Raw genomic sequence first — 56,724 nt, forward strand, 5'->3', positions numbered from 1 at the left:
GGGGCTATCCTGACACCAGGGGCATCCGGCTGACGCGGAGCGTCGAGGGATGCATTCCCACGCAGAGCGTGGGAACGAGCAAAGCAACTGACCCACGGCCTTGCCGGCAATGGCGATTTCGAAGGCGCCGCTGCCGACAAGCAACAACGCTACGCCTGGCCGGATACACCCGCGACCCTGGCGCGGGCGGTGTGCAGTTTTTTGTAGCTGTCGATCAGGCGCAGGTGCCGGTCGAGGCCTTCGAGGTTCACGCTCGTGGGCGTCAGGCCGAAGAAGCGTACGTTACCGTCCACCGAGCCAATCGCGGCGTCCATCCGCTCATTGCCGAACATCCGGCGGAAATTGACTTCGTAATCGGCCAGCTCCAGGTCTTCATCCAGCTGCATTTCCAGCACCGCGTTCACCGCCTGGTAAAACAGGCCGCGCTCCACCGTGTTGTCGTTGTACTGCAGGAACATCTCCACGAGTTCCTTGGCTTCTTCGAAGTTCTGCAGCGCCAGATGGATCAGCAGCTTCAACTCCAGAATGGTCAACTGCCCCCAGGCGGTGTTGTCGTCAAACTCGATGCCGATCAAGGTGTTGATGTCGGTGTAGTCGTCAAGCTCGCTTTCTTCCAGACGCTTGACCAAGGCTTTGAGGCCGGCCTTGTCCAGGCTGTGCAGGTTGAGGATGTCTTCACGGAAAAACAGCGCTTTGTTGGTGTTGTCCCAGATCAGATCGTCCAGCGGATAGATTTCCGAATAGTCCGGCACCAGAATCCGGCAAGCGGGTGCGCCCAGGTGTTCGTACACGGCCATGTAGGCTTGCTTGCCCATGTCCTGCAGGATGCCGAACAGGGTTGCGGCTTCCTCGGCATTGGAGTCTTCGCCCTGGCCTGAGAAATCCCACTCGACGAACGGGTAATCGGACCTGGCACTGAAGAAACGCCACGACACCACGCCGCTGGAGTCGATGAAGTGTTCGACGAAGTTGTTCGGCTCAGTCACCGCGTGGCCTTCGAAGGTCGGCTGCGGCAGGTCGTTCAGGCCCTCGAAACTGCGGCCCTGAAGCAATTCGGTCAGGCTGCGCTCCAGCGCCACTTCCAGGCTGGGGTGGGCGCCGAACGAAGCGAACACGCCGCCGGTGCGCGGATTCATCAGGGTGACGCACATGACCGGGAATTCCCCGCCCAGCGACGCATCCTTGACCAGCACCGGGAAGCCCTGCTCTTCCAGAGCCTGGATGCCCGCCACGATTGCCGGGTATTTTGCCAGCACCTGCGGCGGCACATCGGGCAGCGCCATTTCGCCTTCGATGATTTCGCGCTTGACCGCGCGCTCGAAGATTTCCGACAGGCACTGCACCTGGGCTTCGGCCAGGGTGTTGCCGGCGCTCATGCCGTTGCTCAGAAACAGGTTCTCGATCAGGTTGGAGGGGAAGTACACCACCTCGCCGTCCGACTGACGCACATAGGGCAGCGAGCAGATGCCGCGCTCGATGTTGCCGGAGTTGGTGTCATACAGATGCGAGCCACGCAGTTCGCCATCGCGGTTGTAGATCTTCAGGCAATAGGCGTCGAGGATTTCTGCCGGCAGTTCGTCCTTGCGGCCGGGCTGGAACCAGCGCTCGTTCGGATAGTGGACAAAGGCGGCGTTGGCGATCTCCTGACCCCAGAACTGGTCGTTGTAGAAGAAGTTGCAGTTGAGCCGCTCGATGAACTCGCCCAGCGCCGACGCCAGTGCACCTTCCTTGGTCGCGCCCTTGCCATTGGTGAAGCACATCGGTGAGTGAGCGTCGCGGATATGCAGCGACCAGACATTGGGCACGATGTTGCGCCACGAGGCGATCTCGATCTTCATGCCCAGGCCGGCCATGATCGCCGACATGTTGGCGATGGTCTGCTCCAGCGGCAAGTCCTTGCCCGCGATGTAGGTGCCGGCGCCGGAACCTGCGGCTGGCATCAACAACGCCTGGGCGTCGGCATCCAGGTTCTCGACTTCCTCGATGACGAACTCAGGCCCGGTCTGCACCACCTTCTTGACCGTGCAGCGGTCGATCGAGCGCAGGATGCCCTGGCGGTCCTTGGCAGAGATGTCCGCTGGCAACTCGACCTGGATCTTGAAGATCTGGTTGTAGCGGTTTTCCGGGTCAACGATGTTGTTCTGCGACAGGCGAATGTTGTCGGTGGGGATGCTGCGCGTATCGCAGTACAACTTCACGAAGTAGGCCGCGCACAACGCTGAGGAAGCAAGGAAGTAATCGAACGGCCCTGGCGCCGAGCCGTCACCCTTGTAGCGGATCGGCTGATCGGCCACCACCGTGAAGTCGTCGAACTTGGCCTCAAGGCGAAGATTGTCGAGAAAGTTGACCTTGATTTCCATGCGGGAACACCAGAATAACGAGCAAAAAATTGGCTGCCATTATCAAGTTTTCCCGGCAAAAGTCTTGTGCTTTTCAGCCACCGCCGCCGACCGGTGCCACCTTCGGTGGGTGTTGCGTCACGCCGCGCTGATCGAGCAGCCCTTACCGTAGCCGCCCGCCGCACCAGCCGTTTTATTCAGGATGTGAAAAAAATGTCAAAAAGTTGTTACCATCTGTGTATGTTTCTCATTAGCAATACGAGTAGCATTCAAACTTTGGCCTCTCACTGTCCCAGGAAATCTCCCCTTGAACCGTCGCCTCCCTGCCAGCCTGTTGCTTGCCGGCGCTTGCAGCACTTTGCCTTGCGCCTACGCAGCTGACGAAGTCACCTTGCCTTCCACTCAAATTCAAAGCAGCAGCACCGCACAGGCCGATGAGCCGAGCCAGGGCTATCAGGGCAAGACCGCCACCAGCACGACGCGCCTGGGGCTGTCGGACAAGGAAACGCCACAAGCGGTCACCACCGTGACCCGCGCCCAGATCGACGACTTCAAGCTCAACAGCGTCAGGGAGGCCCTGCGTGCGGCACCTTCGGTAACCGTGGAGCAGATCGAGACCGACCGTACCCAATTCACCTCGCGCGGCTTCACCATCAATACCTTCGAATATGACGGCATGGGCATGCCCTTCGCCGGCGACCTGCTGGTCGGCGACCAGGACCTGGCCGAGTACGAGCAGATCGACATTCTGCATGGCGCCAACGGCCTGATGAGCGGCACCGGCAACCCCTCGGCGACGGTCAATTTCGTGCGCAAGCGCCCCACCGCCACCCCACAGGCAAAGATCGGCATCAGTGCCGGTTCCTGGGACAGTCGTCGGGTCGATGTCGATGTTTCCGGCCCGCTGACCGACAGCGGCAACGTGCGCGGGCGTTTCATCTATGCCCACGACAAGGGCAATTCCTACCTGGACCGCTACAGCCACGAAGTCAACGTGGCCGCCGGCTTGTTGGACTTCGACCTGACCGACGCCGACACCCTGACCGTGGGCATCTCCCAGCACAACAGCGATTCCAATGGCAGTACCTGGGGCAACCTGCCGCTGCAGGACGACGACGGCAACCCGATCCACTACAGCAGCCGCAGCTCCAATGTCGGCCAGCCGTGGACCTACTGGAACATGCACACCCAGCGTGCCTTCGCCGAGCTCAAGCACGACTTCGGCAACGGCTGGAACAGCAAGCTGTCGCTGACCGGCATCACCCAGTACCAGGACACGGACATGTTCTACATCGCCGGCGTCTCCGGCGATGACGCTTCGGCTTATGCGACCCATATCACCAGTCGCGACCACCAGATGATCGGTGAGGCGCAAGTCTCCGGGCCGTTCAGCCTGTTCGGCCGCGACCACGAGCTGACCCTGGGTGCCAACTACGGCCGCGCTCATCACAAGGCCAACGAACACGACATCGACGCCGACGGCTACTACAACACCAGCTTCTCCGGCGCCCTGGCCGGCAATACGCTGCGCCCGCCGCTGGACTACACCTTCGACACCAACAACCAGAACTTCAGCGACACGCAGAAAAGCCTCTACGCCGGTACGCGTTTCAGTCTGCTGGACGATCTGCACTGGGTGGTCGGCGCGCGCATGCTCAGCGCCGATGGCAAGGGCGAAGACTACGGCGTGGATCACCACACCCGCGAACACGGCAAGGTCACCCCTTACTCCGGCCTGGTCTACGACCTCAACGATCAGTGGAGCGTTTATGGCAGCTGGACCCAGATCTTCACCCCGCAATACAAGGTCGGTACCAACGGCCGGATGCTCGATCCGGTAGAAGGCACCAGCAGCGAAGTCGGTATCAAGGGCAGCCTGGACAGCGGCCTGAACCTGACCGCCGCAGTGTTCAAGACCAAGCAGCAGAACGTTGCCGAGTACGTCGGCCTGGACGGTGGCCAGAGCCTCTACAACGGTCTGGACTACAAGAGCCACGGCGTGGAGCTGCAAGCCTCCGGTGAAGCGCTGTCAGGCCTTGAGCTGCTCGGCGGCTACACCTACGTACGCATCGACGACGACAACGGCGACCGTGCCCGCAAGTACGTGCCGACCCACAGCTTTCGCGGCCTTGCCACCTACCGCCTGCCGGGCATGCCACAGGCCAAGGTGGGCACTCGCCTGAGCTGGCAGGGGCCGGTCGAGAGCGACAGCAACAGTGCGGTGCGCCAGAACGCCTATGCGCTGGTGGACCTGATGACCAGCTACGACATCGACCAGCACTGGAGCACTTCGCTGAACCTGAACAACGTCACCGATCGCAAATACCTGTTGTCGCTGTATGAAAGCGCCACCAGCGCCAACTATGGCGCGCCACGCAATGTGACCGCCTCGCTGACCTGGACCTACTGATCGATCGCTTCCGCGGGCTCAGCCTCACCGAGCCCGCTGCACGCCTGTGGCCAGGCAGCAACGGCGGCAGCGCCCGACGGGTTGCTCAACGATGAGCGATAAACCCGCCCGGGTCCTGCACCGGCATGTGCCGCTTGCGCCGTCAAGTCACGAAAAATCGCCAGGCGCGGTGAATTATTTGCGCCCTCCTCGTATCTGATCCGACATAGCCGGTGCCATTAAAACAATGGCATCGACCTGACCCAGTAGCCGTCGCGGCCTCTCTCAACGGCCGAGCCAGCGGCTTGCGGCAACACCGATCAGCGACAGAGTATTTGGTAAATGAAATCACGTAAGCAGAGCGTCAGCCCCATCGGATTGAAAGACATCACCATCGTTGACGACGCGAAAATGCGCAAGGCGATCACCGCCGCTGCCTTGGGCAACGCCATGGAATGGTTCGACTTTGGCGTATACGGCTTCGTTGCCTATGTGCTGGGCAAGGTCTTCTTCCCCGGTGCCGATCCCAGCCTACAAATGATCGCAGCGCTGGCCACCTTCTCGGTTCCGTTTCTGATTCGTCCTCTGGGCGGGCTGTTCTTCGGCGCGTTGGGCGACAAGTACGGCAGGCAGAAAGTCCTGGCGGCCACCATCGTCATCATGTCGTTGAGCACCACCGCCATCGGCCTGATCCCTTCCTATGCGTCGATCGGCATCTGGGCGCCGATCCTGCTGCTGCTGGCCAAGATGGCCCAGGGTTTTTCGGTGGGCGGCGAGTACACCGGCGCCTCGATCTTCGTCGCCGAATACGCCCCGGACCGCAAGCGCGGTTTCCTTGGCAGCTGGCTGGATTTCGGCTCGATCGCAGGTTTCGTACTGGGCGCAGGGGTGGTGGTGCTGCTCACTGCGGTCATCGGCGAGGAGCAATTCCAGGCCTGGGGCTGGCGCCTGCCGTTCTTTCTCGCCCTGCCGCTGGGCATGCTCGGCCTCTACCTGCGTAACGCACTCGAAGAGACGCCGGCCTTCCAGCAGCACGTGGAAAAACTCGAACAAGGTGATCGCGAAGGCCTGGCGGCCGGCCCGAAAGTATCGTTCAAGGAAGTCGCCACCAAGCACTGGCGTAGCCTGATCACCTGCATCGGCATCGTGGTGGCGACCAACGTCACTTATTACACGCTGCTCACCTACATGCCCAGCTACCTGTCGCACAACCTGCACTACAGCGAAAATCGCGGGGTGTTGATCATCATCGCGATCATGGTTGGCATGCTGTTCGTGCAGCCGCTGATCGGTTTCATCAGCGACAAGATCGGCCGCCGGCCGTTTATCATCTGCGGCAGCATCGGCCTGCTGTTGCTGGCCATCCCGGCCTTCATGCTGATCAACAGCGGCAAGATCGCGCTGATTTTCGCAGGCTTGCTGTTGCTGGCGGTGATCCTCAACTTCTTTATCGGGGTGATGGCATCGACCCTGCCGGCGATGTTCCCCACCCACATCCGCTACAGCGCGCTGGCCAGCGCCTTCAACGTCTCGGTGCTGATCGCAGGCCTGACGCCCACCCTGCTCGCCTGGCTGGTAGAGAGCACCAACAACCTGTACATGCCCGCCTACTACCTGATGGTGATTGCGGTGATCGGCCTGATCACCGGCATCACCATGAAGGAAACCGCCAACCAGCCTCTGCGTGGAGCAGCCCCGGCGGCTTCCGACATCGAGGAAGCGCGGGAACTGCTGCAGGAGCACCACGACAATATCGAGCAGAAAATCGAAGACATCGACGCCGAGATCGCCGAGCTCCAGGCCAAGCGCAAAAACCTGGTGCAGCAGCACCCGCGCATCAATTGATCAGACCTCGCGCATCGGGCAAGGCGCTTGCAGCCTTGCCCGAACTTCATCGCGCCTGCCACCGGCCTCGATGCACCGCCGACGCCATGTAAACGCAGCAACGGCTGGCGCCCGGCTAGCGGCAGTTCACAGCGCCTGACTGGCCACCACGGCAGTGCGCTCGATGGCTGTCGGCTGCTTGGCCACGGCCGGGGCGGTCTCGCGCATTTTCAGGGCGCACAGTGTCGACACCACACCCAGCAGACTGAACAGCACCGCCGGCCCCATCCAGCCGACCTTGGCGAACAGCGCGGTGGCAATGAACGGCAAGGCGCCGGCCACCAGCGAGGCGCAGTTGTAGCCCAGGGAAATCCCCGAAGAACGTACGTTGGCCGGGAATTGCTCGGTGAACCAGCTGGCCTCGACGGCGAAGATCGGGTCGTGGCTGAGCAGCAGGGCCATCGCCACGGCCACGACGATCAGCACCACCACACCGCTGTTGATCATCATGAACATCGGGATGCCGAACACGATGGTGAACAGCGATCCGAGCAGAAACACCGGTTTGCGCCCGATCCGGTCACTCAGCGCGCCGTACATCAGGTGGCTGCCCAGCCCCAGCGCCGAACCGATCATCGTGCCCCACAGCACGTTCTCCTTGGCCGCCACACCGGCGAGCAGCACATACGACAGCATGAAGCTGGTGGCGATGTAGTAGCCGCCGGTTTCGGCCAGGCGCAAGCCGGCAATCTGCAGGATCTTGCGCCAGTCACTGCGGATCACTTGCAACGCCGGCTGCTTGACCAGGGTGTTGTCGGCCTTGGCCTTCTCGAACTCCGGTGACTCGCTGACGCCCAGGCGGATGTACATGCCCACCGCGACCATCAGTACCGAGGCCAGAAACGGCGCGCGCCACACCCATTCGCCTTGCAGCAGAGCACCGGACAGCAGGAAGGCACCGTTGGCCATCAACAGGCCCAGCGGGATGCCGATCTGCGGCACCGCGCCGAAGAAACCGCGACGATGCGCCGGTGCGTGTTCGCAGGCCATCAGCACCGCCCCGCCCCATTCGGCACCGAAGCCGATACCCTGGATCATGCGCAGCAGGATCAGCAACACCGGCGCCAGCAAGCCTGCCTGTTCATAGGTGGGCAATGCGCCGATCAGCACCGTGGCACCGCCCATGGCCAGCAGCGACCACAACAGCACGGTCTTGCGGCCCAGGCGATCACCGAAGTGACCTGCCAGATAGCCGCCCAGCGGGCGCATGAAAAAACCCACGGCCATGGTCGCGAATGCCGCGAGAATGCCGATGATCGGCTCTGTGGTGTGAAAGAAAACCTGGCCGAACCAGCCAGCGGCGGCCGTGCCGTAGATGAAGAAGTCGTAACTCTCCACGGCCGAACCGATCATCGAAGCGAAGGAGACTTTCGCCGCCTTGTCGCGCGGCTGGCTTGACGCCGTTTGGGATCTGCTCATGGCACACTCCGGACTCATTTATTGTTGTTGTAATGGGCAGGCGCAACCCTGCCTTGTAGGCGATGCAACCCTGGCGCCACTGCGCGGACGCTACTGCCAGGTTTCGATGACGCGGCTGTCATCACGTTTACCAAGCCCGGCCTCGGACGCCGTGCAAAAGCGCGCGTGAGCAACCTCGAGCAATGGCACGGCAGCAGCGCAATCCTGCGCAGCGGCGGCCACCAGACCGCTGTCCTTGACGAAGATATCCACCATGCTGGTGACGCGCGTGTCGGTGCCTTCCAGCATGCGCGGGCCACGATCGGAGAGCATCCATGAGCCGCCCGCGCCGTGCTGAACCAGATCCAGGACCTGCGCAGGATCGAGCCCCAGCGCACGGGCCAGGTTCAATGCTTCGGCTGCGGCAACCAAATGCACGGAGCACAGATGCTGGTTGACCACCTTGATCGCCTGACCGTCGCCCACATCGGCGCCGCAGGCTTTGACGGTGCCCATGCTGCCCAACACTGGCTGCACATGGTCGATGGCCGATGGCGCGCCGGAGGCGAAAATCAACAGGCTGCCGGTCTGCGCGCGGGCAACGCCACCGGTTACCGGCGCGTCCACCACGTGCACGCCTTTGCCCTGCAGGCGCAGGGCTTGTTCGCGCACCGAAGCCGGTCCGACGGTGCTCATGATCACCCAATGCTGGCCCGGTTTGAGCGCGTCGCATTGGTTCACCAGCGACTCCAGCTGCGCAGGGGTGGCGACCATCACCACCACCACGTCGGCGTCGATGGCCGTGCGCCAGTCGGCACTGGCTTCAATGCCTTGTGCCTGGGCTGCGGCACGCCCCGCCTCGCTCAACTCAATCCCGACCACGCTGTGGCCGGCCTGTTGGATCTGTCGTGCCATGGGCAGGCCGATGGCGCCCAGACCGATGAATGCAACGTTCATGTTCGAAGTCCTCATGCCAGCCACAGGCGGATGTTGGCCGCCATGGTTTCGGTGGAAATGCCATAGCGATCGTGCAGGGTTGGCAGCGCACCGGCATCGAGAAACGCGTCCGGCAAGGCGATCTGCCGGAAGACGGGATTGACCCGCGCTTTCATCAGCGTCAGCGCCACGGCCTCACCCAGCCCGCCAACGGTGCTGTGGTTTTCCGCGACCACCACCAGACGCCCACTGCGCCGGCATTGCTCGATGATGGTGGCCTCGTCCAGCGGCTTGATGGTCGGCACATGCAGCACGGCGACATCGGCACTGCCATCGCCCAGCAGCTCGGCCACTTCCAGCGCGCGCATGGTCATGATGCCGCTGGAAATGATCAGCACATCCTTGCCGTCACGCAGCAGCTTGGCCTTGCCCAGCTCGAAGGTGTAATCGTACTGGTCCAGGACCATCGGCACTTTGCCGCGCAACAGGCGCATGTACACCGGGCCGTTGTGCTCGGCCATGGCGGCGACCGCTTGTGCGGTATCCAGGGCATCGCACGGGTCGATTACCGTAAGCCCCGGCACCGCACGCATCAGCGCCAGATCATCGGTGGCCTGGTGGCTGGGACCATAGCCGGTGGTGAGTCCGGGAAGCGCGGCACAGATCTTGACGTTGAGGTTCTCCTCGGCAATCACCTGATGGATGAAGTCGTAGGCACGCCGGGTGGCAAACACCGCATAGGTGGTGGCGAACGGGATCATGCCTTCCTTGGCCATGCCCCCGGCCGCGGCCATGAGCAATTGTTCGGCCATGCCCATCTGCAGATGACGCTCTGGAAACTCGCGGCCGAAAATGTGCAGATCGGTGTATTTGGACAGGTCGGCGGTCATCCCGACGATGCGCGGGTCACGCTGCGCCGCAGCAACCAGCGCGTGGCCGAACGGTGCGGTTTCGGTGCGCTGCCCTTCGCTGGCGATGGAGGCGATCATCGCGGAGGTGGTCAGGCGTGGCTTTGGTAGGGTTGGCGTGCCCATTTCAGTGTGTCCCCTTTTCGCAATTGGCGTGGTAGTTGGCATCCAGCACGTTGATCGCTGCTTGCCACTCGTCAGGCTCGACGCGAATGAAATGGTTTTTTTCACGGGTTTCAAGGAAGTCGACGCCCTTGCCCATCAAGGTGTCGAACAGGATCACCCGAGGCTTGGCGTCGGTCAGGGCCATGGCCTGATCAAACGCCGCCAGCACTGCGGCCAAATCGTTGCCGTCGACCCGCTGCACGTACCAGCCGAAGGCCTGCCATTTGTCGACCAGGGGTTCGAAGTCGAGAATCTCGTGGGAGTTGCCATCGGCCTGTTGTTTGTTCAGGTCGACCAGCGCGATCAGATTGCCCAGCTTGTGGTGCGCGGCGGACATCGCCGCTTCCCAGGTCGAGCCCTCATCCAGCTCGCCGTCGGACATGGAGTTGAACACCCACGCCGGATTGTTTTTCATGCGCAACGCCAAGGCCATGCCGACCCCGATCGGCAATCCCTGACCCAGCGAGCCGCCGGACATTTCCATGCCGGGCGTGTAGCTGGCCATGCCCGACATCGGCAGACGGCTGTCGTCGGAACCGTAGGTCTGCAGCTCGCTTTCGGGAATGATTCGGGCTTCGATCAAGGCGGCGTACAGCGCGATGGCGTAGTGACCGTGCGACAACAGGAAGCGGTCGCGGCCGTCCCACAGCGGGTCGTGGGGACGAACTTTCATGGCGTGGCAGTAGGCGGTGGCCAGCACATCGGCCCAGCCGAGCGCCTGCCCGACATAGCCCTGGCCCTGGACTTCGCCCATGCGCAAGGCAAAACGGCGGATGCGCCAGGCGTGATGGGCCAGACGTGCAAGTGGCTCCAGCGCCACATCGGCACTTTGGGAAATTATTGTCATTATGGGTTCCTGCTCTTTCAGTGAGTGCGCAGGCAGGCGACTGATGTGCTTAATTCATCAAACCACCTGCATACAACCTGAACCCAAGCTAACATCAGCAAATAACCCCTTACAAAAGACATTTTCACAGCAATGAGTGAACAGAATTCAGCAATCCAGAGACTGCGTCGGGTGCCGCTTTCATCCTTGCGGGTTTTCGAGGCAGCGGGCCGCAGCGGCTCGTTCATCCAGGCGGCGCAAGAGCTGGGGATTTCCTCGAGCGCGGTCAGCCATTCGATCCGCAAACTCGAAGAGGCGATCGAAATCCAGCTGTTCGAGCGCACCACGCGGGAGGTCAACCTGACGCCCAAGGGCCGCTTGTTGATGGAACATGTGCAACGCGGACTGGATGAAATGCAGCGCGGCTTTGCCCTGGCCAGGACTGATGAGCCACCGCCGCTGCGCCTGCACACCGCGCCCAGCTTCGGCATGCAATGGCTGATGCCCAGGTTGTCGCGCTTCGTCCAGGCGTACCCGGCCATCGACCTGCGCTTCTCCGCCAGCACCGACTACGCGCAGTTCGAGAATGACGACTTCGACCTGGACGTGGTCTACGGCGAGCCCCGCTCAAGCCTCAACGAAAAGGTGCCGCTGGCGGTCGAGCACCTCACCCCGCTGTGCAGCCCGCAACTGGCTCGCAGCATTCACAGCCCGCAGGATCTGTACGAGCACCGGCTGATCCAATGCGATGTGCAGATGCTGCAATGGAAAGGCTGGTTCGAAGCCAACCACCTGATGCCACCCCACCACTACGCCCTGCGCTTCGACCGTAGCAACATGGCCATCGCCGCAGCGGTGAACGGCATGGGCGTGGTCCTGGAGTCGACCCTGCTGGCGCAGCGCGAGCTGGAAACCGGCACCCTGGTTGCGCCGTTGCGCAGCGTGACCCACGATATCCAGTACATCGGTCATTACCTGGTCTATCCAAAGCGACGGACCCGGCATGAGGCTGCCGAGGTGTTCATCAAGTGGATGCTCGATGAGTTGGGGGTCGGGCCGGCGGTGTCGTCGCAGGAGTGAAGACGGCGGCGCTGTTTGGCTTGATGCAGCGAGAGGGCAAAGCCTGTCAGTGAGCGGTCAGCTCTGGCGCAAAGCCGCTGGCTGACGCAGGCCCTATTTCACCAGACGGGTTTCCCTGGACGGCCGATACCCGAAATAGGCGCTGTAGCACTTACTGAAATGGCTGGGCGATACGAACCCGCAAGCGACCAGCACCTCCACCTGAGACAGCTCGGTGTGTTGCAACAGCCGCCGCGCTTCAGTGATGCGCAGTTCGAGGTAGTAACGCTGCGGGGTGGTGCCCAGTTGCTCCTTGAACAGGCGCTCGATCTGCCGCCGCGAACGGCCGGCGTACACCGCCAGCTGGTCCATCTCCAGCGGCTCTTCGAGGTTGGCGTCCATCAGGTTGACCACTTCGCGCAGTGGCGCACTGACAGAGAGATTGCGGCTGGGTTTGATGCGCCGGTAGCGCGATTCCTCGAACGACAGGATGTCCTCGATGCCCTCGACCAGCGCCTTGTCGTGCAGTCCCTTGATCCACTCCAGCGCCATGTGGAAAGCACCTGCCGGGCTCGACGCGGTCAGCCGGTCGCGGTCCACCACGAAAGCCTCGCTGGTCACGTGACTGACCCTGGCGATTTCGGCCAGCGCCGGGCGGTGTTCGGGGTGAATCGCACAACGGTAGCCTTCGAGCAGCCCCGCCATGCCCAGAAACCAGGCACCGTTCCATAGCCCGGCCAGGGTGATCCCCAGTCCGGAGGCCGTTACCAGCAGGTTGATCAGCTCATCGCTGGCCTTCAGTTCGGTGCGATAGCCGCCACAGATCACCAGCAGATCGAGTTCCTTGAGCGCCGGTATTTCCAGCCGCGCGTCGGGGCGAATGACCAGGCCCAGGTCGCTCACCACTTCACCCTCCTGCAGGCCGAAAGTGCGTGAGGTGAACAGCTTGGGGCGCAGCAGATTGGCGGTGACGATGGTGTCCAGCGCCTGGGTGAAGGCTGGCAGGGAAAAATGTTCCAGCAGCACAAAGCCGGTGCGCGTGTGCGCGCACGGCTGCTTTGTGCTCTGGTCGAGGTAGCGAAGGTTCTTGCCCTTCATGCCGCCACTGAATTCCCGTCTTTCGCTCAACGTTCGCCTCGCCTGGAATGTGTTGAAAGTGCAGGCCGCAGACTATCCGAAACCGCGAGCCACTGACACAAAGCCCGGCTCAGCCCTTGAGCGCGGCCTCGATCAGCGCGATGTCGATTCGGGTCATGGTCATCATGGCGTCGAAGGCGCGCCGGGCGGCTGCCTTGTCGGGATGGGTGATCGCCGCCGTCAGGGCACGCGGCGTGATCTGCCATGACAGCCCCCATTTGTCCTTGCACCAGCCGCAGGCGCTGGCTTGCCCGCCGTTATCGATGATGGTGTGCCACAGGCGGTCGGTTTCGGCCTGATTGTCCGTCGCCACTTGAAACGAGAACGCTTCGCTGTGGCTGAACATTGGCCCGCCATTGAGCCCGAGACAGGGAATGCCCAACACCGTGAATTCAACCGTCAGAATGTCCCCCTGTTTGCCCGAGGGGTAATCGCCGGGCGCGTGGTGAACCGCCGTCACCGCGCTGTCCGGAAAGGTCGCGGCGTAGAACGTCGCAGCCTCCAGCGCCGCGCCGTCGTACCAGAGACAAATCGTGTTTTTGTTGGCCATGTGAGTTCTCCAGCGATGGGAGTGAAGCCTTGAGTCTAGTCAGCGCAGTGTTGGCCGTGGGTTTCGGGACCCAGGGCGTGGGGCCAGAGTCCGAATGTCAGCCAAGGTGCTCTGGACAGGCGGCTTGCCGACCCATACGCCCGATTTCATCCCGGCTTGTCGCATCTGACCCATGGGATGGACGCTGCACTTGGTGTTAAATACCGCCTTTGGGTTGGACGTTCACCCCCGGCGCGCAGCGCAGCGAATTGGAAATCGATATGAAAAACCATTTTGAGACACCTGATGCCCTTCACTCCGGTCGCTGGGCGGTAGCAGCATGATCGAGGTCACCGAGGTTTCCATCGCCCAGCTGCGCGCCGCGCTGGAGTCCGGCGCGACCACGGCGGTCGAACTGGTGCGTGCCTACCTGGCCAGGATCGACGCCTACGACGGCCCGGACACCGACACCGCACTCAATGCCGTGGTGGTGCGCAACCCTGATGCACTGAGCGAGGCCGAGGCGGCCGATGAGCGCCGGCGTCATGGCCGCACGCTGAGTCCTCTGGACGGCATTCCTTACACCGCCAAGGACAGCTATCTGGTCAAGGGCCTCACCGCAGCATCGGGAAGCCCGGCCTTTGCCGAGCTGGTGGCCCATCGCGACGCGTTCACCATTGAACGCCTGCGCGCGGCCGGGGCGATCTGCCTGGGCAAGACCAATATGCCGCCCATGGCCAACGGCGGCATGCAGCGAGGGGTGTACGGCCGGGCAGAGAGCCCGTACAACGCCGCCTGGCTCACTGCACCCTTCGCCTCCGGCTCATCGAATGGCGCCGGCACCGCGACCGCCGCCAGTTTCGCCGCGTTCGGGCTGGCTGAAGAAACCTGGTCCAGCGGTCGCGGGCCTGCCTCCAACAACGGTCTGTGCGCCTACACCCCGTCCCGCGGCGTGATCTCGGTGCGCGGCAACTGGCCGCTGACGCCGACCATGGACGTGGTGGTGCCCTTCGCCCGGACCATGGCCGACCTGCTCGAAGTGCTGGATGTAATCGTCGCGCAAGATCCTGATAAACGTGGCGACCTGTGGCGCCTGCAACCCTGGGTGCCGATACCGAGCGTGGCCTCGGTGCGCCCCGCCTCGTACGCAGAACTGGCAGTGAGTGCCGGTGCGCTGGCCGGCAAACGCCTGGGCATCCCGCGCATGTACATCAATGCCGACCCTGAAGCCGGCACCAGCGCGGCACCGGGCATTGGCGGGCCTACCGGGCAACGGATCAACACCCGCCCCTCGGTGATCGGGCTGTGGGAGGACGCGCGCAGAGCGCTCCAGGACGCTGGCGCCGAAGTGATCGAGGTCGACTTCCCGCTGGTCTCCCATTGCGAAGGCGACCGCCCCGGCGCACCGACGGTGTTCAATCGCGGCATCGTTTCCAAGGAGTTTTTGCACCACGAGCTGTGGGACTTGTCGGCCTGGGCGTTCGACGATTTCCTGCAGGCCAACGGCGATCCGAAGCTCAATCGTCTGGTGGATGTCGACGGCCCGAAGATTTTCCCCCATGACCCCGGAACCCTGCCCAACCGTGAAGGTGATCTGGCCGCCGGCATGGACGAGTACGTGCGCATGGCCGAGCGCGGCATCACGCCGTGGGACAAAATCGAAACACTGGAGGACGGTCTGCGCGGCCTGGAACAAACCCGCAAGATGGACCTGGAAGACTGGATGGACCACCTGGGGCTCGACGCCGTGTTGTTCCCCACCGTGGCCGATGTCGGGCCAGCGGACGCCGACGTCAATCCCGAGTCGGCGGACCTTGCCTGGAGCAACGGCGTCTGGGTGGCCAACGGCAACCTCGCGATCCGCCACCTGGGGGTCCCGACCGTCACCGTGCCCATGGGCATCATGCCGGACATCGGCATGCCGGTCGGGCTGACTTTCGCCGGCCGTGCCTATGACGACTCGACCCTGCTGCGACTGGCCTCGGCGTTCGAATCCACCGGCGCCAAGCGTATCATTCCACCGCGCACGCCGCCTTTGTCTACCCGAAGCGACCCAGCCTGAGAGAGGAAACGACATGCTTTTACATCTGTCGACATGGTGCGAGATCGAGCAATTTCTGACGCGAAGCCGCACCATCGTGGTCCCCATCGGCTCCAACGAACAACACGGCCCGACAGGGTTGCTGGGCACCGACTGGATGTGCCCGCAGATCATCGCGCAAGAGGCGCAGAAAAGCGCCGACATCCTCATCGCGCCGACCTTCAACATCGGCATGGCTCAGCATCACCTGGGCTTCCCCGGGACCATTTCCCTGCGTCCTTCGACCTTCATCGCCGCCATCGGTGACTGGACGCGCTCACTGGTCGGCCACGGCTTCGAGAAAATCCTCTTCCTCAATGGCCACGGCGGCAACATCGCCTCCATTGAAGCGGCGTTCTCCGAGCTCTACGCCGAAGCCAGCTTCGCCGGTCGCCCGGCAGGCTTCGCGCTGAAACTGCGCAACTGGTGGGACCTGGAAGGCGTCGGCAGACTGGCCCACGAGCAATTCCCGACCGGCCATGGCGCGCACGCCACACCGTCGGAGATCGCCGTGACCCAGTGGGCCTATCCGGACTCGATCAAGTCGGCTGCGTACTCGCCACAAATCGCGCCGATGGGGCCAATTCGCGAAGCCCGCGACTTCCGCGCACGCTTCCCCGATGGCCGCATGGGCTCGGACCCGGACCTGGCCACGCCGGAAAAAGGCGGTGAACTGGTCATGCTCGCGGCAAAGGGATTGGTGCGCGAACTGGACGCTTTCAGCCGGGAACTGGCCCCGCAGTGAGACTGCACCCCAAGCCTGCGACCGGTATCGCGGCGATCGCGGTCATCAACTGACCACGAACCCTCGTCCCGGCACGCCGGTCATGCCTACGCCACGCCATTCAGTTCAGCCAGCATATCGGGCGTGATTTTCAGTTCACTGGCGCTGAGGTTTTCCCGCAGATGCGCCACTGACGAGGTGCCTGGGATCAGCAGGATATTGGGCGCCCGTTGCAGCAGCCAGGCCAGCGCGACGCACAGTGGCGAAGCATCCATGCGCGTGGCGACGCTGGACAGCGTCTCCGATTGCAGTGGCGTGAAGCCGCCCAGCGGGAAGAACGGCACATAGGCGATGCCCTGCTCGCCCAGTTCAACGATCAATTGCTCGTCATCGCGGTGCGACAGGTTGTAGTGGTTCTGCACGCAGACAACGTCAGCGATCGCTTGCGCCTGTTTGATCTGGCTGGCAGTGACATTGCTCAGGCCCAGATGACGGATCAGCCCCTGGCGCTGAAGTTCGGCAAGGGCGGTGAACTGCTCCTCGATGGACTCCTCACCCGGCGCATGCATGTTGCCCCACGCTCGCAGGTTGACCACCTCCAGCACGTCCAGCCCCAGGTTGCGCAGGTTGTCATGCACCGCACGGGTCAGTTCGGCCGGGGTCTGCGCCGGATTCCACGACGCATCGGCGCCACGTTGCGCGCCGACCTTGGTGACGATGAGCAGATCGTCGGCATAGGGATGCAGGGCCTCGTGGATCAGCTGGTTGGTGATGTGCGGACCGTAGAAATCCGAGGTGTCGATGTGATTCACACCCAGGGCCAGTGCCTCGCGCAATACCGCGATCGCTGCCTTGGAGTCTTTTGGCGGGCCGAATACGCCGGGGCCGGCCAGTTGCATGGCGCCGTAGCCCATGCGATTGACGCGTCGCTCGCCGATCGAAAACGTGCCTGCTGTGCTGGCGTTGCTCATGTTGTGTGCCTCTCTCGCAGATGGTGCAACCACTATAGGCGTTGACCACCGCACCGATAATCGGGTGCAATCGGCACGGGTTGTACGGGAGAGCGAACAATGGCGGCAGATATTCAAGACTTGCTGGCCTTTGTGGCCGTGGTCAACGCAGGCGGGTTTCGCGAGGGCGCACGCCTGAGCGGCAAATCGGCCTCCAGCCTCAGTGATGCAGTGCGACGCATCGAAGCACGCCTGGGTGTGCGTCTGCTCAACCGCACCACTCGCAGCGTCGTGCCGACCGAAGCCGGCGCGCGGCTGATGGAGCGCATCGTGCCGGCACTGGGCGAAGTCGAGTCGGCGCTGGATGTGGTCAACGATTTCCGCGACCGACCTTCCGGCACGCTGAAACTCAACGTGCCGGCCAGTGCGGCAAGGCTGGTGCTACCGGCAATCATTACGCCATTTCTCAAGGCCCATCCCGACATCCGTCTGGAGGTCATCGTCGAGGAGAGTTTCGTCGACATTCTCGCTGCTGGCTGCGACGCGGGCATTCGCTACGACGAGCGCCTGGAGCAGGACATGATTGCCGTGCCGATCGGCCCCAGGTTCCAACGCTTTGCCACCGCCGCCTCCCCTGCCTACCTGCGTGCCAGAGGCCGACCTGAGCACCCGCGCGAGCTGCTGGACCACGCCTGCCTGCGCGGCCGATTCCCCAGCGGGTCGACGCCGTTGTGGGAATACGAACGCGACGGCGAAATCGTTCGTGTCGACCCGACCGGTCCATTGCTGGTGAACATTGCAGGTGGGGTCGATCTGGCCGTGCAGGCTGCTATCGACGGGCTGGGCGTGGTCGCGCTGTTCGAAGACTGGCTGCGCCCGCACCTGGAAAGCGGCGCCCTGCAACCGGTACTTGAACCCTGGTGGCAGACGTTTACCGGACCGATGCTCCATTACCCGGGCCGGCATTACTTGCCTTCGCCATTGCGGGCGTTCGTGGATTTCATCAAGGCCGGTTGAAGCGCCTGCTCGGGTTTTATTTCGACCAATGCGCGGGGGACGTTGAATGCCGCGCTGATGCTCGGACGCGAATAGAGGGTGGGGCAAAGCTGGATAAATCACCTACAGCACTAAGAGAATGCTCCTCCAGGGTTGTTCATTGACGCGGTGACTCATGGGCGTAACCTGCTGACGCGCAGTACGTTCGCCACTTCAGTTGTTGAAACGACCGGCCGGCAGCGACCCTCGGCGAACGTCAGGACAGGCTTTTTTCAAGGCACAAGGATTGCCGTATGCACACAGCAGTACGCCCCAGCAGCAGTCACAGCAAAGTCTCCGTCATTCTTTTGCTCCTGAGCATGGTGCTGCTCGGGGTATTCCCGCTGGACATCCTGCTCCCCTCGTTCCCTGCCCTGTCGGCGCACTTCAACACCTCATCGGCGAACATCGCGCTGTCCATCAGCATCTTCGCCATCGGCTTTTCGATATCGCAGTTTTTCCTCGGGCCGCTGTCGGACAGGCTCGGCCGCAAGCGCCTGTTGATCATCGGCATGCTCGTTTCCATCGCCGGAGCGGGGGGTTGTCTGGGCAGCACGCAATTCTCAACCTTTATCTTGTTTCGCAGCATTCAGGCAATCGGCTGCGGTTGTTTTGTGCTGAGCAATGCATTGGTGCAGGACATCTTCAGCAATGATGAACGCGAGCGCGTGCGGATATTGATGACCTCCGCCAGCGGGGTCTTCATTTCGACCGCGCCGCTGTTGGGCACACTCATGCAAAATCTTTTCGGCTGGACCGGTAGTTTTTATCTGTTCGTGGTTATTGCCGGCCTGGTACTTGTTCACGCGAGATGGGCTTTGCCTGCTGCGATCATTGCGCCCTCTAACAGCGGATTCTGGCGGTGTTGCGTGCGCATCGTTTCGAATCGCCGCTTCATGGGCTTTTCGTTGCTGGCCGCGATTGCTTTCACCTGTCACTTTGCTTTTATCGCGATTTCACCGGTGATCTTCCTCGAGAACATGGGCCTCACTCAGCTTGAGTTCTCGTTTGTACTGCTGATCTATGGCGCGGCCTATGTCGCAGGCGGAATCGTTGCCAGTCGATTGCAAAAGCTGGTCAGCCATCAGCAACAGCTCAGGACCGGACTGGCGCTTATCGCTCTGGCCGGCTTGGTGCTGACTGGCTTGCATCTGGTCACCGACCCCGGGCTGCTGACCGTGCTACTGCCGATGATGATCTGCACCCTGGGCACCAGCATCGTTCGCCCTGTGGCCGCATCACGCGCGATGGATGTCTTGCCCGACAACGCAGGCGCCGCGGCGTCAATGCTCAACACCACGGTATTCGTCACAGGCGGTGTAATGAGCGCCGTGGCGAGCATGACAGTCGGCCATTTCGAAACTGTCCTGGGCGGCGCGTTTCTGGTCCTGAGCGCGACCGGCTGGGTACTCGTCAGGCAGTTGTACAGGTCCTAAATCCCGCTGCCAGAGAGGCGCCGTGTCAGACACACAGGATTGCCAGGAGCTGCTGCCGCTTCGCGTCAGATCGTCGGCAAGCCAGACTCCCACGCCCTCCGGGCAGAAGCCCCCGACATCCCTGTAGCAGTCCGGCTTGCCGGCGGTAGCGATCTTGCGGGCCCACCGCTGGCAAGCCGTGCTGCTCAAGGGGGGATCGTTCCCACGCTCCGCGTGGGATGCAGCCCATGACGCTCTGCGTCACCCAACAGGCGACGCGGAGCGTTCGGCCAGGCGCTACCACGGAGCGATCAAGCGTCGGTCATCCTGGCACGTAAGCTCGCCCGTGTTGCACTCGCCCTGACGAAGAATTCAGGACGAATACATCAGCAAAAGGCCTGAATATGTTTGCGCTCGACCATAGAATCTCCCCCGCCCTCCCGGCAGAAACCCCCGACACCTGTAGCAGTCCGGCTTGCCGGCGGTAGTGATCTTGCGGGCCCACCGCCGGCAAGCCGTGCTGCTCAAGGGGGGGGATCGTTCCCACGCTCCGCGTGGGAATGCAGCCCGTGACGCTCTGCGTCACCCAACAGGCGACGCGGAGCGTTTGGCCAGGCGCTACAACGGAGCGATCAAGCGTCGGTCATCCTGGCACGTAAGCTCGCCCGTGTTGCACTCGCCCTGACGAAGAATTCAGGACGAATACATCAGCAAAAGGCCTGAATATGTTTGCGCTCGACCCTAGAATCTCCCACGCCCTCCCGGCAGAAATCCCCGACACCTGTAGCAGTCCGGCTTGCCGGCGGTAGCGATCTTGCGGCCCGAAGCAGGTTCGCGCCTCGTCAAGCCAGCGCGTGTTTACTGCAAGCCCGCGCGGAACAGGCAATAATGCACGACGCCTCAGCCTGCCTGCCCAAAAGGAACGACCGTGCCATCGAGCGCCGCATCCTCCCAGCCCTTACTCGAAGTCCGGCATTTGAGTCGTCTGGATCAAACGGGCGCCAACCAACTTCTCAAACCCACCGACTTTAGCTTGATGGCGGGCGCGCAGGTGGCGATTACCGGCGCTTCCGGATCGGGCAAAAGTGTTTTCCTGCGAACCCTGGCCCTGCTCGATGCACCGACTACCGGTGACATTCTCTGGCAGGGGAAAAGCCTTGCCAACGACGGCATCCCCGCTTACCGCACCTGCGTCTGCTACCTGTCACAGCGCCCCGCGCTGATCGAAGGTTCGGTACTGGATAACCTGCAGTTTCCGTTTACCCTGAAAAGCCTGCGCAAGCGCACGTTCAACCTGCAGACGGCCAGCGATCTGTTGGCGCAGGCCGGCAGGGACGCCTCCTTTCTGAACAAACCAGCGGGGGATCTTTCAGGCGGCGAATCGCAGCTGGTCGCCGTGGTGCGGACACTGCAGCTGACACCTCAGGTGATGCTCTTCGATGAGCCTACGTCAGCCCTCGACCCGCAGTCGGCGGCGGCGGTCGAGCACCTGGTGCAGCACTGGTTCGACGCCGGTTCCGGTTCGCGCGCGTACATCTGGGTGTCCCATGACCCCGAGCAGGCCAGGCGCATGAGTACCCTGCACCTGACGATGAACAAAGGCCAGTTGCAGACCGGAAGCGAATCATGAATTACCAGAACCTGTCCTTCATCGATCTGTCCATCGCTGCCGCGTTGATCCTCATCAACGGGGCGCTGTCGTTGATCCTCAAGCTCGACCTGGAACGCCGCCTACTGTGGGCTGCGGTGCGCACCGTGGTGCAGTTGCTCGCGGTTGGCTACCTGCTGGGCTGGGTCTTCGCCTACGCCTATTGGTATGTGGTGCTGCCGTTGATGTGCCTGATGACGCTGATTGCCGGTGTCTCTGCGGCGGGCCGAGGCAAACGCACCTATGCCGGGCAATTGCTCGACAGCGTGGTGTCGGTCTGGAGCAGTTCATGGCTGGTCGCTGCCATCGGCCTGTTCGTGATCATCCGTATTCACCCCTGGTACGAGCCGCAGTACGCCATCCCGATTCTGGGCATGATCCTGGGCAACACCCTGACCGCGGTGTCGTTGGGCATCGAGCGCATGACCCAGGAACTGATGTCGGGCCGCAACACCATTGAAATGATCCTGGCGCTGGGCGGCACCCGCTGGGAAGCGGCCCAGACATCGGCCAGGCAGGCGGTCCGCGCCGGTATGATGCCGACCCTGAACCAGATGACCGTGGTCGGCATCGTCAGCCTGCCGGGGATGATGACCGGGCAGGTATTGGCCGGGGAAAACCCGGTTGATGCGGTGCGCTATCAGATCATGATCATGTTCCTGATCGCCGCCGGATCGGCCCTGGGCACGGTGTGCGCGGTGATGCTGACATTGCGCCGGCTGTTCTCGGCCGATCACCGTTTCATGATTCACCGGCTGGTGCTGCGCAGCTGACCATTGCGCCGCCCTGCCAGGTAGCATCATGCGTAACCCCTTTTCCACACAGAGGATCGCTGACCATGCCCGTCGTTCACACAGCAGCCCAAGTGGGGTTTTCAACTCAGGCCGGCACCTATACCCAGGGTCGGCCGGACTATCCGCAGGCATTGGACGCCTGGCTCACGGATGTATTGGGCATCCATCCGCACTCCACAGTAGTCGACCTGGGTGCTGGGACAGGCAAATTCACCCGGCGCCTCACCTCATTGACCGATCAGGTGATCGCCGTCGAGCCTGTGGATGCCATGCGCGCGGAATTCGCCAGGCATCTGCCGGACACACAGATTGTCCAGGGCACCGCGCAAGCCATCCCGCTCGCCGATGCAACCGCCGACGCGCTGGTCTGCGCGCAGGCGTTTCACTGGTTCGCAAGCCAGGCAGCACTTTCGCAAATCCATCGCGTGCTCAAACCCGGTGCGGCGCTGGGGCTGGTCTGGAATGTACGTGACGAGTCGGTGGACTGGGTCGCAGAAATCACCCGCATCATCACCCCGTACGAAGGCGACACCCCGCGGTTTCACACAGGCGACTGGCGCTTGCCGTTCGACGGCCAGTACTTCGCCGAACCTCAACTGAGCTGCTTCAACTACGTCCACGCCGGCAACGCCGAGACGGTGATCATGAACCGCTTCCTGTCGGTCAGCTTCATCGCCGCCCTGCCTGCCGCCGACAAAGCCGTTGTGACCGAACAACTGCGCGAGCTGATCAATTCCCACCCGGCACTGCGCGGGCGCGAGACGATCGACTTCCCCTACCAGACCCAGGCGTACGTCTGTCGTCGGCTGGACTGACCCAAAGGAAAAACCGTGAAGATCATCCGTAGTAAATCGTTCACCGGCGAGCGTGCCTGGGCCGCGCTGGACATCGCCAACATGAATGGCATCACCACCCGCCTGCACTGGACCGACCAGCCGTACCAATGGCATGTGAACGACGGCCAGGAAGTGTTCGCGGTGCTCGATGGCCGGGTCGAAATGCGCTTCAGGGAACACGGCGTCGAGCACTCGACGGTGCTTGAAACCGGTGATGTTTTCTACGCCTCGGTGGGCACCGCTCACGTTGCCCACCCGCTGGGGGTTGCGCGCATTCTGGTGGTGGAAAGCGAAGGCAGCGTCTGAGTCTCGAAGCTGCCAGGCTACGCGTGGGTTTGGCTGCTGATCGGCGCTGCGCAGTGCCAATGCCATCGGCATCACTCATCCATGGGTTGAGGGTCGCTTGACCGCCAGCGCCGGGTCGACAAACCGTGTTTGAGCCGCCACATCGCTTGCCCGGGGCCGCACGATCCAGCCCAGTCCGATGGCACAGAGTGTCGAGAGAACGGCGATCGCGATCATGTACAGCGTGACGCCGGTGGTGAGGCCGTCGTAACGGGCCAACAGCAACGTGGCGATCAGCGGCGACATGCCTCCGCCGAGGATCGGCCCGATCTGCTGCACCATCGACAGGCCGCTATAGCGGATGCGGGCAGGAAACAGGTTGGCGAAGAACGCCGCCTGCGCCCCGAACATGGCGCCATGGCCAATGCCCAGCCCCAGTACGATCGCCACGGTCAGCCCGGTCAGTCCGGTTCGCGCCATGCCGAAGAACACCACCGCCAGACAGACCTGGAACAAGCCGCCGAACGCATAAACCTTGACCCGGCCGATGCGGTCCGACAGCCAGCCGAAAAACGGCAGCGTCAGGCACTCGAGCAGACAGCCGAGCAACACCGCGTTCAATGCCGCCGAACGCGGCAGCCCTTGGGTCGTCACCGCATAGGAAATGGCAAACACCGCGTAGATATTGAACAAACCGCTTTCGGCGATCTTCGCGCCTATGCCCAACAGGACTTTGCGCCAGTGCTCTCGCAGCACCTCCACCAACGGCATCGAGCGGCGTGGAGCTTCTTGTCTTGAGGCTTCATAGGCAGGACTTTCAGTCACGTTGAAACGAATGAACAGGCCGACCCCGACCAGTAGCAGGCTGAACAGAAAAGGCACCCGCCAGCCCCAGGCAAGGAACTGATCTTCCGGTAGCCGCGTCATCAGGCCGAGAAACGCGATGGGTAACAGAAACCCTGCTGGCACCCCGATATGCACCAGGCTGCCGATCAGTCCCTGCTTGTGCGGCGGGGAATGCTCGATCGCCATCAACACGCCGCCACCGTATTCGCCGCCGATGCCAATGCCCTGTAACAGGCGCAAGGTCACCAGCAGGATCGGCGCCCAGATACCGATATGCCGGTAATCGGGTACCAGGCCAATGGCGAACGTGCCGAGGCCCATCAGGATCATGGTCAGGATCAGCATGCGCTTGCGCCCGAACTTGTCGCCGAAATGGCCGAAAATCATCCCGCCCAAGGGACGCGCAACGTAGCCGACAAAGAACGTCGAGAACGCCGCCAGCGTGCCGATCAGCGGGTCGACATCGGTGAAGAATATCTTGTTGAACACCAACGCCGATGCGGTGGCATAGAGGGTGAAGTCGTAATACTCGACGATCGTGCCAATGGCGCCGGCTGCCACGCTGCGCCGAATCTGACTGCTGTCATACATGACGGGCTGAGCTTGGGTCATGGTGGTATCCCCTTTTTTTGTTTTTGAGCAGGGATCCGGGCCAGCACCGCCAGCCCGGTCGCACAGCGTATTACAGCGCTGGCAGTTCCAGCGCGGCGAACGCTTGGTCGATACGCGCGCGGCGCGCGGCGTCCGGCATGCACATCGGCTTGCGCGGGTAGCACATCGGTACGCCCTGCAGCGACTGCACGTACTTCACGCAGCCAGGCAGGTCATCACAGCTGATGGTGTTCCACAGCGCCAGCAGCTTTTTGTGCAATGCCAGCCCTTTCACGTGGTCACCGGCTTGAACGGCGTCCCACAAGGCCACCACCGCACGCGGTACAGCGGCAGGGTTGGCGGCGATCGTGCCGTGCGCACCCAGGGCGAAGCTTGAGTAAAGCAAAGAGTCGACAGCGGTGAGCACCAGTTTTCCTTTTGGCAAGGTCAGCAGCAGATCGGCCAGCAGCTTAAGGTCGCCGTTGCTCTGCTTGACGCCGATCACCCCGGGCACCTCGGTCATGATCCGGCACAGCAACGCCGGACTCAGGTAACACCAGGGCACCACGTTGTAGACGATCACCGGCAGACGGCTCTGCTCGGCAATGGTGCGAAAGTGTTCGACCAGCGCGTCCTCGGAAGGCTTGAACACGTAATACGGCGGCGTCACTTGCAGGGCCTCGGCACCGCAATCGCGGGCCAGGCTGCAGCGCTCAACGGCCTGGCGGGTGCTGTTGATGATCACCCCGGCGACGAACGCTTTCTGCCCGTTCAAGGCTTCGGCGGCGCTGGTCCAGGTCAGGCGCAGCTCATCGGAATCGAGCGTATGCCCCTCCCCTGTGCTGCCGCCGACGCAGATCCCGTGCACGCCACTGGCAAGCATGAATTCGATCTGAGCCTTGAAAATACCCGGATCAATCTTGCCGCTTTGATCGAACGGCGTGGTGGTCGGAGGGATGACGCCGGTGAAGCGCGATAGATCGTTCATTTGTTATCTCCATTATGCGAACAACTTGTCCGCATAATGGACATTGCCCAAAAAGCCGTCAACGACCGTTCGGCAGCTTTTGCCTGAAGATCCTTTGCAGAAAGGGGTTTTTACTCGGGCACGTAGCCCAGCTTGCGCGAGATATCGTCGGCGTTACGCCGCACCAGATTGGCGAAATCCGCTTCGGCGCCTGCGTCTATGATGTCTTTGGACCCGGTCAGGCTGATCGCGGCAAACACCCTTCCGGCGGCATTTCGGATAGGTGCAGCAACACAGTGGCGCCATTCCTCGCTCTCGCCGTGATCCACCGCGTAGCCGCGAACCCGCACCTGCTCAAGCTGGGCCAGCAAGGCCTCGGCACTGGTCAGGGTATGGCGGGTGTAGGCCGGCAGGCCTTGGGCCAGAACCCGGTCGATGATGCGTTGCGGTTGAAACGCCAGACTCGCCTTGCCGGTGGCGCTGCAGTGCACCGATGCGCTCTCAAGGGTGATCACGTGGTTCTGCTTGCCTTCCTGCACGGCCTGCTGATCCACCATGACGATCTCGAAGCCGTCGAACACGCCCAGATGCACGCCCAGCCCGGTGCCCCGTACCAGCGCGGCGATGTTCTCCTGCGCCTCGCGCTGCACTTCCATGTTCGCCAGCACGACGTTGCCCAACTCGAAGATCTTCAGCCCCATCCTGTAGCGCTCGCGGTCACGATCCTGCTCGATGAAACCGATGGCGCGCATGGACGACACGATGCGATGGACAGTCGGGCGCGGCAGACCGGTGCGCTCTGCAATCTGCATGACCGACAGCGCGCGATCGTTACGGGAAAAACACTCAAGGATGGCGAGCATCTTCGATAACGACATCACCTGGCTTGGGTTGCTGGCACGCGAGGTCTTTTCAGGTTCTGCGCCAGGGGCATCACTGGCGGCGGGGAGAGGCAGCTTGGGCATGGGAAGTCCGGATTCGATGACATGAACGCTGACCACAGTGTAATGCACAGCCGCACCGAGGAAAGGCCCACGAGCCAGCGCAGGCCAATGGCCAAGCGTGCATCCGGCCGGCCTCCAGCGTCGTGCGCGCCGGTCAATCTGCCCCGTAATTCTTATTGCTTATTGATAAGCATCGGGAGCGTGATGCAAGTTTGCCGCAAACACCGTTTATTATTGGCAAACCGAAAACTTATAAAAGAGCAAAAAAAAACGCTGCATCAGCGGCAGCGTTTTATTTGTTGCTATCTAGTTGAATGCCACTTGGGCGACTGCGATCAACCATTTTGGCGGCCGTAACCCATGATGGTGTAGTCCAGACTGTGAGTGACGCCTGAGCCATCAACGTAGACCATTTTCGAATTGACCGGACCGTCTACTTTTTCAGGATCCTGGCTGTTCTTGATGCTGATCAGTTTGGCGACGTCCAGGCCTTTGTGGCGGTTGTACTGCTCGACCTGAGCGCTTGGCTGAGCGCTGGCTGCGGTGCTGGAAAGGTCGTTGGCCGAGGCGAATACGCTGACCATCGAGAGTGCTGCGAATGCTAAATATTTCATTTTGAGTCTCCAGAAAGTAGGTTTTTCGTAACTGAGCAAAGCGTCTTTGCGTTTGCTTCTGGGACCCATTGTCAGGCGTAACTCGGAAAATGATAAATATTAAAAATCGATAAGACGCATCACCGGGAATGATGTTAATTGTGATTACATCAATTCTGACAATGCACCTTTACACTCCTGCGTTGAAAGCCGGGCTACCTACTCTTGAAGTACATCAGTGGACTTTATATAGATCGACAACTTCGCGACTTTAATAAACGCTGACTGCTCAAGTACGAAAACAGCTAACTGACTGTAATACCTGTACTTCCCGCCATCGATGGCCATCAGACTCGCGTCCACTGGCCCATTTCGATCGACTGATAGCGAGGGTGCCTGACGTCACACAGCAGCCAAGGCGGCGGTCCGCGTCAAGCGGGTCTGGCCGAGAGCGGCAAACCAAAAATCCTGTCGAATGCCAGGTTGAAGGTAAAGGTGTAGACCAGAAAGAACAGCACCAGGCCCACATTCAAGGCCAGTGCATCGAGCAATTCGATACCCAGGGCATAGGCAAACAGCGGCACCAGCATGCCCAGCAACCCGGCCTCGAACCCGATGGCGTGCAGTGCGCGGCGGGTGAACGTACGAGTGCGGTCCGCTTGCCTGGCCTCCCAATATTCGAAAGCGCTGTTCCAGCACAGGTTCCAGAGCATGGCGATGGTCGAACTGGCCACCGCCAGGCCGCCGGAATGGGCGGCATCGTGACCGAGCGCGGTGAGAATCAGGGTATTGAAGGCGACGGCGATCAACTCGAACAGTGTCACGAAGACCAGTTTGCGTTTGATGCCCTGCATGTTTGGTGCCCTGCGCGATCAGCAATAAAGTTGCGCACTATGCCTAAAAGCTGATCGTTCGGCCAGCATTGTGCCGATGGCTGAGTTCCACCTGCGCGAGCAAGGCCGCCAGCGGCGCCTGCCGGCCAACTGCGCACGGTCGAGGATGGGAGATGGTGGGAGAACAGCCAGCGGGCGCAGGGTTGCGCTTAGCGCAACGGGCTTCGCATGTGCGCCCGCGTGACCAGTTCGCGCAGCAGAATGGTCTGCTCGCCATCGAGTAACTTGAAGTCGTTCAAGGCCTGAAGGTAGCCAGTGACCTGCTCCAGCCATTTGTTGAGCTGGTCGCGGGACGGCGCGGTCTGGATTCTCTGCAAATAACTACCTAGCTGGGTGGCTGCAGCGGCGTTGTGGAGCAATTCACCGAGGACCTGAAGGTCTTCCTGCAAGCTGAAATTTGGAGAATTCATCGTGTATTCCGTGGTTCAAGCACAAAGGGCAAGCGTTCGGTGCGAGGAGCAGCGCCCTGCGAAGAGTAAGGTCAAAAGCGCAATATGTCTTGCTGGAAATTCGCCTGGGCGGCGTTTGCAAGATGCACGCGAGCAGTCGCCCGCTACGGGAATTGACGCGGTGTGCTGTCTGTTGCGCCAAACCCGCGCAGGTGAATTTCCAGGGCCGCCTCGAAGATCTGATACAGCCTCATACCCTGTACCGGCGACAGCTCACCGCTGGCCAACAGGTTCTTGATCAAGTCCTCGACCTCGATTGCAACTTCCACGGCGTCGGCGGCGCAATGAGTGGCCTCAAGACGATGCAACGCCTGCGCAGCCAGTGTTTGGGCTGAGGCAGGCAGAAAGGGATCGTCGGCAAAACTGAACATGATTGGCGCCTCTGGTACACAGCGATCACTGCGTACCTGTAAGCCTGCGGTCTCGAGGATCGGTAGCGCTGGCGATGCTTCGGGCGTCAGGTAAGCACGCAATCCACATGAGTTGGGAGTGGGCAGCGCGGTTAAAATTCAATCTCTTGAAGGTGCGCAAACGGATGAGCGTCGATGGCGCCCGACGCCAGGGCGGTGATCCGGCCCCTCGCACTCGTGCCAACGCTAGATCTGCACCAGCCGGGCGGGGAACCGCGCGATAAAGCAGGTGCCCTGTTCGGGCGATGAGCTGACTGAAATCGTACCTTGGTGGCCTTCCATGATCTGCGAGGCGATGTACAGGCCCAAACCGAGCCCCTCGCCTCTTTTACCACCTTCGGAACGTTTGAACGGCTGAAACAGCAGCGGCATCAGCGCCTCGGGGATGCAGGCGCCCTGGTTGGCGACCGACAGCAGCAGATCGCTGCCGTCGGTTCTTGCACTGACCTCGATGGGTAAATCCTGCGCGCCGTGTTTCACCGCATTGCTCACCAGGTTCGATAACAGCTGGCCCATTCTGGCGGGATCACAATAAATGCCGGCGGGAATCAGCATGCTCAGATTGATTTGAGCATCGGGCTCGGAGGCATGGATCTCGGCGATGATGGAATGAAAAACGCTTTCCAGGTCATCGACCAGTGCACGCTTGACCGGAATTCCGCCGCCCAGCCTGCCGCGGGCGAAATCAAGGACATCCTCGATCAGCGCGGTCATGCGTTGTGAGCTTTTGCGAATGGCGCTGGCCAGCCTGCGCTCACGCTTGTCCTCGAGCTTGACCTCAAGCAGGTCGGCGCTCATGCGAATGGCACTCAGAGGCGTTCGAAGGTCGTGGCCCAGTACCGCAATGAACTGCTCGCGCAGCCGTCCGGACTCGGTGGCATCGGCCAGTGCGTTTTCAGACTTTTCCAGATCGTCCTGCAAATCCAGATTCATTGCGATCAGCTGGGCAAACAGCCCCAGGGTTTTCAACACCGCGTTCTCGTCGAAATGCGCCGGCACGGTGTCGATCGCGCACAATGTGCCGAAAAACTCGCCATTGGCCTTGATGATGGGAATCGAGGCGTAGCTTTCCAGCTGATAGGTTCTGGGCGTGTGATGTTGCGCGTAAATCGGGTGCGCACTGGCGTGAGTGAAGATCACCGGCTGGCTGTTCTGCCGGATTTCATGGCAGATGGTGGACTCCAGCACCAGCTCGCCGCCGGGCTTGAGGCCAAAGTTGATCGAATCGTCAACCGCCAGCGCCACCCAGTTATGGTCGGTGACGCGAGCCACCGCGGCAAAGCGCATGCCGGTGACGTGCTTGACCATGTTCAGGATGATCGGAACGGCGTCTATTCTGGCGACCGCCGCGATGTCGTGAGAAAAGTCAGAAGTATCGGGCATTCCGGTCGCCAGGCTGGAGTGAATGGAAGATAAGCAGAGTGTTGGTTGACGCCTTCCAGTGGCACGACAGGCTCAAGTCGCCTCGCTGATTGCTGGCAGATAATACCCCAGGCTTTGCCTCGGCAGTTGCGCTATCCGGCCAATGGCCAGTGGTTTTTTTGCCTCAAATTCGATGCCATCGAGCGCCTGCGGCAGGCCTAAGCCAACCGCGATCATGCCGGCGTCTGAAGACCGCCCATCGTCTGCACAGCCTCAGCTAGGTAGACCAGGCTGAGGGCCTGCCCCGGCACGTCATCCAGGCGGTCGACGCGCTGCATGCCGACCTTCTCGAGCACCCGGATCGACGCCTGGTGCTGCGGTCTGACGACCGCGTAGACGTGCGGCTCTTGCAACTCGGCAAATGCGTACTCGAGTGCCGCCCGACTCAGTTCGGTGGCATAGCCCTGCCCCCAGGCCTGGGTGCCAAAGCGGTAACCCAGGTTGAGGCGCTCGACCTCAAGGTACTTGCGCGCATCGATCCCGCCAAAGCCGATCAGCTGATCCGGGGATTCCCTGCAGGCGATCGCCCACTGCCCATACCCCTTGCGTTGCCAATGCGCCAGCCAGGCGGTAAGCAACGTTCGCGCTTGCTCAAGGCTGGTCAGCGGGCCGCCAGGGTTGAACCGATGGGTCGCCGGATCGCCATAGATCGCAAACAGGCTTGGCAAATCCTCCTCGGTCGGCGGCCGCAGCACCAGCCGCTGTGTCGTTCGCTGAATCACGCCTGCCACCCTCCCTAGACCGTCAACAACCGCTCACGCAGCTTGGTGATTTCGTCGCGCATCTGCGCGGCGGCTTCGAATTCCAGGTCGCGGGCCAACTGGTACATCTTCTCCTCGAGCTGACGAATGCGCTTGGTGATTTCGCTCGGCGAGCGCAATTGGGCTTCGTACTTGGCGTTCTCTTCGGCGGCCTTGGCCATGCCCTTGCGCTTCTTGCTGCGCGAGCCGGGGACGGTGGCGCCTTCCATGATATCGGTGATGTCCTTGACCACACCTTTGGGGGTGATGCCATTGGCCAGGTTGAACGCGATCTGCTTTTCCCGACGCCGATCAGTCTCGCCAATCGCCCGTTCCATGGAGCCTGTGATCCGGTCGGCGTAGAGAATCGCCCGGCCGTTGAGGTTACGCGCTGCCCGGCCGATGGTCTGGATCAGCGAGCGTTCGGAACGCAGGAAGCCTTCTTTGTCGGCATCGAGAATCGCCACCAGCGACACTTCGGGCATGTCCAGACCTTCTCGCAGCAGGTTGATCCCCACCAGCACGTCGAAAGTGCCCAGACGCAAATCGCGGATGATCTCCACTCGCTCCACAGTATCGATGTCCGAGTGCAGATAACGCACGCGCACACCGTGGTCGGCCAGGTAGTCGGTAAGGTCCTCGGACATGCGTTTGGTCAGCGTGGTTACCAGCACCCGCTCTTCCAGTGCCACACGCTTGTGGATTTCCGAGAGCAGATCGTCGACCTGGGTCAGTGCCGGACGGATCTCGATCTGCGGGTCCACCAGACCGGTCGGCCGCACCACTTGCTCCACCGTGCGCCCTGCGTGCTCACCTTCATACGGCCCCGGGGTGGCCGAGACGAAAATCGTCTGCGGGCTGATGCTTTCCCACTCGTCGAAACGCATCGGCCGGTTGTCCAGCGCCGATGGCAGGCGGAAGCCGTATTCGACCAGCGTCTCCTTGCGCGAGCGGTCGCCCTTATACATGGCGCCGACCTGCGGCACGCTGACGTGGGACTCATCGATCACCAGCAGCGCATCATCCGGCAGGTAGTCGTAGAGGGTGGGCGGCGGCGCGCCGGAAGGACGACCCGAGAGATAGCGCGAGTAGTTTTCGATGCCGTTGCAGTAGCCAAGCTCCAGGATCATCTCCAGGTCGAAACGGGTGCGCTGCTCAAGCCGCTGCGCTTCCACCAGTTTATTGGCGCCACGCAGGTATTCCAGGCGCTCCTGCAGCTCGACCTTGATCCCTTCCATGGCGTCCAGCAGGGTTTCGCGGGGCGTCACGTAGTGGCTCTTGGGGTAGAACGTGAAGCGCGGCAGCTTGCGGATGACCTCGCCGGTCAAGGGGTCGAAGGCCGACAGGCTCTCGACTTCATCGTCGAACAGCTCGATGCGAATGGCTTCAAGGTCTGACTCTGCCGGGAAGATGTCGATCACGTCGCCGCGCACCCGGAACGTCGCCCGGGCAAAATCCATGTCGTTGCGGGTGTACTGCAGGTCGGCCAGACGGCGCAGCAAGGCGCGCTGGTCGAGTTTGTCGCCACGGTCCACGTGCAGGACCATGCGCAGGTAGGTTTCCGGGCTGCCCAGACCGTAAATGCACGACACCGTGGTGACGATGATCGCGTCCTTGCGCTCCAGCAACGCCTTGGTCGCTGACAGCCGCATCTGCTCGATGTGGTCGTTGATCGAGGCGTCCTTCTCGATGAAGGTGTCGGACGACGGGACGTAGGCTTCGGGCTGGTAGTAGTCGTAATAGGAAACGAAGTATTCGACGGCGTTGTTGGGGAAGAACGCCTTGAACTCGCCATACAGCTGCGCGGCCAGGGTTTTGTTCGGCGCCAGCACCAGCGTCGGGCGCTGCACCTGCTGGATGACATTGGCGATGCTGAAGGTCTTGCCCGAGCCGGTCACGCCGAGCAGGGTCTGGTGCGACAAGCCGGCGTCGATGCCCTCGACCAGCTGACGAATCGCCTCCGGTTGATCACCGGCTGGCTCAAAACGGGTAACGAGCTGAAACTCGGACATAACGTACCTCTGTGTTCGCTCCCGCCAGAACAGCTTCGGGCCAGAGCGTAATGAGCGCAGACGACTGATCCCGCCGGGGGAAAAGACGCACATGAAAAGAAGTGATGGGACACAGATGGAGTCCACAACGTCCGCTTTCAAGCCACCATCAGGACATTAGTCCCCGGGACATGACTAATGGTCGAAATATTTCGCAAATACCTGGAAAAAACCAGCCCTGGCCTGTCGCCCCGGCCGACGATGCTCTCTATACTGACTCCCCGTTTGTGCACCGCTCTAGTGCAGTCGGCCGGAGCGATGCGACCCATTCACTCCCCATTCAGAGCCGCCGCAAAAATGAGCCTGTTCTCCGCTGTCGAAATGGCACCACGCGATCCTATCCTGGGCCTCAACGAAGCATTCAACGCCGATACCCGAACCACCAAGGTCAACCTGGGTGTAGGCGTCTACAGCAACGAAGAAGGGAAAATCCCGCTGCTGCGTGCCGTTGCCGAGGCAGAGGAGATTCGCGTCGCTCAACACGTTCCCCGTGGCTACCTGCCGATCGACGGCATCGCCGCCTACGACAAGGCGGTGCAGACCCTGCTGTTCGGTGCCGAGTCGCCACTGCTGGCGTCGGGTCGGGTCATGACCGTGCAGGCCGTTGGCGGCACCGGCGCCCTGAAAATCGGTGCCGACTTCCTCAAGCAACTGTCGCCCGATGCCGTTGTGGCAATCAGCGACCCGAGCTGGGAGAACCACCGAGCGCTGTTCGAAACTGCCGGTTTTGAAGTGCAGAACTATCGTTATTACGACGCCGCCACCCACGACGTGAACCGCGTCGGCATGCTCGAAGACCTGCAGAACCTGCCGGGCGGTTCGATCGTCGTGCTGCACGCTTGCTGCCACAACCCGACCGGCGTCGACCTGACTCTGGAAGACTGGGAAAAAGTCCTTGAGGTGTTGAAAGCCAAGGGCCACGTGCCGTTCCTCGACATGGCCTACCAGGGCTTTGGCGACGGCATCGACGAAGACGCTGCAGCCGTGCGTCTGTTCGCCGATTCGGGCCTGACCTTCTTCGCTTCCAGCTCGTTCTCCAAGTCGTTTTCGCTGTACGGCGAGCGCGTCGGTGCGCTGTCGATCGTGACTGACTCCAAGGAAGAAACCGCCCGCGTCCTGTCCCAGGTCAAGCGTGTGATCCGCACTAACTACTCCAACCCGCCGACCCACGGCGCGACCATCGTCGCCGCCGTGCTCAACAGCCCTGAGCTGCGTCAGCAGTGGGAACAGGAGCTGGGTGAAATGCGCCTGCGTATCCGTAGCATGCGTGAAGAGATGACCCATCGCCTGGCCAACAATGCAGCCGGTCAGGACTTCAGCTTCGTCGCTCGCCAGCGCGGCATGTTCTCCTACTCGGGCCTGACCACCGCTCAGGTTCATCGCCTGCGTAACGAGTTCGGCATTTACGCGCTGGACACCGGGCGTATCTGCGTCGCGGCCTTGAACAAGGGCAACATCGACGCAGTGACCCAGGCGATTCTGGCGGTCATCTAAGAGAAGCAGCCTCAAGCGAAAAGCTTCAAGCGGCAAGAGGGGAAGCAGATTAGCGTCTGCTTCCCCTTTTTTGTGGAAGGCATAAACCCTGTAAGCCTTCGCTTGCTCGCGATGAGGCCGTATCAGGCGCTTTGTTGCTGATGACATACCGCAATCGCCAGCAAGCTCACGCCTACAGTGAGTCCCGTCGCCTGTAGGTCACTGCGCTTTCTTGCGGTAGGCCATCGAATCGTCGATTCGCTTGAGAATGTAATCCCCCGCCGCCACCGGCGGATACAGGCTGGTCGCGGCTTCAATGCCCAGGTCGCAGGGATCGACCACTGCGCCATAGGTGGGGTCGTAGAACGTGGCGATGGAGTAGCGCTCGTGCCCGGATTGGTTGATCACCCGGTGCAAGGTCGAGCGAAAGCGATCATTGGACCAGCGCGCCAGCAGGTCGCCGACGTTGACCACCAGACTGCCCTCGATGGGCGTGGCATCGATCCAGCTGTTGCTGCCCAGTTCACGCACTTGCAGGCCGCCGCTGTTGTCCTGATAAAGCAGGGTGATGCAACCGTAATCGGTGTGCGGGGCGACGCCGAACTGATCGGTTTCGGCCAGCGGCGGATGCGGTGGGTAATAGACCATCTGCGTGCGTTGCAGGGGCTTGGCGTATTTGGGCGCGAAGAAAGCGGGCTCGATGCCCAACCCCACCGCCACCGCTTTGAGCAGATCGGCGCCGGCCATGCCGATCTCCCGGTAATAGGCCTCCAGCGCCAGTCGCAGTTCGGGCATGAACGCCGGCCACTGGTTGGGGCCGCGCAAGGCCTCTCCCGCCAGCACACAGGGATCATCCTCCGGCAGCTCCAGACCGATGCTGAAGAACTCCTTGAAGTCCGGCTTGGTCGCTTCGTACATCAACGCCCCGCCCAAGGCATGCCAGCCGCGATGGCGCTTGTTCACCGCGACCTGACGTTTGACTTCGGCGGGGTGGGCGAAGAAGCGTTTCGCCGCCGCCATGGCGCTGTCGATCACGCCCTGCGGTACGCCGTGATTGATGATGTAGAAAAACCCGCTCTCGCTGCAGGCCTTACGAATCGCTGCCCCGGCACGCACGATCGCGGCCTGGTCGCCGTCGCGAACACCGGCCATGTCGATCAGCGGAAGGTTGGTGTGAACGGTCATGCGAGCTCCTGTGATTGAACGGGTCGGGCAAGCTGTATAGACAGGTGAAGCATTTAGTGTGCCGAAGCCCAAATGGCCCAGACGCCGAAGAACCTATTGGAGCTGCGGGAGGTTACGACAGTGGCGAATGCGGTCTGCCTGCCACACCGCGTACAGCTCATTCGCCACCGTCGTAACCTCCGGCAGCTCCCACAGGTACGAATACACCGATGCTCACCGGGTTTCCCAACGCCCCAGCAGCGGGCATGGCGGGCCCAATCGGTGCAACTTTTGGTGACATCCCGCCCCGGCTTGTTGCAGTCAGTCAGCGCCAGCCCGCACCCTGCTTCCCGTCGCGAACTGGCCTGCATCTTGCGTCAGCTGTCTATACAGCTTGTGTCTGTCGCACGCGCCCAAGGATTCACATGCGTCGCTATCATGCCGGTACCGATTTTCTTCGCGCTCACAGCATTGCCGAACTGGCGCACATGGCCCGTCGGCGGCTGCCGCATTTCGCCTGGGAATACCTGGAAGGCGGCGCCGAAGAAGAACTGACCCTGGCGCGCAACCGTCAGGCCTTCGCCGAGGTCGCACTGTTGCCGCGTACCCTGGTGCCCTGGCACACCCCTGACACCCGCCGTACGCTGCTCGGCGGCCAGCAGGCGCTGCCCATGGCCATCGCCCCGACCGGCTATAACGGCATGCTGTACCGCGACGCCGACATTCACCTGGCCCGTGCGGCCACCGAGCGTGGCGTGCCCTTCACGCTCAGTACCGTCTCGACCAGCTCACTGGAACAGATCATCGCCGCAGTGCCCGGCGTCGACCTGTGGTTTCAGCTCTACAGCATGAGCGACCCTGCTGTGCAGGAAGACCTGCTGCAGCGGGCCGACGCCGCAGGCTGTCGCACGCTGCTGTTGACCACTGACGCCGTGCTGCTGGGCAACCGCGAATGGGACAAACGTAACTTCGCCCGCCCGCGCCAGTTGAGCCTGCGCAACAAGCTCGACGTCTTGTGCCACCCACGCTGGATCAGACAGGCGCTGTGGCCCCACGGCATGCCGAGCATGGCCAACCTCGACCGCTACCTGCCGGCCGACCAGCGCAATGCCGCCGGGGCCGCGCACTTCATCGGCGAGAAGATGGAAAAACAGCTGAGTTGGGAATTCCTCGCCCGTCTGCGCGAGCGCTGGCCACACCGCCTGTTGCTCAAAGGGGTGATGCACCCAGAGGACGCCGCACAGGCGGTGGCGCTGGGCCTGGACGGGATCGTGGTGACTAACCATGGCGGCCGTCAGCTGGACGGCGTGCCGGCCAGTCTCGATTGCCTGCCGGCCATCGCCGAGGTGGTCAAAGGCAGGCTGAGCATCATCCTCGACAGCGGTATCCGCCGCGGCACCGACATTCTCAAGGCCTGCGCACTGGGCGCCGACGCCGTGCTCGTGGGCCGCGCGACCCTGTATGGCGTGGCGGTCGGCGGCCAGGCCGGCGCCGGTCATGCGCTGGACCTGCTGGCCAACGAATTGCGCCTGGCCCTGACCCTGCTCGGCCAGCCGGACCTGAATCAATTGCGCGCCAGCCGTAGGCCTGACGCCACTTTCACTGTGAGTTGAGCCCATGAGCGACCTGCAACAGACCCTCTCCAAGTTACGCCAGGCCCTGGGCGATGCGCAGGTGCTGACCGGTGAGGCGATCAGCCAGCGTCACTACAGCGACTGGACCCGCCACGCCCCGACGTGCCCGGCGGCGCTGCTGTTGCCCAAAGACACCGAGCAGGTCGCCGAGGCCCTGCGCATCTGTAATGCCGCCGGGCAATCGATCGTCCCCCAAGGTGGCATGACCGGCCTGGCGGGCGGCGCCGTGCCGCGTTCCAGCGATATCGCGCTGTCGCTGGATCGCCTGCGCGGCATCGAAGAAATCGACCTCGCCGCAGCCACCGTCACGGTCAGGGCAGGCACCACGTTGCAGGAGATACAGCAGGCGGTGGCCGACGCCGGTTTTCTGTTGCCGCTGGACCTGGGCGCCCGTGGCTCGTGTCAGATCGGCGGCAACATCGCCACCAACGCCGGGGGCAACGCGGTGATCCGCTACGGCATGACCCGCGACCTGGTGCTTGGCCTTGAGGTGGTGCTGGCCGACGGCCGCGTGTTGAATTTGATGAACAAGATGATCAAGAACAACTGCGGTTATGACCTGAAACAGTGCTTCATCGGCAGCGAAGGCACGCTTGGGGTCATTACCCGTGCCGTTTTGAAGATGGCGCCGCAGCCGGGCGAGTCGACCACCCTGCTCTGCGCCCTGCCCGACTATGCCAGCGCGGTTGCCCTGCTGCGTCGCGTCCAGCGCAGTGCCGGCACCCCACAGGCTTATGAGCTGATGTGGCAGGACTTCTTTGCCATGGGCGTGTCGTGGCTGGAGAACCCCGTTGCGCCAATGCCTGACCATCATCCGTTGTACGTGCTGCTCGAATCTTCGGCCACCCGCGACGTGCTGGAGCAGACCCTGGAGGCAGCGCTGGAGGCCGGTGAAGTGCTCGATGCCATCCTCGCCACCTCACAGACACAAGCACGCAGCCTGTGGAAGATCCGCGAAGCCACCGCCGAATTCCCGGTGCGGCTGGCGCCGCTGAACTTCGACATCAGCCTGCCCATCGGCCAGATCGGCGACTTCGCCGACCTGTGTCGCCAGCGCCTGGATCAGCGCTGGCCCGGTAACCACAGCGTGTATTTCGGCCACATCGGTGACAGCAACCTGCACCTGACCGTGGACTGCAACACCCTGCCCCAGCCCGCGCCCATCCTGGAAATCGAAGAGCTGGTGTACAGCGCGGTCGGCGAACTGGGCGGCGCGGTTTCGGCCGAGCATGGCATCGGCCTGCTCAAACGCGAGTTTCTGCATCACTCGGTCAACGCCCCGGCGCTGCAAGCCATGGCCGAGCTCAAACACACCTTTGACCCCAACGGCATTCTCAATCCGGGGAAAATCTTCAGCTAGCGAATCCGCCGGTTGTATATACCGGTATGGCACGCTAACTGCAGCGCCACTCCAGCCTTTGCCCACATAACGACGACACCGCACTGCATCTGACCAAGGAGCATCCCCATGCAATTCGATTCTGGTTTCAGTAAGAAAGTGTTCAGCAAGACGTTCAAAAGCCTGAGCATCGCTGCGGCGCTGGCAGCCCTGCCGCTGGTGGCTCACGCTGACCAGCTGGCCGACGTGAAGAAAGCCGGTGAACTGGTGGTCGGTACCGAGATGCAATTCGCCCCGTTCGACTTTCTCGATGCCGGTAAACAGAAAGGCCTGAACGCCGAACTGTTCGAAGAACTGGGCAAGGAGCTGGGGGTCAAGATCAAGTTCCTCGACCTGCCATGGCCAAGCGTACTGCCAGGCCTTGAAGCGAAGAAATTCGACGTCGTGGCTGGCCCGATCATCGTCACCAAGGCACGTAAAGAGCGTTATCACTTCGTCGCGCCGATTGCCGAAGCCACCGTGGCGCTGATGGTCGGCGCCAAGGACGAAAGCATCAACAAACCTGAAGACATCGCCGGCAAGACCGTGGGCGCCGGCAAGGGCTCGGCGCAGCTCGAAGAACTGAAAGCCTTCGCCGCGACCCTACCGCAGAAGGTCACCATTCGCGAATACGTCGACAACAACCAGGCTTACGCTGACCTGGCGGCCAAGCGCATCGTCGCGGTGGCCAACTCGCTGCCCAACATCTCCTACGTCGCGGCGCAGAAAGCCAATCTGTACAAAGTGGTGCAACCGCCGTTCGGCAAGAAATCCTACTTCGCCTACCTGGGCCGCAAGGATGCCGACGCCGACAGCCTGATCGCCGCGCTCGACGCAGCCGTCACCAAGATGCACGAAGACGGCCGTCTGGCTGCCCTGCAGAAGAAATGGCTGGGTGCCGAGATGGACGTGCCAAAGGGTGATTTCGAACCGACCTGGTAATTCACCGCTGAGTCAACTGCATCGTCCCGCATCGATGCACGACTTGTAGGAGTGAGCTTGCTCGCGATTGCGTTGTGTCAGACGCCCCAGCGGTAGCAGGCACAGCGCATTGGCGAGCAAGCTCACTCCTACAGGGTCGGCGCATGACGATTCATACGCTGGAGAAACACCGTGTTCGATTGGCCCTTGCTGCAGCAAAACGCGCCTCTATTGCTCGGCGCCCTGTGGGTGACGTTGCAGGTTTCCATTGCCGCTCTGGCATTCGGTTTTGTCATCGGTATCGTGGTCGGCAGCCTGCGGTTGTCGCCAGTGCCCCTGCTCCGCCGTCTGGGCGGGGCCTATATTTTCGTGTTCCGTGGCATCCCGCTGCTGGTGCAGTTGCTGTTCATCTATTACTTCCTGCCGCGCATCGGCCTGCCCAATGTCTCGCCCACGGTGGCGGCGATCATTGGCCTGTCGCTGGCAGCCGGTGCCTACATCGCCGAGATCATGCGCGGTGGTTTCCTCGCCATCCCCGGCGGCCAGCTTGAAGCGGCGGGCCTGCTGGGCCTGAGCGCCAGCCAGATGCTGCTGCGTATCCGTGTGCCCCAGGCCGTTCGCCTGACCCTGCCGGCGCTGGTCAACGAGATGATCCTGCTGATCAAGGCCTCGTCGCTGGTCTCGGTGGTCGGTCTGGCGGACCTGACCCGCACGGCGCAGAACCTCGCGGCCAGCGACTACATGTTCGTTCAGGACTACCTGATGCTGGCCGGTTTCTATTGCCTGATCAACATTCCGCTGGCCTGGTGCGGCAGCCTGCTCGAGCGCCGCTTGAAGGAGCAGAACGCATGATCTTCGACCCGAAAATCATCACCGAGCACCTAGGCGATATCGCCTCGGGCTTTCTGGTCACCCTTGGCACCTGGAGCAGCGGGGTAGTGCTGGGCATCGCCTTGGGGATGTTGATTGCCGTGGCCCAGGTATTCGGCAACAACCTGGTGCGCGCGCCCCTGCGGGTGTTCATCGAGCTGATCCGCAGCACACCCTTTCTGGTGCAGCTGTTCCTGGTGTATTACGGCGGACCGTCGTTCGGCCTGAGCCTGGACCCGATCCCCGCCGGTATTCTTGGCCTTGGCGTCTACGGCAGCGTGTATTTCGCCGAAATCTTCCGCTCCGGTTTCGAATCGGTCGCCCGCGGCCAACTGGAAGCCGCCGACTGCCTGGGCATCACCCGCCTGCAGTGCATCTGGCGGATTCAGGTGCCGCAGATGCTGGTGATCATTCTTCCGGCGCTGATCAACATGATCACCGTGCTGTGCAAGGAAACCGCCGTGTTGTCGATCATCACCATTCCGGAGCTGACGATGGTTCTGACCGGCATCGGCTCGGAAACCTTCGCCTTCGTCGAAACCCTGCTGATGCTGTGCATCGGCTACCTGATTCTGGTGGAACTGTGCTCGCGGCTGGGCATGCTTCTGGAAACCCGTGTCGGCCGCTTCATGAACAAGCAACCACGATGAACAGTCTCCTGATCCCCAGCGGCGCGGTGTCCGCCGATACACCCCAGAAACAAGGTGAACGCATGAAGACTTCGGCAACAGCGCCCGGCGAGCAGCCGACCATTGTGACGCTGAACAAGGTCGGCAAAAGCTTCGGCAATCTGCGCGTACTCAAGGGCATCGACCTTAAGGTGCAACGCTCGGAAGTGGTGTGCCTGATCGGCCCGTCCGGCTCTGGCAAGAGCACTCTGCTGCGCAGCATGGCGTTTCTGGAAGAGTACGACGAGGGCGAGATTCACATCGAAGGCCAGTTGCTCGGCTGGCAGAACACCGACAAGGGCCGCCGACGCGCGCCGCAGTCGCAGATCAATCAAGTGCGGCGCAACATCGGCATGGTCTTCCAGCAATTCAACCTGTGGCCGCACATGACCGCCATCGGCAATGTCTGTGAAGCGCTGCGCCGGGTGCGCAAGCTGTCGGCCGATGAAGCTGGCAGGCGCGGCATGGCGATGCTCGACAAGGTCGGCCTGGCGCACAAGGCCGACGCCTACCCTGCGCAGTTGTCCGGCGGCCAGCAGCAGCGCGTGGCGATTGCCCGGGCATTGGCGATGGAGCCGCACATCATGCTGTTCGACGAGCCAACTTCGGCGCTGGACCCGGAGCTGGTGGGCGAGGTGCTGCAGGTCATGAAGACCCTGGCCAGAGAAGGCATGACCATGGTCGTGGTCACCCACGAGATGGGCTTTGCCGCGCAAGTGGCCGACTCGGTGATCTTCCTCGATCAGGGTGAGGTGGTCGCCCGTGGTACGCCGCAGCAGATTTTCCACAATGCCGAACAACCGCGCCTGCAGCAGTTCCTGCAGAACTATCTGGACCGCAATGCGTTCTGGCAGGACGGCAAAGAGGCCAGTCAACTGTAAACCAGACATGTAGCACTGCGGCTTGCCAGCGCATGCGGGCCTCAGGTCGCCACCGCCGGCAAGCCGCGCTGCTACAGGAGTCGCGGCGTACGACGATGGATACGATGCTCGTTCCCACGCTGCGCGTGGTAATGCCGCTGTCGACGCTCTGCGTCCAGCCGTGGGCTGACGCGGAGCGTCAGGGGCTGCATTGCCGCGCAGAGCGTGGGGAACGATCACGCGGGGGGATTTCGGTGTGACGATTCATATGAGGAGGATCACTGATGGACAAGCCGGCACCGCAAGCCCTTTACCGGCAAGCGAAGGACTTCGTGCAGGGCAAGCTTGTCTCCGGAGAATGGAAACCGGGCGATCTGATCCCGTCGGAGAATCGCCTGGTGCTGGAACTGGGCATGTCGCGCATGACGGTCAACCGAGCCCTGCGCGAACTTACCGAGGAGGGTCGTCTGTTGCGGGTCTCAGGCGTTGGCACTTTCGTCGCCGAGAGCAAGCCGCAGTCGAACCTGCTGCACATCACCAACATTGCCGACGAAATCCTCGCCCGCGGTCATCGCTACCGCTGCCAGGTGCTGCATCTGGCCCGCGAGTCCGCGTCGATGTCCATCGCTTCGGCGCTGTCATTGCCCACCGGCGCATCGGTGTTTCACCTGCTCTGCGTGCATTACGAGGATGACATCGCGGTGCAACTGGAAGACCGCTACGTCAACCCGCTGACCGCGCCCGAGTTTCTTCAGCAGCCGTTCGGCGACCTGTTGCAGTCGGCGCGCTACCTGTTGCAGATCATCCAGCCGGACGAGATGGAACACATCGTCGAGGCCAGTCACCCGTCGGCAGATGAACTCAAACACCTGCAGATCGATGCCAGCGAACCCTGTCTGGTGCTGATGCGCCGCACCTGGAACAACGGCCGGGTCGTCACCTACGTGCGCCTGGTGCATCCGTCGTCCCGTTATCGCCTGGGCAGCCGCCTGCCGGTCACGGGTGTCTATCGCGACAGCTGAGCGCCGCGCTCCAGATCAAAGACAGCCGGTCAGCAGATTCATCGAACCCCTGCCGCGCCCTGCCCTCGATATCTGTAAGTCCCGCAGACGGGGCGCAGACAAGAGGTGCATATGGCTAGCGAAGACAACTCACAGACCACCGAACGCCACGACCCGGCCATCGATCCGGATACCCCGGACAACGGCATGGGCCATGACAAGCCTTCAGCGCAGAGTCAGGGCGGCGCGCAAAGCCAGGGCAACAACGGCGCGCAGAGTCAGGAGAACAACGGCAATCAGTCCGGCAACAGCTACACCCCGGACTTCGAGCCGCAAGAGCAGAAATCGCCCGATACCACCAGTGAGCAGAAAGACACCGGCGCCAAGGATGCCGACATCGATACGCAGGGCGGCTGAAGCTTCATCCATTTCCCTGTAGGAGTGAGCTTGCTCGCGATGGCGGTGGGACGGGGCCGGGCTGGCCGACGGATGCGCCGGGATCGCCTGGTTCGTGATCGCGTGTTCCGTGATCGCGAGCAAGCTCACTCCTACAGGGTTTGTGGGGGGATCGGATACGTAAAGCCGCATCCGCAGAGTCATCTACACGCTACGAAACCGCTCAAACTCAAGCATCTGCCCATTGCATAGCCCCCTAACAAACCGGCACCATCTGGCTTTCGTCTGTGCATGCAGACCTGCCCGCCGTTTGCCCCGGAGCGTTGCCGATAATGGTCCAGCCCACCACTCAGGATTCCCCGCGCGTTGGCGACAAGCTCACCACCCGCGAATTTCGCGGCATGGTGGCGATTCTGCTGTCGATCGCCCTGGCCACCCTTGATACCGCCATCGCCAACACCGCCTTGCCGACCATCGCCGCCGACCTCAATGCCTCCCCCGCCGCGTCGGTGTGGATCATCAACGCCTACCAGCTGGCGGCCGTCGCCACGCTGTTGCCGTTCGCGGCGCTGGGCGGTGTCTTGGGGCAGCGCAAGGTCTATCTGGGCGGGTTGATTCTGTTTGTGCTGTCCTCGGCGCTGTGTACCTTTTCCTGGTCATTGCCGACCCTGACCGTGGCCCGTGTGCTGCAGGGCCTGGGCGCCAGCGCGATCATGAGCGTCAACGCCGGGCTGATCAGCTCGATCTTCCCCCACGAACGCCTCGGTCGTGGCCTGGGCATGAACGCCCTGGTGGTCGGCGTGTCGTTCTCCATCGGCCCGACCATTGCCTCGCTGGTGCTGTCGGTAGCCAACTGGCCCTGGTTGTTTGCGATCAACCTGCCCATCGGCGTGTTCGCGCTGGTGTTCGCCTGGAATTCACTGCCGTCCGTCAAACCCGGGAGCCTGACGTTCGATCGCATCACCGCCATCCTCAATGTCATCACCTTCGGCGCGCTGATCTTCGCCCTGAGCCAGGCCGCGCAACTGGGTTCGATGAGCAGCGTGTTGATCGCCCTGGCGATCTTCCTGGTGGGCGGCGCCGCGATGCTCAAGCGTGAAGTCGGGCATCCGGCGCCGATGTTCCCGCTGGACCTGCTCAAGCGGCCGATGTTTGCCCTGTCGGCGTTGACCGCATTCTGCTCGTTCGCCACCCAAGGCCTTGCGTTCGTGTCGCTGCCGTTTTTCTTCGAGACCTCGCTGGGCCGCGACCCGGTGCAGACCGGTTTTCTGATGACCCCCTGGTCAGTGGTGGTGGCGATGATCGCGCCGTTTGCCGGCCGCATGTCCGACCGTTACCCGCCGGGCCTGCTCGGCGGCATCGGCCTGGCGATCCTGTGCTGCGGGATGATCTCGCTGGCGAGCATGCCTGCCGACGCCAGCGTGGTGTCGATCGTGATGCGCATGATTGTCTGCGGCATCGGCTTCGGTTTCTTCCAGGCGCCGAACCAGAAAGCCCTGATGACCAGCGCCCCGAAAGAACGCTCCAGCGGCGCCAGCGGCACCATTGCCACCGCCCGTCTGATCGGTCAGGCCACAGGCGCTGCGTTGGTGGCCTTGAGCTTCGGCATCTCCAGCACACACGGCCCGGCCTTGGCCCTGAGCATCGGTGCAGGTTTTGCGGCGGTGGGCAGCGTGGCCAGTGGCTTGCGCCTGGTGACGAAGAATACGGCGAATGCTCGGACCTGATCGGCCTGATATTCCCTGGAGGAGTGAGCGCGCTCGCGATAGCACCCTGGCAGTCAACACATGCGCCACAGCGCCAGCCGCTATCGCGAGCAAGCTCACGCCTACAGCGGCGTTTCGCTGCGTCAGAACCCGGCTATGCAGGATCAGGCAAGCATCCCGGAGAACTGGTACAGCGTCTTGTGACCCAACCTTCCTAACATGGACTGATCAAGCAACGGCATCTGCCTCGTGAGGAAAACGACATGAGCAAGACAAAAACCCTGTTCATCACCGGCGTCAGCAGTGGCTTTGGCAAAGCCCTGGCACAACAGGCGCTGGCCGCCGGACACAAGGTCATCGGCACCCTGCGCAGCAAGGAAGCAGTGGCCGAGTTCGAAGCCCAGGCACAAGGCCGTGCTCACGGCGTGCTGCTGGATGTGACCGAGTTCGATGCCATCGACACGGTGATCAATCAAGTCGACACGGCGTTCGGCCCGGTGGATGTGCTGGTCAACAACGCCGGTTACGGCCATGAGGGCATTGTCGAGGAATCGTCGCTCGATGAGTTGCGCCGCCAGTTCGACGTCAACGTCTTCGGCGCCGTGGCGATTACCAAGGCCTTCGTCCCGCTGTTCCGCCAGCGTCGCAGCGGCCATATTCTCAACATCACCTCGATGGGCGGCTTCATCACCATGCCCGGTATCGCCTATTACCATGGCAGCAAGTTCGCCCTGGAGGGGATTTCCGAATCGCTTGGCAAGGAGCTCAAGCCGTTCAACGTGTTTGTCACCGCCGTCGCCCCGGGTGGTTTTCGCACCGACTGGGCCGGCCGTTCGATGCAACGTTCGCCGCGCCAGATCGCCGATTACGACGAGTCATTCAACCCGATCCGCAAGGCCCGCGAAGAGCGCAGTGGCAAACAGCCCGGCGACCCGATCAAGGCTGCGAATGCGATGCTCAAGCTGATCGACAGCGACGCACCGCCTGCCCATTTGCTGCTGGGCAGCGATGCACTGAGACTGGTGCGCGACAAGCTGGCGGCGCTGGAGGCGCAGATCGCCGAGTGGGAAGAGGTGACGCGGTCTACTGACGGCTAAACCGATCTGCCGGGCACGGGCAGCCAGCAGGATTGCCCGGCTGTACCAGACACACCGCATGCTCTGGATTTACTGCCGGTGCCCGGCAGATCGCGAGCAAGCTTGCTCCTACGCCCTGCGGGCCGAATCAAAAGCTGCGCGGCTAACTTCCTCCCCGACTGAATATCCGGATCACCTCGTCCAGGTGATCGGCCATGGCCTTGCGTGCGGCGTCGGGGTCGCGGGTTTCAAGGGCTTGCAGAATCAAGCGGTGTTCGTGCTCCGAGCGGAACGGCATGTCGTCCGAGGTGTAATGCGCCTGTAGCCGCTGGAACATGCTGCCGTACTGATGGCCCAGCAGATGCTGGATCATCAGCGCGTACGCCGGGTTGCCGGACGCCTGGGCGATGCGGATGTGGAACAGGCGGTCGCCCGGATGGGTGTGTGAGTGGTCGCGGTTGTCGGTGGTGTTGCGCTCGAACGCGGCACGGATCGACTCAAGCTCGTCATCGCTGGCATGCTGCGCGGCCAGGGCTGCGGTTTCCGGCTCGATCAACCGGCGCGCCTGAAGCAAGGCGAACGGCGGAATCTCTGCACTGAAATCCACCTCGATACCCAGCTCGGGATCGATGTCCTTCCACTGATCGCGGGTTGCCTGGGTCATCACTGGCTCATCGGAGAGCAAACGCACCGGCGGTTCACAGACCAGCACGCCATTGCCCACCCGCACATCCACCAGACCGATCACCTCCAGCGCGATCATCGCCTCGCGCACAGAGGCACGACTGACCCCCATCAGCTTGGCCAACTCACGCTCGGCCGGCAGACGGCTGCCCGGTGGAAATTCACCGCTGTCGATCAAGGCGCGTAGCTGGTCAGCGATCTGGCGGTAAAGCCTTTGATTATCAATAGCTTGGATAGGCATCGGAACTCGGCTCAAGGTGACAAAACACTGATCAACAAAAAAATGACCTTGTTGCGGTCCAAGACAAGTGCTAAAAACAGGACCAATGGCCTGACCATTGGATCGCTGCAGTGAACGGATCATAGCAAACCTCTCAGCGTTGAGCTTGCTTGCCGACACACTGCCGACGTCGCCGATGGCCTGACCATTAGACCTGACAGGTCGGTCGTCTCCAATAAAAACAAGGATTGCTCATGGATCTCACCGGTAAGCGAGTGCTCATCACCGCCGCCGCCCAAGGCATCGGTCAAGCCAGTGTCCAGGCTTACCTGAATGCAGGAGCGGAGGTGTTCGCCGTCGACATCAACGGCGCTGCCCTGGACGTTCTGCAGGGCGTGCACAAACACGTGCTGGACGTCACCGACCACGCCGCCATCGAGCGCCTGGCGGCTGAAATCGGCGCGCTGGATGTGCTGTTCAACTGCGCAGGCGTGGTGCACAGCGGCAACATCCTCGAATGTTCCGACAAGGACTGGAATTTCGCCTTCGACCTCAACGTCACTGCCATGTACAAGATGATCCGCGCCTTCTTGCCGGCCATGCTGGGCAACGGCGGTGGATCGATCATCAACATGTCGTCGGTGGCCTCTGCCATCAAGGGCGTGCCCAATCGTTTTGCCTATTGCGCGAGCAAGGCGGCGGTGATCGGCATCACCCGCTCGGTGGCCGCCGATTTTGTCGGGCAGAACATCCGTTGCAACTGCATCTGCCCCGGCACCGTGGAGTCTCCTTCGCTGCGCCAACGGGTGGCCGAACAAGCGACCCGCGAACAGCGCGATGAAGACCAGGTGTACGCGGCGTATGAAGCCCGCCAGCCCATGGGCCGGCTGGGCACGCCAGAGGAGATCGCGCAACTGGCGTTATATCTCGGCTCCCCCGCCAGCGGCTTTACGACCGGCACGGCGCAGATCATCGACGGCGGCTGGAGTAACTGACGTTCATATATTCTCAACCCTTGTAGCAGTGAGCTTGCTCGCGATAACACCCTGTCAGTCAAGACACGTGGCGCAGGCCGACCGCTATCGCGAGCAAGCTCACTCCTACAGGGACAGGCGCCAGATTCCGATTATTCAATTAAAAAAGGACACCCCATGAAACTGCTGCGTTACGGCCAACCAGGCAAAGAACTCCCGGCACTGCTGGACAACAACGGTGGCATTCGCGACCTGTCGGAATTCATCGACGACCTAGCGGGCAACGCCCTGAGCCCGGAAAGCATCGGCAAGTTGCAGGCGCTGGACCCCGACAGTCTGCCGCTGATCAAGGGCAACCCGCGCGTCGGTCCTTGTGTCGCACAGGTCGGCAAGTTCATCTGCATCGGCCTCAACTACGCCGACCACGCCGCCGAAACCGGCGCCGACATTCCCAAAGAGCCGATCATTTTCAATAAGTGGACCAGCGCCATCGTCGGCCCCAACGACAACGTGGAAATCCCGCGCAACTCGAAGAAGACCGACTGGGAAGTCGAGCTGGGGGTGGTCATCGGCAAGGGCGGACGCTACATCGACGAAGCCAGCGCCATGGAGCACGTGGTCGGCTACTGCGTGATCAACGACGTGTCCGAACGCGAATTCCAGATCGAGCGCGGCGGCACCTGGGACAAGGGCAAGGGCTGCGACACTTTCGGACCATTGGGCCCATGGCTGGTGACCAAGGATGAAATCGCCGACCCGCACCAGCTCAACCTGTGGCTGGAAGTCGACGGCAAGCGTTACCAGAACGGCAACACCCGCACCATGATTTTCCAGATCCCCAAACTGGTCAGCTACCTGAGCCAGTTCATGAGCCTGCAACCGGGTGATGTGATCTCCACCGGTACCCCGCCGGGCGTGGGCCTGGGCATCAAGCCGGAGCCGGTGTTCCTGCGTGCCGGCCAGCGCATGCGCCTGGGCATCGAAGGCCTGGGCGAACAGCAACAACTGACAGTGGATGCGTGATTGAAGGCGCGTCATTGCATGGCCTGACGATGCACCGTACGTATACCTGTAGCAGCCCGGCTTGCCGGCGGTGACAAGGCTGTGATCGCCACCGCCGGCAAGCCGGACTGCTACAAGGGCCTGCTTCGCGACCGTGATGTGTCGACGTCAATGGCGCCACCGACAGACATCGCGAAGACCCAAAACAATTCCAAAGGGACCCGCCATGACCACCATCACCGCCCTGCGCGTTGAAGACATTCGTTTCCCCACATCGCAGTCCCTGGACGGCTCCGATGCGATGAACCCCGACCCGGATTACTCGGCGGCCTACGTCATTCTGGAAACCGATCACCCCACCCTGCAAGGCCACGGCCTGACCTTCACCATCGGCCGCGGCAACGAGATCTGCTGCGCGGCGATCAACGCCCTGGCGGGCATCATGGTCGGCCTGTCGCTTGAGTGGATCGCCGAAGACATGGGACGCTTCTGGCGCCATGTCACCAGTGACAGCCAGTTGCGCTGGATCGGCCCGGACAAGGGCGCGATCCACCTGGCGACCGGCGCGGTGGTCAACGCCACCTGGGACCTGTGGGCCAAGTCCGAAGGCAAACCGGTGTGGCAACTGGTGGCCGACATGAGCCCCGAACAACTGGTGCGCTGCATCGATTTTCGCTACATCACCGACTGCATCACCGCCGACGAAGCACTGGCGCTGCTACGCGACCGCGCCAAGGGCAAGGCCGAGCGCCGGCAGCACCTGGAAGCTCACGGCTACCCCTGCTACACCACCTCCGCCGGCTGGCTGGGGTATCCCGACGACAAGCTGCGCCGCCTGTGTCAGGAAGCGGTGGATGGCGGCTTCTCGCACATCAAGCTCAAGGTCGGTCGAGACCTGCAGGATGACATTCGCCGGGTACGCATCGCCCGCGAAGTACTGGGCCCGGACCGCCAGCTGATGATCGACGCCAACCAGGTGTGGGAAGTCGACGCCGCCATCGACTGGGTGCGCGAGCTGGCCTTCGCCAAGCCGTGGTTCATCGAGGAGCCAACCAGCCCGGACGATGTCGAGGGCCATCGCAAGATTCGCCTGGGCGTCCTGCCGGTGAAGGTCGCGACCGGCGAAATGTGCCAGAACCGCATCGTCTTCAAACAACTGATCATGCGCGAAGCCATCGACGTGGTGCAGATCGACGCCTGCCGCCTGGGCGGGGTCAACGAGGTGCTGGCAGTGATGCTGATGGCCGCCAAATACCAGCTGCCGGTCTGCCCGCATGCCGGGGGCGTGGGGCTGTGCGAATACGTCCAGCACCTGTCGATGATCGACTACCTGTGCATCGCCGGTACCCATGAGGGCCGCGTGGTGGAGTTCGTCGATCACCTGCACGAGCACTTCGAAGACCCCTGCGTTATTCGTGACGCCGCGTATATGCCGCCGACCGCGCCGGGGTTCTCGATCCAGATGAAAGAGGCGTCGCGCAGGCAATACGCGTATCTCGGCTGAACAAATACGGCCCTGATAAACGCTACTCGTTGTAGGAGTGAGCTTGCTCGCGATAGCAGAGTGTCAGTCGCCGTATGCGTCACAGGCAGACCGCGATCGCGAGCAAGCTCACTCCTACAGGGGCGAATTCAGCTTGAACCACCGAGGACGGAGTACAACAACAATGTCGTCCCAAGGCACAAACCATCCAGCGCCCGCGGTGCGCCTGGACGCTCACCAGCATTTCTGGCGCTATCAGGCGCAGGACTACCCGTGGATCGATGAACGCCACGCTGCATTGCGTCGCGATTTTCTGCCCGCGGATCTCAAGCCCTTGCTCGACCAGCACGGCATCGCCGGCTGCGTGGCGGTGCAGGCGCGGCACAGCCTGGATGAGACTGATTTTCTGCTTGGACTGGCCGGGCAATACCCCTGGATCAGCGGCGTGGTCGGCTGGCTGGACCTGCGCGGCGCTGACCTGGAACGCTCGCTTGCGCGGTACCTGCAACGCGACTCAGCGCCCGGCAAACTGGTGGGCATTCGTCACCAGATCCAGGACGAATCCTCGCCCTCGCTGTTCATGCAAGACCCGGTATTCGCCCGTGGCCTGCGCCTGGTCCAGGCCCGCGGATTGACCTACGACCTGCTGATCAGGGACGCCGACCTGCACGCCGCTGCCGACTTGTGCAAGCGTCACGACGAGCACCACGTGATCCTCGACCACCTGGGCAAACCCGACCTGGCTCGGGAAGACCCCATCGCCTGGGCCGATCGCCTCGCGCCGCTGGCGGCCCTGCCGCATGTCAGCTGCAAGTTGTCGGGGCTGATCACCGAGGCCGACTGGCAGCAATGGCGGCCGGTCGAGTTGCTGCCGTATCTGTACCTGGCGCTGGAGCTGTTCGGCCCCCAGCGGCTGATGTTCGGCTCCGACTGGCCGGTGTGTCAGCTGGCCGGCAGCTACAGCGAAGTGCACCACCTGCTCGAGACCGCCATCAGTGAACTGTCCGCCGATGAACAGGCGGCCATCCGCGGCGGCACCGCCATTCGCCTTTATGGCCTGCAAGGAAACTGTCCATGAATCTGCATCTGCAAGACAAAGTGATCATCGTTACCGGCGGCGGCTCCGGCATCGGCGCGGCCATCTCCCTGGGACTGGCCGAGGAAGGCGCGATCCCGGTGATCTTCGCCAATCAACCATTGCCCGCAGAGCTTGCCGCCGAACTCGACAGGCGCCAGGCGCAAAGCCTGTTCGTGCACGTCGAACTGCGTGACGAAGCCGGATGCGCGGCAGCCGTGAGCAAAGTGCTCGAGCGCTTTGGCCACATCGACGGGCTGGTCAACAACGCAGGGGTCAACGACAACGTCGGGCTGGAGGCCGGGCGCAGCGCCTTTATCGAATCGCTGGAAAAGAACCTGATCCACTACTACCTGATGACCCACCTGTGCGTCGATGCGCTGAAGGCGAGCCGGGGCGCCATCGTCAATATCGGTTCGAAAACCGCCCTCACCGGCCAGGGCGGCACCAGCGGCTATACCGCCTCCAAGGGCGCGCAACTGTCGCTGACCCGCGAGTGGGCGGCGTCCTTGCTGGGTGACGGTGTGCGGGTCAACGCGGTGATTCCGGCCGAGGTGATGACGCCGCTGTACGAGCGTTGGATCGAGAGCTTCGCCGACCCTGAAGCCAGGCTTTCGAAGATTGTCGAGAAGATCCCCCTCGGCCAGCGCATGACCACCCCGGCTGAAATCGCTGACAGCGTGCTGTTTCTGCTGTCGTCCCGCGCCTCGCACACCACCGGACAATGGCTGGTGGTGGACGGCGGTTATACCCATCTGGACCGGGCGCTGACATGAGCGGACAGCGATTTTGCCAGGCCCTGGACCTTGCCGATGACCCGGCGTTGATCGCCGAGTACCAGCGTCTGCACCAGCGCATCTGGCCCGAGATTGCCGACCACCTGCGCCGCCAGGGCGTGCTCGACATGCAGATCTGGCGCCTGGGCACGCGGCTGTTCATGGTCATGGAAACCGCGCCTGAATTCCGCGCCGAAACGATGGACAAAGCCTCGGCCGAGCACCCCAGGGTGCAGCAATGGGAAGAGCTGATGTGGGCTTTCCAGAAGCCCACGCCATGGACCGAGCCGGGCAACAAATGGCAGCCGATGCAGCGGATTTTCAGTCTGGCGGAGCAGCCTCAGTAGTTCAACAAAAGCTGTAGGAGTGAGCTCCCTCGCGATAACGGCGTGTCAGGCAACCTATCAGACACAGAACGATCGCTATCGCGAGCAAGCTTACTCCTGCAGGGGTAATGCGCCTGTCTCACCACGCTTCACGCCTCAACAAAAACAAAAGGAGAGCGTCATGTTGACCGAAGACACGAAAGTCCAGACCCGGCTCTACCGGCAAGCCGTCCCCTCGGTGCGCCTGGCATTGATGCTGGTCACCACGCTGTTTTTTCTCTGGGGCCTGTCCTACGGCCTGCTCGATGTTCTCAACAAGCACTTCCAGGAAACCCTGCACGTCAGCAAGGCGCAGTCCGGCCTGTTGCAGGCGGCGTACTTCGGCGCGTATTTCATCATCGCCCTGCCCGCAGGCCTGCTGATGGATCGCTTCGGCTACAAGGCCGGGATTCTCCTGGGGTTGTGCCTGTACGCGGCCGGCGCGCTGTTGTTCATGCCGGCGGCCAGTGCCGCAAGCTTTCCGTTCTTTCTGTTCGCGCTGTTCGTCATTGCCCTGGGCCTGGGTTGCCTGGAAACCGCGGCCAATCCCTATGCCACGGTACTGGGTGACCCCAAAGGCGCCGAACGTCGCTTGAACCTGGCGCAATCATTCAATGGGCTGGGCCAGTTCGTCGGCCCCTTGCTTGGCGGCGCGCTGTTCTTCGGCGGCAGCGCGGCAAGCAGTGACAACACCTCGTTGCAAACCACCTACGTGGTCATCGCCGTGATCGTGCTGCTGGTGGCGGCGATGTTCGCGCGTACACCGATGCCCGATCTGCGCGAGCAGGAAACTCAGATCCAGCGCAGCGACAGCAAGACCCTGTGGCAGCATCGCGCGTTCGTCGGTGGCGTGATCACCCAGTTTTTCTACGTGGCCGCGCAGGTCGGCGTGGGCGCGTTCTTCATCAACTACGTGACCGAACACTGGGCCAGCATGACCAGCCAGAGCGCCGCCTACCTGCTGTCGGTGGCGATGATCTGCTTCATGTGCGGACGCTTCTTCAGCACCTGGCTGATGGGCCGCATCCCGGCCCAACGCCTGCTGATGGTCTACGCCTGGATCAACGTCGCGCTGTGCGCAGTGGTGGTCAGCGGCGTGGAAAACATCTCGGTGGTGGCGCTGGTCGCGGTGTTCTTCTTCATGTCGATCATGTTCCCGACCATTTTCGCCATGGGCGTGAAAAACCTGGGACCGCACACCAAACGCGGCAGTTCGTTCCTGATCATGGCCATCGTCGGCGGCGCGCTGATGCCATATTTCATGGGCCTGGTGGCCGATTATTTCTCCACCGCACTGGCCTACCTGCTGCCACTGGCGTGTTTTGTGATCGTGGCGTTTTATGGCCGCAGCGGGTTGCGGAGTCAGTAATCGGAGGGTCTGACTACCACCCTGGCTAGGAGTGAGCTTGCTCGCGATTGCGGTCTGCCTGTGACGCATACGGCGACTGACACTCTGCTATCGCGAGCAAGCTCACGCCTACAGGGAAAGGTGCCAGGCAAAAAAAAACGGCAGGAACACGCATCGCGCGTGCTCCTGCCGTTCCGGTTCAGGGTTGCGCATTCATCAGCCGCAGCTCCAGGTACTGCAGCAACATGATGGTCTTGCCGTCGCAGATCTCGCCGCTCTGGACCATGGCGATGGCCTCCTCGAAATCGATTTCCAGCACTTCGATGTCCTCGCCCTCCTCCTCCAGACCTCCACCGTCGCCCACCCGATCATGGGGCTGGTACTCACCGATGAAGAAGTGAATGCGCTCGGTCACGGAACCGGGGCTCATGAACGCTTCGTAGATCTTCTGCACCGAGCTGACCTGGTAGCCGGTTTCCTCTTCGGCCTCCTTGCGGATGCGTTCTTCCGGGCTTGCGTTGTCCAGCAGGCCGGCGGCCGCTTCGATGAGGTAGCCGTCGTGTTCGTTGACGAAAGCCGGCATGCGGAACTGCCGGGTGAGCACCACGGTGCGGCGCCCGATGTTGTACAGCAGGATGGTCGCGCCATTGCCACGGTCGTAGACCTCACGCGTCTGCGGCTGCCAGCTGCCGTCGCGGCGTTGCAGCTCGAAGCTGTACTTCTTGAGCACATACCAGTTGTCAGACAGCGTTTCCTGCGCGGTGATACGGATGGGGGTCGAGGGCATGGGAGTCCTTGGGCAGGTCGGATTGTTCGATAGACACCGACACACCCTAGCAGCGCTCGAACAGGGCGGCGAGCCCGGCACTGAACCTTCGGCCGCCTTCGGGCTCACTTGTTCAGGACGCATTTTCGACTCTCAGCACAGGATCTGCCATGGGCCGCCCTAGCTTCGCGAATACTTCAAGCGCTCGATCGATGGTGCGCATCGAACGCGAATTGAGCCTGCGCGCGGTCCTGACCGGGGCGCTACTGGGCATCCTGCTGACGCCGTCGAATGTCTACGCCGGGCTCAAAATCGGCTGGTCGTTCAACATGTCGATCATCGCCCTGCTGGTGGGCTTTGCGGTCTGGCAGAGCCTGGCACGCCGCAACCGAAACCTGCCGCCATGGACCCTGCACGAAAGCAACATCAACCAGACCGTGGCCTCGGCCGCAGCCTCGATCATCTCCGGTGGTCTGGTGGCGCCGATCCCCGCATACACCTTGCTCACCGGTCAGCAACTGGACCCGCTGCCGATGATGGCCTGGGTGTTTTCGGTGAGTTTTCTCGGCATCTGGATCGCCTGGTACCTGCGCCCGGCCCTGCTCAATGACCACGCGCTGAAATTTCCCGAAGGCATGGCGACTCTGGAGACCCTGCAACACATCTATGAACACGGTCATGAGGCCGTGATTCGGATCAAGGTGCTGTTCAGCGCTGCCCTGCTCTCAGCCTCGGTCAAATGGCTAGACGAGTTTGTCTGGGCGATACCGCGCTGGGCACCCACCCAGCAGCTGGAGCGGCTGACCTTTACCGCCGATCCTTCGTTATTGCTGCTGGGCTTCGGCGGCATCATCGGTATCCGCGTCGGTTTGAGCCTGCTGGCCGGCGCGGTCGTGGCCTGGGATTGCCTGTCGCCGTGGTTGTTGGCCCACGGCCTGGTGAATGTGCCAGCAGGCAGCACCGGTCCGCAGTTCGCCAGCCTCGTGGAATGGTTGCTGTGGCCCGGCGTCAGTCTGATGGTGTGCTCGACCCTGACTTCGTTGTCGATCCAGGCCCTGAACAAACCGCGGTCGGGGCCCGGGCACAGCGTGTTCGACCGTTCGACACTCGCCCTGGCGCCGGCACTGGGCCTGGTGACGTCGGTGATCCTGGTGGTGAGCCTGCAAGCCGCGCTGTTCGGCATCGATGTCTGGATGGCCCTGCTGTCGATCCCGCTGGCGATCTGCCTGGCGATCGTTGCCGCACGCGTGGTCGGCACCACCGGCATCGCGCCCATCGGCGCCATCGGCAAACTCTCGCAACTGACCTTCGGCCTGATTGCCCCGGGACAGGTGCCGATCAACCTGATGAGTGCCAATACCGCCGGCGGCGCCGCTGGCCAGAGCACCGACCTGATGAACGATTTCAAGGTCGGGCTGGCGATTGGCGCGACCCCGAAAAAGCAGATGATTGCCCAGTGCATCGGCATCTTCATCGGCAGTATCGTCGGCGTTGTCGTGTACCTGGCGTTGATCCCCGATCCGCAGCACATGCTGTTGACCGAGGAGTGGCCGGCGCCGGCGGTGGCCACCTGGAAAGCCGTGGCGCAGACCCTGACCCAGGGCCTGGGCTCGTTGCCGGCTGGCGTACGCTGGGCGATCG

Annotated in this window: 52 protein-coding genes (1 of these 52 only partly in view); 31 read left to right on the forward strand and 21 right to left on the reverse strand. The window is 62.2% G+C overall.

Going from position 1 to position 56,724, the window contains the following annotated elements:
• Positions 1 to 149: 149 nt before the first annotated feature.
• On the reverse strand, positions 150 to 2,360 hold the full coding sequence (locus tag ACI2KS_RS26335; RefSeq protein WP_404623954.1) for an OsmC domain/YcaO domain-containing protein: 2,211 nt from the start codon (positions 2,358 to 2,360) through the stop codon (positions 150 to 152).
• Positions 2,361 to 2,646: 286 nt separating this feature from the next.
• On the opposite strand from ACI2KS_RS26335, the gene ACI2KS_RS26340 reads away from it, so the two are divergent.
• Complete coding sequence (locus tag ACI2KS_RS26340) at positions 2,647 to 4,749, forward strand: TonB-dependent siderophore receptor (protein ID WP_404623955.1); 2,103 nt, start codon at positions 2,647 to 2,649, stop codon at positions 4,747 to 4,749.
• A gap of 321 nt (positions 4,750 to 5,070) precedes the next feature.
• Complete coding sequence (gene proP / locus ACI2KS_RS26345) at positions 5,071 to 6,573, forward strand: glycine betaine/L-proline transporter ProP (protein WP_404623956.1); 1,503 nt, start codon at positions 5,071 to 5,073, stop codon at positions 6,571 to 6,573.
• A gap of 126 nt (positions 6,574 to 6,699) precedes the next feature.
• On the opposite strand, the gene ACI2KS_RS26350 is transcribed toward proP, so the two are convergent.
• From ACI2KS_RS26350 to ACI2KS_RS26365, 4 genes are all read right to left on the reverse strand, one after another.
• Complete coding sequence (locus ACI2KS_RS26350; RefSeq protein ID WP_404623957.1) at positions 6,700 to 8,031, reverse strand: MFS transporter; 1,332 nt, start codon at positions 8,029 to 8,031, stop codon at positions 6,700 to 6,702.
• A gap of 90 nt (positions 8,032 to 8,121) precedes the next feature.
• Positions 8,122 to 8,967 (reverse strand): NAD(P)-dependent oxidoreductase, encoded by an 846-nt coding sequence (locus ACI2KS_RS26355; RefSeq protein ID WP_404623958.1) that lies wholly within the window; start codon positions 8,965 to 8,967, stop codon positions 8,122 to 8,124.
• A gap of 11 nt (positions 8,968 to 8,978) precedes the next feature.
• Positions 8,979 to 9,980 carry a transketolase family protein gene (locus tag ACI2KS_RS26360; protein ID WP_404623959.1) on the reverse strand — a complete coding sequence of 334 codons (1,002 nt, stop codon included), beginning with the start codon at positions 9,978 to 9,980 and terminating at the stop codon, positions 8,979 to 8,981.
• Position 9,981: 1 nt separating this feature from the next.
• Positions 9,982 to 10,866 (reverse strand): transketolase, encoded by an 885-nt coding sequence (locus tag ACI2KS_RS26365; protein ID WP_404623960.1) that lies wholly within the window; start codon positions 10,864 to 10,866, stop codon positions 9,982 to 9,984.
• Between the two features lie 132 nt (positions 10,867 to 10,998).
• Between ACI2KS_RS26365 and ACI2KS_RS26370 the strand changes: the two genes are divergently transcribed.
• Positions 10,999 to 11,925 (forward strand): LysR substrate-binding domain-containing protein, encoded by a 927-nt coding sequence (locus ACI2KS_RS26370; RefSeq protein WP_404623961.1) that lies wholly within the window; start codon positions 10,999 to 11,001, stop codon positions 11,923 to 11,925.
• A 93-nt stretch (positions 11,926 to 12,018) separates the two neighbouring features.
• Here ACI2KS_RS26370 and ACI2KS_RS26375 read toward each other — a convergent pair whose 3' ends face one another.
• Both ACI2KS_RS26375 and ACI2KS_RS26380 read right to left on the reverse strand, forming a co-directional pair.
• A complete protein-coding gene (locus tag ACI2KS_RS26375) occupies positions 12,019 to 13,032 on the reverse strand; it encodes a GlxA family transcriptional regulator (protein WP_404623962.1) in 1,014 nt (337 codons plus the stop codon).
• A 79-nt stretch (positions 13,033 to 13,111) separates the two neighbouring features.
• Positions 13,112 to 13,591: a VOC family protein gene (locus ACI2KS_RS26380; protein ID WP_404623963.1), complete on the reverse strand. Its 480-nt coding sequence runs from the start codon at positions 13,589 to 13,591 to the stop codon at positions 13,112 to 13,114.
• A gap of 319 nt (positions 13,592 to 13,910) precedes the next feature.
• Here ACI2KS_RS26380 and ACI2KS_RS26385 point away from each other — a divergent pair, with 319 nt between their 5' ends.
• Entirely contained in the window at positions 13,911 to 15,632 is a 1,722-nt protein-coding gene (locus ACI2KS_RS26385; RefSeq protein WP_404623964.1) for an amidase, read from the forward strand.
• A 13-nt stretch (positions 15,633 to 15,645) separates the two neighbouring features.
• A complete protein-coding gene (locus ACI2KS_RS26390; protein WP_404623965.1) occupies positions 15,646 to 16,395 on the forward strand; it encodes a creatininase family protein in 750 nt (249 codons plus the stop codon).
• An 86-nt stretch (positions 16,396 to 16,481) separates the two neighbouring features.
• Here ACI2KS_RS26390 and ACI2KS_RS26395 read toward each other — a convergent pair whose 3' ends face one another.
• Positions 16,482 to 17,345: an aldo/keto reductase family oxidoreductase gene (locus ACI2KS_RS26395; protein WP_404623966.1), complete on the reverse strand. Its 864-nt coding sequence runs from the start codon at positions 17,343 to 17,345 to the stop codon at positions 16,482 to 16,484.
• A gap of 99 nt (positions 17,346 to 17,444) precedes the next feature.
• On the opposite strand from ACI2KS_RS26395, the gene ACI2KS_RS26400 reads away from it, so the two are divergent.
• From ACI2KS_RS26400 to ACI2KS_RS26425, 6 genes are all read left to right on the forward strand, one after another.
• Entirely contained in the window at positions 17,445 to 18,341 is an 897-nt protein-coding gene (locus tag ACI2KS_RS26400) for a LysR family transcriptional regulator (RefSeq protein WP_404623967.1), read from the forward strand.
• 272 nt (positions 18,342 to 18,613) lie between these two features.
• Positions 18,614 to 19,795 carry an MFS transporter gene (locus ACI2KS_RS26405; protein ID WP_404623968.1) on the forward strand — a complete coding sequence of 394 codons (1,182 nt, stop codon included), beginning with the start codon at positions 18,614 to 18,616 and terminating at the stop codon, positions 19,793 to 19,795.
• A 907-nt stretch (positions 19,796 to 20,702) separates the two neighbouring features.
• Positions 20,703 to 21,404 (forward strand): ATP-binding cassette domain-containing protein, encoded by a 702-nt coding sequence (locus ACI2KS_RS26410; protein ID WP_404623969.1) that lies wholly within the window; start codon positions 20,703 to 20,705, stop codon positions 21,402 to 21,404.
• Entirely contained in the window at positions 21,401 to 22,195 is a 795-nt protein-coding gene (locus ACI2KS_RS26415; RefSeq protein ID WP_404623970.1) for an ABC transporter permease, read from the forward strand. Before ACI2KS_RS26410 ends, ACI2KS_RS26415 begins: the two co-directional genes overlap by 4 nt.
• Before the next feature lie 65 nt (positions 22,196 to 22,260).
• Positions 22,261 to 23,031 carry a class I SAM-dependent methyltransferase gene (locus ACI2KS_RS26420; protein ID WP_404623971.1) on the forward strand — a complete coding sequence of 257 codons (771 nt, stop codon included), beginning with the start codon at positions 22,261 to 22,263 and terminating at the stop codon, positions 23,029 to 23,031.
• Between the two features lie 15 nt (positions 23,032 to 23,046).
• Positions 23,047 to 23,358 (forward strand): cupin, encoded by a 312-nt coding sequence (locus ACI2KS_RS26425; protein WP_404623972.1) that lies wholly within the window; start codon positions 23,047 to 23,049, stop codon positions 23,356 to 23,358.
• Between the two features lie 75 nt (positions 23,359 to 23,433).
• Here the strand turns inward: ACI2KS_RS26425 and ACI2KS_RS26430 are convergent, their stop codons facing one another.
• The 10 genes from ACI2KS_RS26430 to uvrB all read right to left on the reverse strand — a co-directional run bounded on the left by ACI2KS_RS26430 (position 23,434) and on the right by uvrB (position 33,204).
• Positions 23,434 to 24,795 carry an MFS transporter gene (locus ACI2KS_RS26430; protein ID WP_404623973.1) on the reverse strand — a complete coding sequence of 454 codons (1,362 nt, stop codon included), beginning with the start codon at positions 24,793 to 24,795 and terminating at the stop codon, positions 23,434 to 23,436.
• A 70-nt stretch (positions 24,796 to 24,865) separates the two neighbouring features.
• Positions 24,866 to 25,762, reverse strand: a complete 897-nt coding sequence (locus ACI2KS_RS26435; protein WP_404623974.1) for a dihydrodipicolinate synthase family protein — start codon at positions 25,760 to 25,762, stop codon at positions 24,866 to 24,868.
• A 110-nt stretch (positions 25,763 to 25,872) separates the two neighbouring features.
• A complete protein-coding gene (locus ACI2KS_RS26440; protein ID WP_404623975.1) occupies positions 25,873 to 26,706 on the reverse strand; it encodes an IclR family transcriptional regulator in 834 nt (277 codons plus the stop codon).
• Positions 26,707 to 27,020: 314 nt separating this feature from the next.
• Positions 27,021 to 27,299, reverse strand: coding sequence for a DUF2790 domain-containing protein (locus ACI2KS_RS26445; RefSeq protein WP_404623976.1), 279 nt, complete (start codon positions 27,297 to 27,299; stop codon positions 27,021 to 27,023).
• A gap of 410 nt (positions 27,300 to 27,709) precedes the next feature.
• On the reverse strand, positions 27,710 to 28,132 hold the full coding sequence (locus tag ACI2KS_RS26450) for a PACE efflux transporter (RefSeq protein ID WP_404623977.1): 423 nt from the start codon (positions 28,130 to 28,132) through the stop codon (positions 27,710 to 27,712).
• A gap of 188 nt (positions 28,133 to 28,320) precedes the next feature.
• Positions 28,321 to 28,581, reverse strand: a complete 261-nt coding sequence (locus ACI2KS_RS26455) for a hypothetical protein (RefSeq protein ID WP_404623978.1) — start codon at positions 28,579 to 28,581, stop codon at positions 28,321 to 28,323.
• A gap of 143 nt (positions 28,582 to 28,724) precedes the next feature.
• The gene (locus tag ACI2KS_RS26460) at positions 28,725 to 28,991 is read right to left on the reverse strand and encodes a hypothetical protein (RefSeq protein WP_404623979.1); all 267 of its coding nucleotides are present in this window, start codon (positions 28,989 to 28,991) and stop codon (positions 28,725 to 28,727) included.
• A 225-nt stretch (positions 28,992 to 29,216) separates the two neighbouring features.
• Complete coding sequence (locus ACI2KS_RS26465; protein WP_404623980.1) at positions 29,217 to 30,413, reverse strand: ATP-binding protein; 1,197 nt, start codon at positions 30,411 to 30,413, stop codon at positions 29,217 to 29,219.
• 212 nt (positions 30,414 to 30,625) lie between these two features.
• Positions 30,626 to 31,171, reverse strand: a complete 546-nt coding sequence (locus ACI2KS_RS26470; protein ID WP_404624031.1) for a GNAT family N-acetyltransferase — start codon at positions 31,169 to 31,171, stop codon at positions 30,626 to 30,628.
• A gap of 17 nt (positions 31,172 to 31,188) precedes the next feature.
• Entirely contained in the window at positions 31,189 to 33,204 is a 2,016-nt protein-coding gene (gene uvrB, locus ACI2KS_RS26475) for an excinuclease ABC subunit UvrB (RefSeq protein ID WP_404623981.1), read from the reverse strand.
• Positions 33,205 to 33,540: 336 nt separating this feature from the next.
• On the opposite strand from uvrB, the gene ACI2KS_RS26480 reads away from it, so the two are divergent.
• A complete protein-coding gene (locus tag ACI2KS_RS26480) occupies positions 33,541 to 34,737 on the forward strand; it encodes an amino acid aminotransferase (RefSeq protein WP_404623982.1) in 1,197 nt (398 codons plus the stop codon).
• Between the two features lie 198 nt (positions 34,738 to 34,935).
• Here ACI2KS_RS26480 and ACI2KS_RS26485 read toward each other — a convergent pair whose 3' ends face one another.
• Positions 34,936 to 35,901, reverse strand: coding sequence for an isopenicillin N synthase family dioxygenase (locus ACI2KS_RS26485; protein ID WP_404623983.1), 966 nt, complete (start codon positions 35,899 to 35,901; stop codon positions 34,936 to 34,938).
• 404 nt (positions 35,902 to 36,305) lie between these two features.
• Here ACI2KS_RS26485 and ACI2KS_RS26490 point away from each other — a divergent pair, with 404 nt between their 5' ends.
• The 11 genes from ACI2KS_RS26490 (at position 36,306) to ACI2KS_RS26540 (ending at position 46,411) form a co-directional block, all read left to right on the forward strand.
• Positions 36,306 to 37,493 (forward strand): alpha-hydroxy acid oxidase, encoded by a 1,188-nt coding sequence (locus ACI2KS_RS26490; protein ID WP_404623984.1) that lies wholly within the window; start codon positions 36,306 to 36,308, stop codon positions 37,491 to 37,493.
• Between the two features lie 4 nt (positions 37,494 to 37,497).
• Positions 37,498 to 38,874 carry an FAD-binding oxidoreductase gene (locus ACI2KS_RS26495; RefSeq protein ID WP_404623985.1) on the forward strand — a complete coding sequence of 459 codons (1,377 nt, stop codon included), beginning with the start codon at positions 37,498 to 37,500 and terminating at the stop codon, positions 38,872 to 38,874.
• A 108-nt stretch (positions 38,875 to 38,982) separates the two neighbouring features.
• Positions 38,983 to 39,834, forward strand: a complete 852-nt coding sequence (locus tag ACI2KS_RS26500) for a transporter substrate-binding domain-containing protein (RefSeq protein ID WP_404623986.1) — start codon at positions 38,983 to 38,985, stop codon at positions 39,832 to 39,834.
• A gap of 171 nt (positions 39,835 to 40,005) precedes the next feature.
• Positions 40,006 to 40,665, forward strand: coding sequence for an amino acid ABC transporter permease (locus ACI2KS_RS26505; RefSeq protein ID WP_404623987.1), 660 nt, complete (start codon positions 40,006 to 40,008; stop codon positions 40,663 to 40,665).
• Positions 40,662 to 41,333, forward strand: a complete 672-nt coding sequence (locus ACI2KS_RS26510; protein WP_404623988.1) for an amino acid ABC transporter permease — start codon at positions 40,662 to 40,664, stop codon at positions 41,331 to 41,333. The genes ACI2KS_RS26505 and ACI2KS_RS26510 overlap by 4 nt, the downstream gene beginning before the upstream one ends.
• A gap of 62 nt (positions 41,334 to 41,395) precedes the next feature.
• Positions 41,396 to 42,232: an amino acid ABC transporter ATP-binding protein gene (locus ACI2KS_RS26515; protein WP_404624032.1), complete on the forward strand. Its 837-nt coding sequence runs from the start codon at positions 41,396 to 41,398 to the stop codon at positions 42,230 to 42,232.
• Between the two features lie 263 nt (positions 42,233 to 42,495).
• A complete protein-coding gene (hutC, locus tag ACI2KS_RS26520; RefSeq protein ID WP_404623989.1) occupies positions 42,496 to 43,233 on the forward strand; it encodes a histidine utilization repressor in 738 nt (245 codons plus the stop codon).
• 111 nt (positions 43,234 to 43,344) lie between these two features.
• Positions 43,345 to 43,629: a hypothetical protein gene (locus ACI2KS_RS26525; RefSeq protein WP_404623990.1), complete on the forward strand. Its 285-nt coding sequence runs from the start codon at positions 43,345 to 43,347 to the stop codon at positions 43,627 to 43,629.
• Positions 43,630 to 44,009: 380 nt separating this feature from the next.
• On the forward strand, positions 44,010 to 45,335 hold the full coding sequence (locus ACI2KS_RS26530) for an MFS transporter (RefSeq protein WP_404624033.1): 1,326 nt from the start codon (positions 44,010 to 44,012) through the stop codon (positions 45,333 to 45,335).
• Between the two features lie 60 nt (positions 45,336 to 45,395).
• Positions 45,396 to 45,518 carry a hypothetical protein gene (locus ACI2KS_RS26535; protein WP_404623991.1) on the forward strand — a complete coding sequence of 41 codons (123 nt, stop codon included), beginning with the start codon at positions 45,396 to 45,398 and terminating at the stop codon, positions 45,516 to 45,518.
• A 59-nt stretch (positions 45,519 to 45,577) separates the two neighbouring features.
• Positions 45,578 to 46,411 carry an oxidoreductase gene (locus tag ACI2KS_RS26540; RefSeq protein ID WP_404623992.1) on the forward strand — a complete coding sequence of 278 codons (834 nt, stop codon included), beginning with the start codon at positions 45,578 to 45,580 and terminating at the stop codon, positions 46,409 to 46,411.
• 142 nt (positions 46,412 to 46,553) lie between these two features.
• Here the strand turns inward: ACI2KS_RS26540 and ACI2KS_RS26545 are convergent, their stop codons facing one another.
• A complete protein-coding gene (locus ACI2KS_RS26545; protein ID WP_404623993.1) occupies positions 46,554 to 47,315 on the reverse strand; it encodes a FadR/GntR family transcriptional regulator in 762 nt (253 codons plus the stop codon).
• A 233-nt stretch (positions 47,316 to 47,548) separates the two neighbouring features.
• On the opposite strand from ACI2KS_RS26545, the gene ACI2KS_RS26550 reads away from it, so the two are divergent.
• The 7 genes from ACI2KS_RS26550 (at position 47,549) to ACI2KS_RS26580 (ending at position 54,338) form a co-directional block, all read left to right on the forward strand.
• Positions 47,549 to 48,289, forward strand: a complete 741-nt coding sequence (locus ACI2KS_RS26550) for an SDR family oxidoreductase (RefSeq protein ID WP_404623994.1) — start codon at positions 47,549 to 47,551, stop codon at positions 48,287 to 48,289.
• A gap of 156 nt (positions 48,290 to 48,445) precedes the next feature.
• The gene (locus tag ACI2KS_RS26555) at positions 48,446 to 49,291 is read left to right on the forward strand and encodes a fumarylacetoacetate hydrolase family protein (RefSeq protein ID WP_404623995.1); all 846 of its coding nucleotides are present in this window, start codon (positions 48,446 to 48,448) and stop codon (positions 49,289 to 49,291) included.
• Between the two features lie 205 nt (positions 49,292 to 49,496).
• The gene (locus ACI2KS_RS26560) at positions 49,497 to 50,774 is read left to right on the forward strand and encodes an L-fuconate dehydratase (RefSeq protein ID WP_404623996.1); all 1,278 of its coding nucleotides are present in this window, start codon (positions 49,497 to 49,499) and stop codon (positions 50,772 to 50,774) included.
• Positions 50,775 to 50,937: 163 nt separating this feature from the next.
• On the forward strand, positions 50,938 to 51,831 hold the full coding sequence (locus ACI2KS_RS26565) for an amidohydrolase family protein (RefSeq protein WP_404623997.1): 894 nt from the start codon (positions 50,938 to 50,940) through the stop codon (positions 51,829 to 51,831).
• A complete protein-coding gene (locus ACI2KS_RS26570) occupies positions 51,828 to 52,604 on the forward strand; it encodes an SDR family oxidoreductase (RefSeq protein ID WP_404623998.1) in 777 nt (258 codons plus the stop codon). Before ACI2KS_RS26565 ends, ACI2KS_RS26570 begins: the two co-directional genes overlap by 4 nt.
• A complete protein-coding gene (locus ACI2KS_RS26575; protein WP_404623999.1) occupies positions 52,601 to 52,951 on the forward strand; it encodes an L-rhamnose mutarotase in 351 nt (116 codons plus the stop codon). The genes ACI2KS_RS26570 and ACI2KS_RS26575 overlap by 4 nt, the downstream gene beginning before the upstream one ends.
• Before the next feature lie 160 nt (positions 52,952 to 53,111).
• Complete coding sequence (locus ACI2KS_RS26580; RefSeq protein WP_404624000.1) at positions 53,112 to 54,338, forward strand: sugar MFS transporter; 1,227 nt, start codon at positions 53,112 to 53,114, stop codon at positions 54,336 to 54,338.
• Positions 54,339 to 54,516: 178 nt separating this feature from the next.
• On the opposite strand, the gene ACI2KS_RS26585 is transcribed toward ACI2KS_RS26580, so the two are convergent.
• Positions 54,517 to 55,104 carry an NUDIX domain-containing protein gene (locus tag ACI2KS_RS26585; RefSeq protein ID WP_404624001.1) on the reverse strand — a complete coding sequence of 196 codons (588 nt, stop codon included), beginning with the start codon at positions 55,102 to 55,104 and terminating at the stop codon, positions 54,517 to 54,519.
• Between the two features lie 149 nt (positions 55,105 to 55,253).
• Between ACI2KS_RS26585 and ACI2KS_RS26590 the strand changes: the two genes are divergently transcribed.
• A protein-coding gene (locus tag ACI2KS_RS26590) for an OPT family oligopeptide transporter (RefSeq protein ID WP_404624002.1) crosses the window boundary here: on the forward strand, positions 55,254 to 56,724 show its 5' portion. 284 nt of this gene lie beyond the right edge of the window; 1,471 of the gene's 1,755 nt are visible here — the first part of the coding sequence; its start codon is at positions 55,254 to 55,256; the stop codon falls past the right edge of the window.

Origin of the sequence: Pseudomonas sp. NPDC087358, assembly GCF_044900785.1 — a bacterium.
Lineage (GTDB): Bacteria > Pseudomonadota > Gammaproteobacteria > Pseudomonadales > Pseudomonadaceae > Aquipseudomonas.

What these genes read in the sequence shown, in the direction of transcription:
- ACI2KS_RS26335 (WP_404623954.1), bottom strand. Translation starts at nt 2,360, where the DNA reads ATGGAAATCAAGGTCAACTTTCTCGACAATCTTCGCCTTGAGGCCAAG.
- proP (WP_404623956.1), top strand. Translation starts at nt 5,071, where the DNA reads ATGAAATCACGTAAGCAGAGCGTCAGCCCCATCGGATTGAAAGACATC.
- ACI2KS_RS26350 (WP_404623957.1), bottom strand. Translation starts at nt 8,031, where the DNA reads ATGAGCAGATCCCAAACGGCGTCAAGCCAGCCGCGCGACAAGGCGGCG.
- ACI2KS_RS26355 (WP_404623958.1), bottom strand. Translation starts at nt 8,967, where the DNA reads ATGAACGTTGCATTCATCGGTCTGGGCGCCATCGGCCTGCCCATGGCA.
- ACI2KS_RS26360 (WP_404623959.1), bottom strand. Translation starts at nt 9,980, where the DNA reads ATGGGCACGCCAACCCTACCAAAGCCACGCCTGACCACCTCCGCGATG.
- ACI2KS_RS26365 (WP_404623960.1), bottom strand. Translation starts at nt 10,866, where the DNA reads ATGACAATAATTTCCCAAAGTGCCGATGTGGCGCTGGAGCCACTTGCA.
- ACI2KS_RS26370 (WP_404623961.1), top strand. Translation starts at nt 10,999, where the DNA reads ATGAGTGAACAGAATTCAGCAATCCAGAGACTGCGTCGGGTGCCGCTT.
- ACI2KS_RS26380 (WP_404623963.1), bottom strand. Translation starts at nt 13,591, where the DNA reads ATGGCCAACAAAAACACGATTTGTCTCTGGTACGACGGCGCGGCGCTG.
- ACI2KS_RS26385 (WP_404623964.1), top strand. Translation starts at nt 13,911, where the DNA reads ATGATCGAGGTCACCGAGGTTTCCATCGCCCAGCTGCGCGCCGCGCTG.
- ACI2KS_RS26390 (WP_404623965.1), top strand. Translation starts at nt 15,646, where the DNA reads ATGCTTTTACATCTGTCGACATGGTGCGAGATCGAGCAATTTCTGACG.
- ACI2KS_RS26395 (WP_404623966.1), bottom strand. Translation starts at nt 17,345, where the DNA reads ATGAGCAACGCCAGCACAGCAGGCACGTTTTCGATCGGCGAGCGACGC.
- ACI2KS_RS26400 (WP_404623967.1), top strand. Translation starts at nt 17,445, where the DNA reads ATGGCGGCAGATATTCAAGACTTGCTGGCCTTTGTGGCCGTGGTCAAC.
- ACI2KS_RS26405 (WP_404623968.1), top strand. Translation starts at nt 18,614, where the DNA reads ATGCACACAGCAGTACGCCCCAGCAGCAGTCACAGCAAAGTCTCCGTC.
- ACI2KS_RS26415 (WP_404623970.1), top strand. Translation starts at nt 21,401, where the DNA reads ATGAATTACCAGAACCTGTCCTTCATCGATCTGTCCATCGCTGCCGCG.
- ACI2KS_RS26420 (WP_404623971.1), top strand. Translation starts at nt 22,261, where the DNA reads ATGCCCGTCGTTCACACAGCAGCCCAAGTGGGGTTTTCAACTCAGGCC.
- ACI2KS_RS26430 (WP_404623973.1), bottom strand. Translation starts at nt 24,795, where the DNA reads ATGACCCAAGCTCAGCCCGTCATGTATGACAGCAGTCAGATTCGGCGC.
- ACI2KS_RS26435 (WP_404623974.1), bottom strand. Translation starts at nt 25,762, where the DNA reads ATGAACGATCTATCGCGCTTCACCGGCGTCATCCCTCCGACCACCACG.
- ACI2KS_RS26440 (WP_404623975.1), bottom strand. Translation starts at nt 26,706, where the DNA reads ATGCCCAAGCTGCCTCTCCCCGCCGCCAGTGATGCCCCTGGCGCAGAA.
- ACI2KS_RS26445 (WP_404623976.1), bottom strand. Translation starts at nt 27,299, where the DNA reads ATGAAATATTTAGCATTCGCAGCACTCTCGATGGTCAGCGTATTCGCC.
- ACI2KS_RS26450 (WP_404623977.1), bottom strand. Translation starts at nt 28,132, where the DNA reads ATGCAGGGCATCAAACGCAAACTGGTCTTCGTGACACTGTTCGAGTTG.
- ACI2KS_RS26455 (WP_404623978.1), bottom strand. Translation starts at nt 28,581, where the DNA reads ATGAATTCTCCAAATTTCAGCTTGCAGGAAGACCTTCAGGTCCTCGGT.
- ACI2KS_RS26460 (WP_404623979.1), bottom strand. Translation starts at nt 28,991, where the DNA reads ATGTTCAGTTTTGCCGACGATCCCTTTCTGCCTGCCTCAGCCCAAACA.
- ACI2KS_RS26465 (WP_404623980.1), bottom strand. Translation starts at nt 30,413, where the DNA reads ATGCCCGATACTTCTGACTTTTCTCACGACATCGCGGCGGTCGCCAGA.
- uvrB (WP_404623981.1), bottom strand. Translation starts at nt 33,204, where the DNA reads ATGTCCGAGTTTCAGCTCGTTACCCGTTTTGAGCCAGCCGGTGATCAA.
- ACI2KS_RS26480 (WP_404623982.1), top strand. Translation starts at nt 33,541, where the DNA reads ATGAGCCTGTTCTCCGCTGTCGAAATGGCACCACGCGATCCTATCCTG.
- ACI2KS_RS26485 (WP_404623983.1), bottom strand. Translation starts at nt 35,901, where the DNA reads ATGACCGTTCACACCAACCTTCCGCTGATCGACATGGCCGGTGTTCGC.
- ACI2KS_RS26490 (WP_404623984.1), top strand. Translation starts at nt 36,306, where the DNA reads ATGCGTCGCTATCATGCCGGTACCGATTTTCTTCGCGCTCACAGCATT.
- ACI2KS_RS26495 (WP_404623985.1), top strand. Translation starts at nt 37,498, where the DNA reads ATGAGCGACCTGCAACAGACCCTCTCCAAGTTACGCCAGGCCCTGGGC.
- ACI2KS_RS26500 (WP_404623986.1), top strand. Translation starts at nt 38,983, where the DNA reads ATGCAATTCGATTCTGGTTTCAGTAAGAAAGTGTTCAGCAAGACGTTC.
- ACI2KS_RS26510 (WP_404623988.1), top strand. Translation starts at nt 40,662, where the DNA reads ATGATCTTCGACCCGAAAATCATCACCGAGCACCTAGGCGATATCGCC.
- ACI2KS_RS26515 (WP_404624032.1), top strand. Translation starts at nt 41,396, where the DNA reads ATGAAGACTTCGGCAACAGCGCCCGGCGAGCAGCCGACCATTGTGACG.
- hutC (WP_404623989.1), top strand. Translation starts at nt 42,496, where the DNA reads ATGGACAAGCCGGCACCGCAAGCCCTTTACCGGCAAGCGAAGGACTTC.
- ACI2KS_RS26525 (WP_404623990.1), top strand. Translation starts at nt 43,345, where the DNA reads ATGGCTAGCGAAGACAACTCACAGACCACCGAACGCCACGACCCGGCC.
- ACI2KS_RS26530 (WP_404624033.1), top strand. Translation starts at nt 44,010, where the DNA reads ATGGTGGCGATTCTGCTGTCGATCGCCCTGGCCACCCTTGATACCGCC.
- ACI2KS_RS26535 (WP_404623991.1), top strand. Translation starts at nt 45,396, where the DNA reads ATGCGCCACAGCGCCAGCCGCTATCGCGAGCAAGCTCACGCCTACAGC.
- ACI2KS_RS26540 (WP_404623992.1), top strand. Translation starts at nt 45,578, where the DNA reads ATGAGCAAGACAAAAACCCTGTTCATCACCGGCGTCAGCAGTGGCTTT.
- ACI2KS_RS26545 (WP_404623993.1), bottom strand. Translation starts at nt 47,315, where the DNA reads ATGCCTATCCAAGCTATTGATAATCAAAGGCTTTACCGCCAGATCGCT.
- ACI2KS_RS26550 (WP_404623994.1), top strand. Translation starts at nt 47,549, where the DNA reads ATGGATCTCACCGGTAAGCGAGTGCTCATCACCGCCGCCGCCCAAGGC.
- ACI2KS_RS26555 (WP_404623995.1), top strand. Translation starts at nt 48,446, where the DNA reads ATGAAACTGCTGCGTTACGGCCAACCAGGCAAAGAACTCCCGGCACTG.
- ACI2KS_RS26560 (WP_404623996.1), top strand. Translation starts at nt 49,497, where the DNA reads ATGACCACCATCACCGCCCTGCGCGTTGAAGACATTCGTTTCCCCACA.
- ACI2KS_RS26565 (WP_404623997.1), top strand. Translation starts at nt 50,938, where the DNA reads ATGTCGTCCCAAGGCACAAACCATCCAGCGCCCGCGGTGCGCCTGGAC.
- ACI2KS_RS26570 (WP_404623998.1), top strand. Translation starts at nt 51,828, where the DNA reads ATGAATCTGCATCTGCAAGACAAAGTGATCATCGTTACCGGCGGCGGC.
- ACI2KS_RS26575 (WP_404623999.1), top strand. Translation starts at nt 52,601, where the DNA reads ATGAGCGGACAGCGATTTTGCCAGGCCCTGGACCTTGCCGATGACCCG.
- ACI2KS_RS26580 (WP_404624000.1), top strand. Translation starts at nt 53,112, where the DNA reads ATGTTGACCGAAGACACGAAAGTCCAGACCCGGCTCTACCGGCAAGCC.
- ACI2KS_RS26585 (WP_404624001.1), bottom strand. Translation starts at nt 55,104, where the DNA reads ATGCCCTCGACCCCCATCCGTATCACCGCGCAGGAAACGCTGTCTGAC.